The following is a 57,015-nucleotide window of genomic DNA, read 5'->3' on the forward strand; positions in this document are numbered from 1 at the left end:
ATGATAGCCATCCATTCGGATGGCTTTTTTTAATTCGGCACAGGAGTCTCTCCTGTGCTTTTTTGTTTATTCTGCCGTCTGTCGGGAAAAATGTAAAAGGCTGACTGACAGGAGGGTGGATATGGAGGATCGGACTGTATCTAACGGACGGAATATCTTTTCAGGAATCTTATTCGGCTTCGGCTTGGCTGCTTTTGTTGATGAAGCTGTCTTTCATCAGCTGCTGCATTGGCATCATTTTTATGACCTTTCGACTTCTGAATGGGGGCTGATTTCGGATGGCTTCTTTCATGCGTTCAGCTGGTTTGCCACGGTTGGCGGTTTGTTTTTATTGGCAGATTTGCGCAGGCGCAAAAGCATGGTGCCAATTCGCTGGTGGGGTGCGGTACTCCTGGGCGGCGGTTTTTTTCAGCTATATGACGGCATCATCCAGCATAAATTGCTGCGTATTCATCAAATCCGCTATGGGGTAGAAAATCTTTTGTATTATGACTTGGTCTGGAATGGAATAGCTATCATACTGTTGGCTGCTGGCATCATACTTATCTGTCGCTCTGGGAGGGGAAGGCATGCATAATGATGCATTTTTCATCAGCCTTGCATTCCTGGCTATCCTGATTTATCTGGCGGCAATGCGGAGTGCGGTTAAGAGATTCAAGTCTTGGCCGATCCGCCGCCTTCTCTTGTTTGCGGGTGGTGTTGCGACTGGTGTGCAGGCATTCGCCGGTCCAATCGGAATGCACGCGCATCACAGCTTCGTTTTTCATATGGCGGGGCACTTGCTGCTTGGTATGCTTGCGCCGCTGCTCGTCATCTTATCCCGCCCGATTACCCTGCTTTTACGCGCTTTGCCTCAAAAAGGAGCACGATCTGTGATGCGTCTATTTCGAAGTGGATACGCCCGCTTCCTGGTTCATCCTGTCACAGCTGCAGTATTGAATATAGGCGGGCTATGGCTGCTTTACACCACGCCGTTATACCATCATATGCATCAGGTGAGCTGGGTATCGCTATTGGTACACTTCCATGTTTTTGCGGCTGGTTATTTATTTACGCTAGCGATGCTCTATACAGAGCCTGTGTCCTATCGCAAGAGTCATGTATATCGTATGGTTGTGTTTATTTTTGCGCTTGCGGGGCACGGCATCTTGTCCAAATACCTTTACGCAAATCCTCCGTCTGCTGTGGGTGCTGCTGAGGCGCAATCTGGAGCGATGCTGATGTATTATGGCGGAGATTTTGTCGATCTGATGTTAATCATACTTTTGTGCTGGCAATGGTATCGTGCGACAGCCCCTGGTAGGCCCCTATCTGGAAAAGAAGCTGCTGAATGAAGCGGCTTTTTTGTATTGTTTGGCGGAACTTTCAGCAAATTATCCCTATAATCGATTTACAAAGTGTCAAGACACATGTAAACTTATGGTGTTAAATAAAGAGTCTATAGAGGTGTTGGGATGGAAAGGACAGTAACTGATCATCAAAGGGCAGCAAAACGGATTTCCGAGCGAAAGCTGCTTGGTATTGTCGGTACGGGCTGGTTATTTGATGCAATGGATGTTGGTATCTTATCTTTTATCATTACAGCGCTGACGTTGGATTGGGGATTATCAGCGCAGCAGGCAGGCTGGATCGGGAGTATTAACAGCATTGGGATGGCCGTGGGCGCATTTGTATTCGGAATCATGGCGGACAGGGTCGGCCGGCGCACGGTATTCATGATGACGATTTTGGTATTCTCCATTGCCAGCGGCTTATCTGCATTGGCAACTTCCTATCTTATCTTTGTCGTGCTGCGCTTTTTAATCGGTGCAGGTCTTGGAGGTGAGCTGCCGGTGGCATCGACATTGGTTTCAGAATCGGTAGCCCCTCAAAGGCGCGGGCGCATGGTTGTATTGCTGGAGAGTTTTTGGGCGGTCGGCTGGCTGCTTGCAGCAATCATCTCTTATTTCGTCATACCAGCTTATGGCTGGCGGGTGGCGCTTGTGCTGACAGCCATCCCGGCGCTGTTCGCGGTATTCCTTCGCAGGAATTTGCCGGATTCGCCATCTTATACGAAGCTGAAGCAAAAAACATCCGTCATGGATGGTATCCGGCAGCTGCTCGCAAAAGGATTTGCAAAGCGCAGCATCATGCTCTGGATCGTCTGGTTCTGCATCATGCTCAGCTATTATGGCATGTTCCTTTGGCTCCCGAGTGTCATGGTTGCAAAAGGATTCGATATGGTCCGCAGCTTCGAGTATGTTCTGATCATGACACTGGCGCAGCTGCCGGGGTACTTCTCTGCAGCCTGGCTGATTGAGAAGGTGGGACGCAAGCCGATCCTGATCATTTATCTTATCGGTACTGCCATCAGTGCTGTACTGTTCGGGAATGCAGAATCGGCTGCGATGCTGCTCACGGCAGGCATGCTGCTTTCGTTCTTCAATCTGGGGGCCTACGGGATTCTTTATGCGTATACGCCGGAACAGTATCCTACGGCCATCCGTGCGACTGGTTCCGGAATCGCGGCTACTGCCGGCAGAATCGGCGGAATCCTAGGTCCGCTGCTGATTGGGTACCGCGGAACTTTTGGGTTATCTGTGAGCACTGTCTTTCTTTTATTCTGTGTGACGGTCCTCATTGCTGTCGCCGCTGTCTGGGTGCTTGGTGAGGAGACGAAGGGCAAGACACTTGCTTGATGCGCGATTTCCGTGCCGTGTGGTAAAGTAGAGCAAGAGTAAGAAGGAGGTAACGCTTTGTTTTCCATACAAGATTATACCGAGACAGTCAGTGTCTGCCTGGAGAAGCATTCGGAGGACGTGATAAGCGAATTGAAGCATATTTTCCAGCTGCCGTTCCTGCCGGAAGTGAAGAAAATCGCTTTTCGTATGTTCAAGGAGCCGATGGCTTTCGAGCTGACGATCATGTATTATGCGCTCGATGCTGATGGCAATGAACGTTATTATGATGAAATGGGCGATAAATACGCAGGCGGAAGTGAAGAAGTGGCAGAGGAGATTCCATATTTCGAACTGCCTGATGATGCTGCCGATTCATTCGAGGCTTTCCGTGAACTGCAGGAAGATGCAGTGCAGAAGGCGGATGAGCAGGTGATGATTGCCTGGTTCAGTGACTGCTTCAAGCGTGCCGGAGGAGAAGCATTCCCGCTGGAGGTCAGTGTCGGCTTTCATGATGATGTGAAGGCTTATTTCATCAAACAGGGAACCTGGGCGGAAGATCGCCATTGAAGGAAAGTGCGTACACTGTGTACGTGCTTTTTTTGTGCAAAAAAATAACAGCTTCCTCTGCGGGCTGTTAATGATAGCTATCTGTCCCTGATTTGTTTTTCGTACTCATTCAGCAAATGATCGAGCTGTACACTGGCAGTGATGACTGCATCGGAAGTGAGCGGCAAGTTGTTGGACAAACTTAGCATGTGGCTGCGGGTCTGTTCGATTTTTTCCAAAAGATTGTCTATTGTAATCATTTTTACCTCCAAAATCTGATATACTATTTGTCGTTATAATTACCCTGTCTAATCTTATTTAAAACGTCAATTTTGAAAAATACAAAAAAGAAAAAACTGTTGCTGGCATACTTAAGGTTTATAAAAAAAGATATTTTTGTGAAAGTGAAACCTTTTCGGAACGTCGTTCGTTACTAAGAAGCCGCAGTTAGGCGGGAGGATTTTCATGGAGAATATCATAAAATATCATATAAAAAACGTCAAGAAGGGTGATCATGCTGCCTTCGAAGAAATTGTTTCCTTTTACCAGAACAAGGTGTACCATATCGTATACCGAATGGTCGGAGACAGTCATGAAGCGCAGGATATCGCCCAGGAGGCGTTTATCCGCGCTTACACCAACATCCATTCTTTTGACGAAAACCGGAAATTCTCCACATGGCTTTACCGGATTGCAACGAATCTGAGTATCGACCGTCTGCGTAAAAAGAAGCCGGATTTTCATCTTGATGCCGAGGTGAAGGGGACTGATGGATTGGATATGTACTCGCAGCTCGCTGCTGACCAAGCATTGCCTGAGCAAGAGGTCGAGAGCATGGAGCTGCAAAGCTATATCCATAAGGAGATTTTGTCCCTGCCGCCTAAATACCGCAGTGTCATCGTACTGCGGTTCCTGGATGATTTGTCATTGGCGGAGATCGGCGAAATACTTGATCTGCCGCTTGGGACAGTGAAGACGCGAATCCACCGTGGCAGGGAGCTGCTAAGGAAAAAACTGCGCCACGTATAAAGGGGGGTAACACATGAATTGCGAAGAAAGCCTTGCGCTTATGCATCGGTATCTGGACGGAGATGCTTCGGAGGAAGAAGCGCAGCAGCTCAGGGACCATTTGAAGTCCTGTCCTGACTGTAATCAGCATTATCGGGAGCTCAAGCAGACGGAGAGCCTGCTTAGCGGGGCCGCTTATGAATTGAGTGCACCGGCCGGCTTCACTGCCAGTGTCATGGCGAATCTGCCGAAGGAGAAGAAGCGTGTCGGCTACATGAGATGGTTCCGTGCGCACCCTGTCATCACGGCAGCTGCAGTGTTCTTCCTTTTCATGTTCACAAGCATCATTTCTGCTTGGAATAGTGATGGCAGTGTCAGTGTATCGAAGCAAGAGGGTTTGATTGTAGAGAATGATCTCGTCATCGTACCGGAAGACGTCACGGTCAAGGGGGACCTTGTCGTTGAAAATGGCGATTTGGATATCAGGGGGGAAGTGGATGGCAATGTCACGATCATAAATGGTGATCTCGTTGATGATCCCGGTTCTAAAGTGAATATGGCCTCCGCTGATAATATAACAGGTGAATATCAGGAAATCGACCGGATATTCGGCTGGGCATGGTATCATGTCAAAGAATTTTTCTCGTTTTGATAAGGTTATAGAGCTGCTTGTAATAGGGCTCTTTTTTTTGTCCAAGGATCATTGGCGGCACAAGCCTGTATTGCGGTAAGATAACAGGGGACAGTAAGGGTAAGACACGCCCCTTGTTCGGAAGCGACTGCAATAGGGGAACTGTGCTATAATGTACGAAGAAATTCGAGCTATTCATATATAAAAGGACGTGTATCCATGTTTGGGGGATTAAGTGAACTTTCCATTTTATCCATACTGCGGATCATCGTGGACATTGCGGCGGTATGGTTCATCTTTTATAAAGTTTTGATGCTCATAAGGGGAACAAAAGCGATTCAGCTGCTGAAGGGGATTTTCATCGTTGTCATCATTGCTTTTTTGAGCAGTGAGCAGATACTCGATTTCCCGATGCTCGCTTTCTTGAGCTCGCAGGCCATCACCTGGGGGTTCGTGGCCATCGTCGTCCTGTTCCAGCCGGAAATCAGACGTGCCTTGGAGCAGCTCGGCCGAGGCAGCTTCTTCTCCCGGAATAAGGGATCGGAAGAAGAACAGACGAAAAAGAATATCGAAGCAATCGTGAAGTCCTGTAACTATATGGCGAAGCGCCGGATCGGCGCGCTGATCACGCTGGAGCGCGAAACTGGCATGGGAGATTATATCGAGACGGGAATTCCGGTGAATGGTCACCTGACATTCGAACTGCTCACGAATATCTTCGTACCGAATACACCTTTGCATGACGGGGCAGTCATTTTAAAAGACAACCAGATCGCAGCGGCAGCCTGCTACCTGCCTTTATCCGAAAGTCCTTTCATTTCCAAGGAACTGGGCACACGTCACCGGGCTGCCATGGGGATCAGCGAAGTGACGGACGCGCTGACGATTGTCGTTTCCGAGGAGACGGGTGCAATCTCCTGTACAAAGAATGGAGAATTGTTCCGTGATATCACGCCTGATGCGCTGAAAGAGATCCTCGTCAAGGAAGTCAGCGTACCGGCTTCCGGTTCCAAGGTAAGAAGATGGAGGGGTAAGAATGGATAAATGGTTGAAGAGTCCATGGACCTTGCGCGTTTTGTCTCTGGTATTTGCTGTCCTTCTCTATGCCTATGTGAGTGCTGAATCGGATGTGAACAACCGTGCGGGGGAGGTCCCGATCACGAGTTCGGATGAAACGAACACAGTCGATGCACCTGTCAGCATCCGCATCGATGACTCCAAATATGTCGTCAGCGGTGTCCCGGAATATGTATCCATGCAGCTTGTCGGTCCGGCAAGCGATGTAACAGCTGCCGTTCAGCAGAAAAACTACGAAGCCTATGTCGATTTGAGGGATCTTGATACCGGAACGCATACAGTGAAGCTGCATTATGAAAATGTTTCGGACAATCTTCAGGTATATATGCAGCCGGCAAGCGTCGAGGTGACAATCCAAGAAAAAGCTTCACAGCAATTTAATGTCAACGTAGGCTATACCAATGAAGATCAAATGGCAGCAGGTTTCCAAGTAGATAGTTCCACAGTGGAACCTCAAACGGTTTCAATCGTAAGTACACAGGAGGTCATCGACCAGATTGCCAGTGTGCGTGCTTATGTGGATATGACCGACGTCGATAGCGATATTAACAGCAAAGAAGCACCTGTGAAAGTGTATGATGCACAGGGCAATGAGCTTAGTGTGAATGTACAGCCGGAAACAGTCGAGGTCTCGGTGGAGGTAAGCAATCCGAGCAAGACAGTCCCGGTGGAAGTGAAGACGAAAGGGAAGGCTCCGGATGATGTATCCGTTGCATCGCTGTCGCCGGAGACGAAGGAAGTCACGATCTATGCACCTCAGGATACATTGGATGGCATTGATTCCATCAGCACCGAGGAAATCGATTTGTCGAAGATAACGGAGAATCAAAAGATCGATGCTGACTTGCAGCTTCCGGAAGATGTCAGGTCGGCCAGTGAAGAGAAAGTGAAAGTCGATGTCGAGCTGGAAGAAACAAGCGAGACGACGATCGAGAACGTCCCGATTGCGGTCGAGAATCTTCCGGATGGATTGGAAGCCACTTTCAGCGACCCTCAAAATGAACAGCTCGATGTGACAGCGAGCGGAGCGCAATCGGAGATCGAAGGCCTTTCGGCTGACGATATCAAGGCGACGATCGACGGCAGCGGCCTGGAAGAAGGAGAGCAGACGGTTCCTATCGAAGTGACAGGACCTGATAACATAGAGCTGACTCCGAGTCAGGAAGAAGCAGCGATAACTGTCCAAGCGACAGAAGCTGAAACGAATGAAGAGGCAGATACGAATACAGATACACAAACACAGTGACTGTGAGCCATGAAGGAGAGGTAACAATGGGAAAATATTTTGGAACGGATGGCGTCAGGGGGATTGCGAATAAGGAGCTCACCCCGGAGCTTGCGTTCAAGTTAGGCAGATATGGCGGTTATGTACTGACAAAGGATAATGAGGACCGACCGAAAGTGATGATCGGCCGCGATACACGTATTTCCGGCGAAATGCTTGAAGGGGCCCTTGTGGCAGGTCTTCTTTCCATCGGTGCCGAGGTCATGCGCCTCGGTGTCATTTCCACACCGGGAGTCGCTTACCTTACGAAGAACATGGGAGCAGCCGCGGGTATCATGATTTCTGCATCCCATAACCCTGTTCAGGATAACGGGATCAAGTTCTTCGGTCCGGACGGCTTCAAGCTTTCGGATGAACAGGAGAATGAGATCGAGCAGCTGATCGATGCCGAAACAGATGATCTGCCGCGTCCATCCGGCGCCGATCTTGGTCAGATCAATGACTATTTCGAAGGCGGTCAGAAGTATATCCAATACTTGAAAGGGACAATCGATAATGATTTCGAAGGACTTCATATCGCGATCGACTGTGCCCATGGAGCGACTTCTTCCATTGCGACGCACTTGTTTGCCGATCTGGAAGCGGATATCTCTTCGATCGGTTCATCTCCTGACGGATTGAACATCAATAAAAATGTCGGTTCCACACACCCGGAAACATTGCGTGATTTCCTTCTGGAGAAGGAGGCTGATGTCGGACTTGCCTTCGATGGTGATGGCGACAGATTGATTGCTGTCGATGAAAAAGGCCAGATCGTGGATGGTGACAAAATCATGTACATCTGTGCCAAATTCCTGAATGATCATGGTCGTCTGCGTCATAACACAGTCGTTTCCACGGTCATGAGCAATATCGGTTTCTACCGCGCTTTGGATAAGCAGGATATCAAGAGCAATAAGACGGCTGTCGGCGACAGATATGTGATGGAAGAAATGCGCCGCGGCGATTTCAATCTTGGCGGTGAGCAATCCGGCCATATCATCTTCCTTGATTATATGACGACTGGCGACGGGATGCTTGCAGCATTGCAGCTGATCAATGTCATGAAGGAAACGGGCAAAAAGCTTTCCGAGCTTGCAGGTGAAGTGGAGATCTTCCCGCAGATCCTGAAAAACGTGCCGGTGACCGATAAGCAGGAGGCGCTTGTCAACCAGCAAATCCTCGATTCCATTGCAGAAGTGGAGCAGGAGTTAGGAGACCAAGGCCGCGTCCTTGTACGTCCATCCGGCACCGAGTCGCTTGTACGGGTGATGGTGGAAGCGCCGACGAAAGAGGACTGCGAGAAGTATGCAGATAAAGTGGTGGCAGTCATCGAACAAGTATTGGGAACGAAGTAAGACCAGCATATGCGGCGGGAACAGAACATGCTCCCGCCGCATACGTTATTTACGTAATAAGAAAGAATTGACCAACTGGATTTCCTTCATGTAAAATGAAGGAGTTATGTCATTCAAGCAGGAAAGCGAGGGTAGAGATAACAATAACATAAAAGCGCCAGGACTTAGCCCGAGCGGTGGGATAAGTTGACGAGGTGGAGGTTTATCGAAGTATTCGGCGGATGCCTCCCGATTGCACACATCTCAGTCGTCATGTTTATGGCCGAAAGCAAAGAGGCGACTCTTTGGATAAGGACAAAACAAGATGTGAAAAATAGATAAACGAGAAAGGGGCAATCAACGCCCCAAGCTTCATAGCGCAGGCCGTTCGTTTGCCCCTTCCAAGTCTTGAGGAGGACAACAACGACATGTGTGGAATTGTAGGTTATATCGGACAGAATGATACGAAGGAAGTATTGCTTAACGGACTCGAGAAGCTGGAGTATCGCGGATACGATTCAGCTGGTATCGCAATCGAAAACGAGCAAGGCGTGAACCTTTTCAAGGTGAAAGGCCGCATTGCTGCATTGCGTGAAAAAGTGGATCACAGCGTTTCATCCACAATGGGAATCGGTCACACACGCTGGGCGACACATGGTGCACCGAACGAAGATAATGCGCACCCGCACCAGAGTGCTTCTGGCAAATTCACCATCGTGCATAACGGTGTAATCGAGAACTATGTAGAGATCCGCAGAGAGTATCTTTCTGATGTAACATTGAAAAGTGATACAGATACAGAAATCGTTGTACAGCTTGTAGAGAAAATGTATGAAGAGACACAGGATACAGCAGCGGCATTCCGCAAAGCGGTCAGCTTGCTCACTGGTTCCTATGCCCTTGCAATGATTGATGCAGACGATAAAGAAACGATCTATGTAGCGAAAAACAAAAGCCCATTGCTTGTAGGTATCGGCGAAGGCTTCAACGTCGTAGCAAGTGATGCGATGGCAACACTTCGCGAAACAGATACGTACAAAGAGATCCGTGACAAAGAGATCGTCATCGTTCGCCGTGACAGCGTGGAAATCCAGCTGCTTGACGGTACAAAAGTAGAACGCGATTCCTTCAAAACGGAAATCGATGCAGCCGATACAGAAAAAGGCACATACGATCACTTCATGCTGAAAGAAACTGACGAGCAGCCATTCGTCATCCGCAAAATCATCCAGCACTACCAGGATGAAGCGGAACAGATCAAAATGGACCCTGCCATCCGCAATGCGATGATGAACGCAGACCGTATCTACATCGTGGCAGCAGGAACAAGCTACAACGCTGGACTAGTCGGAAAACAATTCATCGAAAACCTGGCTAAAATCCCGGTGGAAGTGCATATCGCAAGTGAATTCTCTTACAACATGCCGCTTCTATCCGAAAAGCCATTATTCATATTCCTTTCCCAATCCGGCGAAACTGCCGACAGCAGAGCCGTATTGGTGAAAATCAAAGAACTCGGACACCCAGCACTTACAATCACGAACGTGCCAGGATCCACCCTTTCTCGTGAAGCAGACTTCACATTGCCGCTATACGCTGGCCCGGAGATTGCAGTAGCCTCTACTAAAGCATATACTGCACAGATGGCAGTTATGCTATTGCTTGCGGTCGATGCAGCAAAAGGCAAAGAAATCGCACTCGATTTCAACCCGCTCCAGGAGCTTGCCATCGTTGCGAACGCAATGGAAGTACTGACAGACCAAAAAGAAACATTCGAAACACTAGCACAAAGCTACCTAAGTGTATCCCGCAACGCATTCTTCATCGGCCGCGGCGTCGATTACTTCGTCTGCGTCGAAGGATCACTGAAACTAAAAGAAATCTCCTACATCCAAGCAGAAGGCTTCGCTGGAGGAGAACTGAAACACGGTACCATCGCCTTGATCGAAGAAGGCACACCAGTCATCGCACTATCGACACAAAGCTCCCTGAACCACTCCATCCGCGGTAACGTCCAGGAAGTGAACGCACGCGGTGCCAACACATTGCTCATCAGCATGAAAGGCCTGGAGCACGACGATGACGCCTTCGTCATCCCGGCAGTGCATGAGCTATTGACTCCGCTTGTAAGTGTCGTGCCATTGCAGCTGCTTGCATACTATGCAGCAGTGCAGCGCGGTGCAGATGTTGATAAGCCGCGTAACTTGGCTAAAAGTGTTACGGTGGAATAAAAGACTGTACCTTTAATGTTGAGTAACCTTAAAGCGTAACTAAATAACTGTGTAGCAAATCATACACTGAAGAAACCCCCATACGATTAAAGTATGGGGGTTTCCTGTAGGAGAAGTAATTTCGTCATACGATGATTTCTCAAGTGTTTTAAGGCAGTTAATGTTTAATATCAGTTTGAGGTACATCTAAAATTCGAACAAGTGCCATATTGCATATGTATCCTTCCATAAGTGCATATATGAATATAAGAAGCGGAAGAAAAGGGGGTTCTGCCCCCTTATTCTTTAACTCTTAATAATCTTAAGCTGTTTAACGTAACAAGTAATGTAGCACCCATATCAGCGAATATAGCTATCCAAAGCGTCAACCATCCAGGAACCACTAATAATAATGCCAAGAGCTTGATGGCTAGTGAGAACGTGATGTTCTGCTTAATAATCTGTAATGCTTTTCGACTTAAATTAATGGTGTATGGCAGCTTATTTAAATCATCGGACATTAAAGCTATATCAGCGGTCTCAAGCGCTGTATCCGTCCCTGCACTGCCCATTGCCACCCCGACTGTAGAAGCAGCTAATGCGGGTGCATCGTTTACGCCATCACCTACCATAGCCACACTGTTGTGAGCGTTACGAAGCCTCTTAATGAAATTCAGCTTACCCTCTGGTAGCAGATTTGCTTCAATGCTGGTTACGCCAACTTGCTTTCCTATCGTGTTGGCGGTCTCCTGATTATCGCCAGTAAGCATCACGGTATTAATACCAAGGTTATTTAAGCTTCTGATAACTTCTTTTGACGACTCTCTTATTTCGTCTGCTACAGCAATTAACATCTGGATTTCATTTGCTGTTCCTAAGATCATCACTGTCTTTCCTTCAGTTTGCAGCTTCTTAATTCTTCATCAGGTGCGATGTCCATTAATGACTCGATGGATTGCCGAGCTTTATCCATAGAGTATCGTTCCAGGGCTTCACTGATAGCAAATAGGATGACGACCGTTGCACCTTCGCCCCATTCTCCAAGTATGGCAGCGCCTATAATTGCGATGGTCATAAGCGTGTTCATATCAAAGTTTAATCGGCTTAAATTCTTAACCCCTTTTATAAAGAGGGAATATCCACCAATTAAAATAGCTGCTGCATAACCAACTGTCGGTATAATATGTTCTTCGCTGTATTGCGTACGCAAGCCCCAACTTAATAGGACGAGCAAAGCTGAAATATAAACGCTGATGTTTTCTTTTTGTTTCCAAAAAGGAGGGCGTTCAATTTTCTTTTCTCTCTCTTCCCGGATCTTCAGGTTCTCAAAAGCTCCGGCCTTCTCTAAATCCTCAACTGTTGTATCACCGTTAACGTAGATTTTTGCCGCACCAAAGTTTATTTTTGCATCTTGAACACCTGGCAGCTCTTTGACGTTGCGTTCAAATTTAGCTGCACAATTGGAGCAAGAGAGTCCTTGTACACGGTATGCTTTCATTGCCTCTTCCTCGGATGATCCAATATTCCCTTTAGACACCGACCTTCACCTCGTTTTGATGAACAAGAGCTATATCCATAATTTGTTTGATATGATCATCGTCTAAGGAATAGAAAGCCAACTTGCCTTCTTTTCTATATTTGACAATCCCTTGCTTATGAAGGGTTCTCAAATGATGGGAAGCATTGGCAACAGTAATACCCAACACATTAGCGATATCACAAACGCAAAGTTCATCATCTTGACCCAATATATAAGTGATTTTAGCTCGGTTTTCGTCAGCAATAGCTTTTAACATTTGAGCCGCATGGAGGATATCGACTGTCTTCAGGTCTTCTTGAATACGGCTGACCTTTTGTTTGTCATAACAATAAACCTCACAGGTATCTTTCTTACTCAGATTAATCACTCCATTCATTCAAATATTCCCTTGAATATATTGTATCCAATTTCCTATTTTATTCAAGTGGGCATTTGAATGTTAAGGGGTATTTTCTGATTATTCGCTCTGATTAGTCTCTAATTGCTATATAATGGATTTATTCTGATATATCGATGAATCTAGTTGGTTAGAAAGTTTATTGGGGGAAGGAAAAGCTAATGATACCTGCAAAGGCATCGACTTTTTATTATCAAAAAAGCGAGACTCTCCAATGAAGGCTGCGCTGATCTTCCCATTTCATCATCAATAGTCAAACGCAGCCAGCTTTTACGCTTCAGTAATTGATTGCTTTGAAGTCTGTTCTTGTACGGGAAACAGCTGGATAAGAATCTATGGCGTAATTTATGGACCAGCCTTCTGTTTCATACGATTTTCCGAGGCGGTACTTCTGATGAAGAGGTTCTTGATCATTTTCTTAGAAAAAATCCCTCCTGATCTATTGAGTTAAAGCTTACTTGAAGTGTTACGGTTACTTTGAAACATTAATCAAGTATCAGGAGGGGTATATCATGTACGTAGTAATTACAGGAGCAAGTTCCGGAATCGGCTATGAATCTGCTTTAGCCTTCGCCAAAAGAGGCAAGAATCTCATTCTTGTCGCCAGGAGAAAACAACGATTAGAGGATTTGAAATCAACCATAGCTGAAATCAATCCTAAAATTGATGTTGTTGTCCTTCCTGCAGATTTATCCGATACCAAGCAGGCTCATGATTTATATGAGCGTACGAAAAAATATGACTTGGAAACGTGGATTAACAATGCGGGATTTGGGGATTTTTCCCCAGTAGCCGAACAAGACTTGTCAAAAGTGGAAAACATGCTGCTATTAAATAACGTAGCAATGACGATTTTATCAACTTTGTTTGTAAGAGATTATTCATCCAAGGAAGGGACACAATTAATCAATGTATCATCCGACGCTGGGTACACAATTGTGGATAACTTTGTCACCTATTGTGCCACAAAGTTCTATGTAAGTGCCTTTACGGAGGGGGTGGCTAGTGAGTTACAGGGCAAAGGGGAAAATATGAAGGCTAAAGTATTGGCTCCCGCTGTGACCGAAACGGAATTTTCCTATCGGGCAATGGGGAGGGGGATAAGTGATTTTCCTCATTCCCGTACACCAGAAGAAGTAGCTCAATTTATGCTTGATTTATACGACAGTGATAAAGTGATAGGGATAGTGGATGAGACGAACCAATTTAAATTAAAGGATTCTTTTTATCCTTATATTAAAAAGGTATGAAGAAGCTCAAGCAGGAATAAGTAATATCATGATAATGATAGAGTTGCCAGTGAGTGGATCGGGTCACTGATCTGCCACTGGCAATATTCCATGCCTTATGGGAAACCATCGTCTTGCCAAAAAGAAATTGGAGGGTAAAAATGAAAAAGATGTCCGAGGCTTATATGTCTATAGATCAGGCGTCTGAATTCTCCGGTCTGCCAAAACCTACGATTCGTTACTATGAGCAAATCGGTTTGCTTCCATACGCTGAACGTAAACCTAATGGCCACAGGATTTACAGTAAAGAACAGCTGGAGGGTATGATATTTTTGACAAGGCTGAAAACGACAGGAATGAAGTTGGAGGAAATAAAACGTTATCTTGATCTTTCTAATGAAGGACCAGGTACAATTCAAAAAAGAGTTTCCATTTTGGAAGAGCAAAGGAAAAGAATCGGGAATGAAATCAAGGAATTAAACGAAATTCAAAAAATCATTGATTATAAAATGGAGCATTATAAGGAGACCCTATTGAATCCTGATCTTAGTAATGTCAATTGTAACCCTGACGAGTAATGTTTAGCCTCTAATTAGTAACCAGGAACGATTAAGGAATGGTGAGTTGGTCGGTCGTTATGGGAAGGCTTATTCTAAAAGGGTATCGCAGCACCAGACGCTCCACCCAAGGCGCCTATAAATGAAAAACTTCAAGCTTTGTAGATATACACTGATGCTAAGAAGGTATCATACAGAAACAAACGTACGGTATTTTTTACAAGGGAGAAGTGCACTTAATGAGGAGTACATATTTTATATGGCTGGCAATTTACTGCGTTGTTTGGACGCTGGCTTTTTCGGAATCTATCTTAGATTTAAGTGCATTACAAATGGCGAGTATGAGTATTTTCTTTATTATATTATTCATACTGCCGCTTTTTACAGGGAAACAATCGAAACAAACAATATTATTCTGCGTCCAAGCTTTATTGACAGTCCTCATCTTCTACCCTTTTAAAATGGAGTTCAGTTCATTTGCACTCCTCACCCAATCTTTGATAATGGCAGAAGCCGTCTTTTATTTATCCCGAACTAAAAGTTTTATAGTAATTACTGTGCAGCTTGTATGTGCGGCGCTGATCTTGATGAAATTCTCACTCTCTCCATCACAATTAGTGTGGTGCGCGCTCTATTACCTTTTACTGGTAGCTGCTTTACTTTATCATCAAATCATACATAAACGAGAAAAAGAAGCTCGACTGAGCAATGAAGCCTTGCTTGAAGAATACCGAAGAATGAAAAGGCAGCTTGTCATAGAGGAGCAGCAGGCAAGGCAGGATGAGCGCATGCTGATCGGCCATGAGATCCATGATTCGGTCGGGCACAAATTGACGGCGCTGCTGTTTCAGTTTGAGGCGTTCCGTTTGACGGCGGCGGAGAAGGATAAGGAAACGATTGGGAAGCTGAAAGAGCTGGCGGAACAAAGCCTGGAGGAAACGCGGCAGGCGGTGCGGTCGTTCAAGCAGAGAGAAGTGGGCGGATTGCAGGGTGTGATCCGGCTGATACGGAAATTAGAGATAGAGAGTTTCATGAAGATCAATTTTTCGGTAAGGCATGGGGCGTTTGCGGCTCCTTTGACGGGGGAGCAGTCATTTGCGATTTATCGTGCTGTGCAGGAGGCATTGACGAATATTATGAAGCATAGTTCTACAAGAGAGGCGCAAGTGATATTCGAATCTCCTGGGGGCAGTATTTTTCGGTTTGAGGTGATCAATGCTTTAACGCATGATGGCTGCTTCCAGGAAGGTTATGGTTTGAAGGGGATGCGGGAACGCTTGGAAAAAGTAGGCGGAACGCTTGAGATCGATCATGATAAGCACCGATTTTTGGTGAGGGGCACGATAAGATTAGCAGACTGGGGCGGTTCGGATGATTAAGATTTTGCTGGCTGAAGATCAAGTGATGGTTCGTCAGGGCTTGAAGATGATGATTGAAACGGATGAAGACATTCGTGTGACAGGGGAAGCGGATAATGGAAGAGAAGCCGTCAGCTTATGTGAAAAGCAGCTTTTCGATGTGGCCATTTTGGATATTCGGATGCCTGTGATGGATGGCATTGAAGCGGCGAAAATCCTCCGCTCCCGCTTCTCATATATTAAGATTCTCATGCTTACCACCTTTGATGACAATGAGTATGTATTGAGCGCCTTAAAGCTGGGGGTGAACGGTTATATGCTGAAAAACGGGGATACAGCATCGCTCATTCGTTCCATTAAAAGCGCCTTGAGCGGCGGTCTATCCTTGGAGGATCAGGTTGCTTCAAAGGTGATGCCGATCTTATTGCAAAACCAGGAAGAAAGACAAATTGACCCGACGCTGACCCCGAGGGAAAGGGCGATATTGAAGTGTATCGGTGAGGGATTGAATAATAAGGAAGTGGCCGAACGACTAGGCTTGTCGGTAGGGACGGTCAAGAATCAAACGAGTCATATTTTAGACAAATTGGAGCTAAGGGATCGGACGCAATTAGCCATATATGCGATTCGTCATCGCCTTGTATAGAAAAAGTGACGAAAGTAATAAGTGCCCAATCGCGGAATGACCATAGTCAGTAGTGGCTTTGGTCTTTTTTATTTATGATGCAAGTAACAACAATAAAGGGGGCAGACAGATGCTTGAAACCATCAACTTAAGCAAGTCCTTCAAGGGGAAGAAGGTCGTTCAGGATCTGAACTTATATTTGGCTGATGGGGAGTCAGTTGGATTGCTTGGTCCGAATGGAGCCGGAAAGTCCACGACGATTTCCATGATCTCCACTTTGGTCAAACCGACAAGCGGCAGGATAACGCTGAACGGTGTGAACGCGATTGATAAACCAGGTGAAATCAGAAGTGTATCAGGGGTGGTACCACAGGAATTGGCGCTGTATCAGGAGCTCTCCGCTTATGAGAACCTGAAGTTTTTTGGCTCGATCTATAAATTGAGAGGCAAGGAATTAGCGAAGGCTATCCAGCAGGCTTTGGAGTTCGTCGGCTTGGAAGATCGCAAAAAAGATTTGGTCAAGACCTACTCCGGCGGGATGAAACGCAGGCTTAATATAGCAGCGGCGTTATTGCACCGGCCGCAGATCCTGATCCTGGATGAACCGACAGTCGGCATCGATCCGCAATCGAGGAATCATATCCTGGAAGCCGTTCGCGCCCTGAACCAGCAAGATGGAACGACCATTCTCTATACGAGTCATTATATGGAGGAAGTGGAGCAGCTCTGCGATCGCTTGTACATCATGGATCATGGCAAAATCATCGCGGCAGGAACAAAAGAGGAATTGCTCAGCATCCTGTCGACCGAGGATAAGATAAAAGTGGAGTTAAATAAGCTGGATGAAGCCTTTGCAGGGCAAGTAAAGACAATTGAAGGTGTTCAAAAGATTGAGGTGTCTGAATTGCAGCTGAAAATCATAGCGGCAAAGGGAAGCGGCTTGATCAGCAAACTCGTCCATCTTGCGGAACAGCATCACATCCAATTGATTAATTTCCATACGGAAACGCCTAGCTTGGAAGATGTATTCCTTCATTTAACCGGACGTACGCTGAGAGATTGAGGGGTGGCATGATGCGGAGTTTTATAAAGAAGGATTTGCTGATATTTTTACGGGACTGGAAAGAGCTGCTTACGGTCCTGCTGCTTCCTATTGTTTTGGTCGTGGTGCTGAACTTTGCTTTTTCTGGGTTATTTGATAGTGATGATGAGGTGTCAATGGATTTACAGCTGGGCGTGGTCAATCAGGATAATGAGACGGAAGCAATGGAGCAGCTGAAGGAAAGATTGGTTGGTGATGCTGCCTTTGAAGAGCAGGAGGCAAATGCGGCCGTGGATGCTGCAGGCGAGATACAGCCTGTTCAACTGCTATCGGATTATCTGCAAAGTGAAGATGTAAAGGAATGGGTGACGGTTCATCATCTGGAGGAAAAGGAAGCAGCCGAGAAGGTCAAAGAGGGCGACTTGGATGCAATGCTGATCATACCCCAGGGGATTACCGCAGATAGCATGTATGCAAGCTTCACAGGAGAATCCCCGACAAAATCACTGATTTATAAAATGGAAGAAGAGACGACAGCCAGCAGTGCGATGCAGCAGCTTATCCAAGGATTCATCGATCAATGGAATAATCAATTGGCGATACAGGACATAACAGGGGGCGCAGGAATAGAGGCTGTGCTTCCTGCAGGCGGCTTCGAGGATATTGGCACAGAGTATGACTTCACGATGACACAGTACTTTACGATAGCGATAGGAGCACTATTTGCCTTATTCGTCGTAGCGACGGTAGCAATGAAAACAGGAGTGGAAATCAGGAATCGCGTATTCAATCGGATTTTACTGACGAATAGCCATCCAATACGGTTTCTGATCGGCAAAATGGTATCCACGATTTGTCTGGTTTTGCTGCAGATTATATTTGTATTGATTGTCTCCCACTTTATCCTTGGTGTATTTCCGGATCGTGCGATGTCCTTTTGGGTCGGCATCATCGTGATGATTGTCTTGCTTGCTTTGGTGCTATCCGGCTTAGCGGCTATTTATACGGCGATTTTATTGCGTGTGGCCAGTGTTGATGCTGCAAATGGCGTCTTTATGTTGATTACGCTGCTCTGCGGTACGCTTGGAGGAGGATTTGTTCCCATCTATTTGCTGCCGGAATGGCTGCAGCATATTGGAGAATGGACCCCGAACGGTTTATTCCTGACCATGCTGACAGAGTGGATCCAATTTGAGGATCTGTCCTCCATCATCCAGCCAAGCGTGTTTATGATCGGCTTTTTCGTCTTATTCACTTTCATTGGCTTGGCTTTGTTTCCGAAAAGGGGGAAAGCGCAATGAAAAACGTATTATGGGTGCAATTTTCAAAGGATAAACGAAATCCGCTGCTCATTCTATTATTGATTGCAGGAAGTATTGTCGCCACCCTTTTATTTGGCGGCGGAATCCAGTCTCGGACCACGGTTGCCATTTTCAGTGAAGAAGCAAATGCTGCAGAGATCGAGAAAAAGTGGGAAGCGTTGTTAAACACGGATGACTCCTACGAATTTGAAGTAGTGGAATCGGAAGAAGCACGTGAAGACATCAAGAAGGGGAATATCGATGTGGCAGTGAAGGTCATGGAGAATGATTACAGACTGTTGATCTCCAATAGAATGCCGAGTGTTTCCTTTGTTGAACAGCATGTTGATAAAGTATTCCGGCAAGAAGCACAGATCAGTGCAATGGAGTCACAAGAAGGAAGGGATATACGGGATGAAATGGAGGAATATTTGGCCGATCCGCCACTTCAGATGGAAGCGCAGGGGTTGGATAACGAACAGATTCCTACGTACAACATCCGTACGCAGCTGCTGTTTGCCTTCACTTTCTTGATCTCCATGTTCATCCTTGGGTTCAAGGTCAACAATGTGACACAGGATAAGGTTACTGGTATTTGGGATCGGATGATCTTATCACCAATGAAGAAAACGAGTATGTACAGCGGGTATTTGTTATACAGCTTTTTGATTACGATGCTTCAAATAATTGTCGTGCTGATCGTATTTAAATATGTCTTGCGTTACGATGTCGGAGATAGCCTATGGCTGCTCTTCCTCATTGCTGCGTGCTTTGCATTCGGTATGATAAGCATTGCCATGCTGATTACCGGTTTTGTCAGGACGCCGGAGCAATTTTATGCCATCTATCCGTCCGTCATCCCGCTGATTCCGCTTGTCAGCGGTGTCTATATGATGCCGGGAACGATCACGAATCCAGTGTTATTGTTCATAGCGGATTTATTCCCATTGGTGCATGCAATGGAAGCCATCATGGCGGTAGTTTTTTATGGTGCTGGTCTGCAGGATGTCGTAATGTCTCTGTTATATATGCTGCTGATTGGTGTAGTGGCGATGGGAGTAGGGATTAATCTTGTGGAGCGCAGGAGCAGTTAGGGAATTGCTTAAGCAACGAAAGAGCCTCGATTACGCATCGAGGCTCTTTCGTTGCTCAACATATCATTTGATTAAGCTATGTAAGATACTAACCAATAAACGAATCTCAACTGCTTTTGTAATCATACCATCGCCAATTCGAAACTATATAAGTGGCAGCGCGAATCGCATCTGCAGCGCTGAGCTTTGTATCTGACGAGCAGTCTGGCAACCCGTTACGCATCCAGGGGTATAAAGGAGTTATTGCACCAACAGTATCTGGCAGGATCGCAGCTTTATTGATGCGCTCACTATAGATGGAGAAGTTTGTCCATTTTACATTTCGATCCTCATTGGTCATTTCATCTGCCATGACACGCAATTCCTCCCAGGAATCCGTTTTGTCCGTTCATAAACATCCCGCTCTCCTTGAATGATATCGTATCACCAGCAGGTGCTGCATTATCCCGGCGGTCATTCAACTTACAATGTGCAGAAATATATTTATACGTATATGTTTATAGTGATAATATAAAATACCGTACGTGTCCTTTTAGAAAGGCGGATAATAAAAAATCTATTTAAGAAACAGGTATATTATACTTATTGACAACTTGTCATATTCCTCCTAATCTTAAACCAGCAATATGTAAGCGTTATCAATTGTGGAGGAGGAAAGCGATGAAAGCTAACAAACGATTACTTGTTACGTCCATGCTGTCTGCAGTCTTACTGATACCTGCTTGGCCAGGTGCAGATACGGCGGCAAAGGAAAAAGGGAGTCAGGGTAAGACACCTGTTTTTGTAAATGTCTCCGTGCACGATCCGTCTTTCATTGAAGCAGATGACCTATACTATGTCTTCGGTTCCCATTTAGCTGCAGCGAAAACAAACGACCTCATGAAATGGGAATTGGTGGACTCCGGTGTCCGTGATGGCAATAAGCTCATACCTAATGTCACGGAAGAACTCAAGGAGACGTTGGAATGGGCCCAGACGGATACACTTTGGGCAGCTGATGTGATTCAGCTGGCTGATGGGAAGTTTTATATGTATTACAATGCGTGCAAGGGGGATTCGCCGCGGTCTGCGATGGGTGTGGCAGTGGCGGACGATATTGAGGGACCTTATAAGGATACCGGGATCATCCTGAAGTCGGGTATGTGGGATGAGCCGAGTGAGGATGGCACGATTTATGATGCGACAAAGCATCCGAATGTGGTGGATCCGGATGTGTTCTATGATGAGGATGGTAAGCTGTGGATGGTATATGGCTCATACTCTGGCGGTATTTTCATTATGGAGATGGATGAAAAGACAGGCAAGCCGCTTCCAGGCCAGGGGTATGGGAAGAAGCTGATGGGCGGCAACCACAGCCGGATTGAAGGACCGGCGATGATGTACAGTCCGGAAACGGATTATTATTATATGTTCCTCTCCTTTGGCGGGCTGGATGCTGTGGGAGGCTACAATATCCGAGTTGTGCGTTCCAAGACACCGGATGGACCGTTTTATGACGCAGAAGGAAATGACATGATCGACGTGAAGGCGGATCCGAATCTGCCGCTGTTTGATGACAAGTCGATCGAGCCTTATGGGGTGAAGCTGCTTGGGAATCATTTGTTTGAAAAGAAAGTCGGTGATCCCGGGGAGGAACCAGGTATTGGCTATGTGTCACCAGGACATAATACCGCTTTTTATGAGGAGGAGACAAAGAACCATTACCTAATCTTCCATTCTCGTTTCCCTGAGCGCGGTGAGGAGCATGAGGTGCGGGTCCATCAGATGCATATGAACGATAAAGGCTGGCCAGTCGTAGCTCCATCTCGTAATACGAATGAAAAAGAAGCGAAGATCAAACGAAAGGACATGGCTGGTGACTATCAATATGTGAACCACGGAAAAGATATTTCTGCTGATGTGAAAACTTCTGAACAAATTACCCTGAAAGAGAGCGGAAAAGTCGAAGGTGCTGTAGAAGGAAAGTGGAAGCACGGAAAAGATAATGAAATCACTCTGACAATTGATGGCGAGGAGTATAATGGATTCTTCTTGAAACAGTGGGATGAAGCAGCACAGGAATATGATACGACGTTCACCGCTTTATCCGACAAAGGTGTCGCGATCTGGGGTAATCGAATGGAGGATATGAAAGATAAAGAAGTTGTTGCAGCAGTGAAAAAGGATCTTACTATCTCGAAAAGTGATGATCTATATCAAAATATAGAGCTGCCAACAGAAGGTACCCATGAATCCACAATTAAATGGACTTCCTCCAATCCAAAAGTGGTTGAGGCTGATGGCACGATACACCGGCCAGAAGCAGGAAACGGAGATGGCAAAGCTACGCTGACAGCAAGTATTCAAGCAGGAAAAAAGAAAGATACGAAAATGTTTCAAGTGACCGTGAAGCAGCAAGCTTCCGAGCCAGAAATTGCGCGCTATAGCTTCGGTAATCCAGGCAGTAAGGAAGCTGCCGATTCTTCCGGCAGCAATCTGCCAGCGCAGCTGAAAGGCGCTGCCATCCAAACAGATGATGGCAAGCTGGCATTGGATGGCAAGGATGCTTATGTGGAACTTTCCCCGCTGATTGCCGATGCGGAGGACTTCACCTTCTCAGCCTGGATCAATTGGCAAGGCGGATCGGCCTGGCAGCGAATCTTCGACATAGGTGAAAGCAACGGCAAAAATATGTTCCTTACCCCAGGACGGCAGCGGCAAGCTACGGTTTACCATTCATGATGGAGCGGATCAGAATATTACTGCTGATGAGGCATTAGCTACAGGGAAATGGGTGCATCTTGCAGTGACGCTTGAAGGAGATACCGGAAAGCTGTACGTGAATGGAGAGCTTGCAGGGACAAACGAGAATATTACTGCTAACCCAGCCGATATTCTTGGAAACACAAACTATCTCGGACGAAGCAGATACGATGCAGACCCATTCTTTGGCGGGCAGATGGACGATGTGTGGGTGTATCGGGAAGCTTTGAGTGAATCAGAGATTAAGGAATTGGCTCATTGAAATAAGACCCGACAATTGTCGGGTCTTATTTTGTAAGTTATACCACTTTGGACAAAGTGAAGACCATCATTTGGGAGGCGGATGATAATTAATATTCTATGGCTGTCTCTTTATGGCCTCCCGTTTGATGGTTTCCATTCGTATTTTGATTTATTTATCAAGAATATTCAGGGAAAATACTGCGCTGCCAAGATCGGTTTGCTTTTCAGCTGTACTATTCTGGTCAGCGAACCCGAACAAGCCACTTACAACAATCACACCAACTAGCACCAATGAGCAGACAATCTTTTTCATAGAGAATCCCTCCCGTTTATATTAGAGCTAACAGATAATACTTTGTTGCAAGTTCATGCTGCTTGTTTTCAGTATAGTACTGAGCGAGTTCTTTTGAAAAGAGTCTTACGTTGTAAAAATCTTTAACTCTTTGAAAATATTCTATTCCTTCCTGCCATACGCTTTCAAAGTTCAATCTATCTTCATATTTCTTATGCAGCATGGCAAATTCCCATTTTTTCGTTACATCATCTTCTTTGATGCTGGTTTCGAATCCTTCTGTATAGACTTTGATAGCTTTGGAAGGTTGATTTGTTTTCCAATAGCAATCTGCTAATAAGTATAAAATCTTCAATCGAATTCGATCTTGTCCGCCATTTAGGGCTGCCTCCAAGTAACGAATAGCCGTAGCTGGTAAATCTCGTCTTGCATAAAGAGCGCCAAGGTTAAGGTTTGCGGAGGATATAAAGTTTTGATTCCCGATATTTTTAAATGATGTCACAGCTCTATGGAGATATTCCTCTGAAAGTTCATAGTTAAGCAGGTCCAGATAGTTTACTCCCTGAAGCATTTCTGCACGGGCAAGTAAGAATTCAAAAGTCTTGAATGATTTGAATGCTTCAATGGCTCGCTCAGCATGGAGAGCGGAAAGAGTGGTGATATCGAGAAAATTATAAGTCATGGCTTTCCTGAGGTGAAATTCCCCAATCTCTACCGGATCTTCTAATTTCTTAACATACTTCTCAGCTTTCTCAAAGCAGTGAAGTGCTTCCTGGTAATGTTTCTCATCGTAAAACAGCATGCCTTCTGCTAAGTGGAAGTAGTATCGGTGGGTATCATTGAAGTGGTCTTGGTGTGCTTTGGCATTATCAATTGATTTGGCGCTGTTTACAAAGTCTCTTTGAATCAAATAATAGCGGCATTCTAGCAGCAGGTAGGTGATGAGAGTATCGATGGCGTAATCGTGGATATAATTCTTTAACTCATTGTGGATACTGGCAGCTGCTTCTTTCTTATCCAGCCGGATACTGATGGACCAATTATCCAGCTGAGCTGCAATATCTATGTGCTCAGAGATATTTTGTCCCATATTGCAAAGCTCCTTTATTTAAGATAATTACAGATTGATTTTACCATTTTTTGTCGTTTTATTGGGTTGGGAATCCTTGTCGCTGTAAAGGAAAGATAATGCGTGGTTGATTATTAGGGTTTCCTCATCTCATGCATATGCTAAGCAATTTCTTTCCAAGAGAATAAGTATTGTGTTACAAGGAGTCATCTTACAGTTTTCACTATAAGACAAATGAATGCACCTTCTTCCAGAAAGGTGCTTTTGCATACAGAATAGGAATCATCTGCTAATTTCACGTTTAGCGGTTTGTTCCAATTCCTGTCTGTAGTCCTGGAGGTTCAAGCTATCATTATAATCCGTGATTTTTGCACGTATAGATAGAGTCTTATAAAACATAGGTCCATGGTTTTTGGCTAGCTTCCTGAACCAGTCTTGTTTTTTAAGAGTTCTTACATTCTTTTTGTATCTTCTTCTTTTCTTCGAGGGAATCATTGCCTCTAGGATAAAAGATACAATATCCACTACAAAACTCCATAAAATTTCCATTGAATCACTTTCCTTTACCTTCATTGGGTCAAAAAATCAGTGTCTCAAGCTTTACTCAGCATCATGTTGATTGAGGGATAATATTCCTTTAATGATTATTATAACCAAATAATGCATAAAGCTGTTAGGAATGATTTGATTGGTATACATAAATGTTCAGAAATGAAATGATTAGGAAAATAAGGATGCTGTTTTGAAGCTGTCTTTTCCTTTATCTTAGGAGTTATATCAATTGTAGGAATCATTCTTGTTGGTAAGGGAGCAATTCAAGGTGTAACAGGTTTGATATTTGCGTATATTGCCCATTCAGAGATTAAAAAGCGCAACTTAAAAGGCAGGAATTTCATGAAAGCGGGTGTGGTATGCAGTGTTATCGGTCTCTTAAGTAATTTTATTTAAGTTTCTCTTACAGAGTTGCTGATAAGTTATAGCACATGGATAAATAAAAGCCGACTTCTCTTTTTATACGCTTGTGGTTATAGTAGTAATGTAGGTTGTGTTGCGATAGTAAAGACAGGTATATCATCTTAAGAATAGATTGCTAAAAAATTAAAAAGGAGAAAATGAAATGGAAGCATTCGCAGATTATCTAGCTCAAATTGACAACCCGCAGCATCAAGAACGAACAGAAGAAGTTCTGAATTGGGTAGCTGAGAAGTATCCCAACTTAGAGCCGAAAATTGCCTGGAATCAGCCGATGTTTACTGATCATGGCACATTTATTATTGGCTTTAGCATCGCCAAACAGCATTTGGCTGTTGCACCGGAAAAAGCGGGAATAGATCATTTTTCTGATGATATTGTTCAGGCGGGCTATGATCATACGAAGCAGCTGGTTCGTATCAAATGGGATGGGCCGGTGGATTATTCATTATTAGAAAGAATGATAGAGTTCAATATTACAGACAAGGCAGACTGTACGACTTTTTGGCGGAAATAATGAAAGTGAATGGAAAACACCTCTAAATGGTGTTTCTTTGCTGGGAATTCTCCCAGTGTGCTGGACAGAGTAAGGAGAAGACATATGGAACAATCTAATCAATTAAAACAGAACGCCTCACGTGTTGGGGTGGTCGTACTAGTCTTAAGTATTCTGCTTATCGGTGCTAATTTGCGTGCGCCGATAACAGGGTTAAGTCCTTTAATAGACAACATTCGTTCAGATACAGGTATTGGCAATGCTTCAACAGGCATGCTGACTACTTTGCCATTGATTGCTTTTGCTGTATTTGCGCTAGTTGCGCCAAGAATTGCCAGGCGTGCAGGTATTGAAAGAACTTTGTTTACTGGTCTGATTATCATAGCTGTTGGACTTATACTTCGGTTTTTTACCCCAGTATGGATGCTTTTCGTTGGTACTGCTTTAGCGGGAATCGGAATCGCGATGGGGAATGTACTTTTGCCGGGCTTGATCAAGCGGGAATTCCCTAAAAATGTAGGTGTGATGACTGGAGCTTATGCGATGACCATGAACGGGATGGCTGCGCTCGCTTCTGGAATCAGTGTTCCTCTTTCGAATGGGCTTGGCAGCGGGTGGCATGGTTCACTCGCTGTCTGGGTGATTTTGACGCTTGTCACAATGATTGCTTGGATACCGCAGCTACGCCAGCGTGTGAAAGTCTCGATTTCCCTTCCTAACAAAGGGAAGAAGCTATGGTCCTCAGGTCTTGCCTGGAAGGTAACAGGATTCATGGGATTACAATCGCTATTGTTTTACATCATGATCACCTGGCTTCCGACTATATTGCAAAACCAGGGCTTTAGTGAATCAATATCTGGATGGCTCTTAGCTCTCATGCAGCTTTGCAGCTTGCCGACTTCATTTCTACTCCCGATCCTAGCAGGGCGTTTTGCAGGACAAAGGGGAATAGTGAGCATCATAGCTTTGTGTTTCGTTATGAGCTTCTCAGGGTTGTTGACAGGTATTACATGGATCAGTGTCATCAGTGTATTGCTGTTCGGATTAGCTGGAGGCGGTGTGTTCAGTCTCGCGACGATGTTTTTTGTCTTGCGAACACAGTCAGCTCAGGAATCCGCAGAATTATCAGGTATGGCGCAGTTTATCGGGTATCTATTGGCGGCAGTAGGGCCGACGTTATTTGGTTTGCTGCATGATGTTACGTCAAGCTGGACAGTGCCATTGGCATTATTGGTTGCGGTGGCTGTAGTACTTTGGATTGTTGGTATGGGAGCGGGGAAGAACGCGTATATCAATTAGAGGTAAGGGGATGGTATACAGTAACAAAACAGACTAACTGCCCTATGATGGGTAATTAGTCTGTTTAATCACTGTAAGATGAACTGTAAAAGGCAGGCGAAGAATAGATTAGGTGCCCGTCCTCTTGTTTCGTTTCATGTAATATACAACTAAAAGGCGAATTCCTATCATTTTAAATTTTCTTTAATTCGTTCGAATCACGGAACGAGTATTCTACCATTGATTTCTCTTAGACGCATGCTTCTATAAGAATCAGATAATGAAAAGGTATAGTACAGGATAAAAAAATATAGGTGCTATTGGTGAGTAACTGTCTAATTTTAGATTAGTTGTCAACTTATATTTTCTCTTATCCCCTAGTAATCGCAACTTGATTCCTTACATTCTTCTTTAAATTCAGGAAAACCTTCATTTGTACTGATTCCTGCTACACTTATATCTTTATTGAATTTTATTGAGAAACCAGCATTACCATTCACTGTTCTATCTATAGTCATGCTACCCATAGGAGCTGTATAAGGTTCGTCCATTTCAATAGAGCTTACATTTTCAAAATTGCTCTCTATATAATTTTTAGCTGTATTCTGGGCTTTGGTTATTGTGTCATCATCGAACTCAGAATTACTCCCGTTCACATTACATCCTCCTAGTAGTATAATGGAAAATATAGAAACTAATAGAAAATGTACATTTTTTCATAATACCTCACTATAATAATAGAATAGATGATGTTAATGAGATTAATATATCGATAAAAGGATTCTGATTCTAGTAATCACAACTCTTTTTGCTACATTCTTCAAATCTTTCAGGAAATCCCTCACCTAAACTGATTGAAGCAACTGTAAAGTCTTGATTAAAACTAATTGTGAACTCTGATTCTCCATTAACTGTGCCGTCTATCTTTAAACTGCCCATTTGTGATTCGCGAGGTTCATTTAATTCTATAGTTTCTATATCTTTGAAATTGTTTTCAACATAACTTCTTGCAGTCTCCTTGGCGTTAGTGACAGTTTCTTCATCGTAATTATCCTTCACTCCACAACCTCCTAATAGTATAATGGAAAAAATAGTAACAGTTATAAACAAAACACTTTTTCTCACATAAACACCTCTTCTGTAAAATTATATCAAGAAAGGATTTTAAAATGTCCCGTAAGTTAACGGATTTTGAAGCAAGCCATATTTCTGATGATTCATATGAATCTAATAGAAAGAACTTCCAAATTGAAACACCCAATGAAATTATCGATTGGAATACAGTTGAAATCATAGAAGACAAAGAAACAGGCTTATACGGCTATGTACTAGAAAACCCCCAAACCAAGGAAATCGTTATCAGCTTCCGTGGTACTGAACCTCCTAAAACTACCACAAAAGAAGTGGAACTTAAAGGTCTGGACGAACCCACTAAAAATGCCATCATGAGTGAAGCGGGAGATAAAGCAACACTGAAAGGAGATACGATAATCTATGAATCTGATAGAAAGGTAGACTATTCAGGGTTTCTTAAGGATGTCTACGAAGATGCCTTTGGCGTAGTCGGTGGTAATTCCAATTATAGCAAAAAGGAATATGGGACCACAGCTTATGTAGCGACACCATCTCAGGATGCGGCGTTGCAGACGGGGAATGCAAAGCTGAATGCCAATGACGTTTACGAATAAGAACCAATTTACTGAAGCGGAGGCAGCTGTGAAAAAGTACATAGAGAAATATGGTGCAGAGAATATAACCTTTACTGGGCATTCTCTTGGCGGGGGACTGGCTCAATATTGTGCCGTGATGTATGATTCCAACGCAGTGACCTTTGCTGCAGCGGATGCTTACGGTCTTTTGGATGAAGATAAGCAGAAGCGCGTCAGCCAGGGGGATTATAAGGACAAGATTATTACATATGCCTACCCGAGTGATGCAGTTGCTATGTTTCATGACAAAACAATCGGCTCCCTTTATTATATGGAAGATCCAGCTGGAAAAGATGGCTTAGGTGACCAAATGGCCGACATGCTGGGATCTCATGGTATAAAGAACTATACGGATGTAAGTCTTTATAATGAAGATGGTTACTACAAATCAGACTTATTATTTGATGAAAAACTTCGCGCGGCTATCTCCACATCACCTCTCTTCTTAAAAAATAGTGGTGTTTCAGATTTCCACATCGTTATTCAGACCGAATTAATGAAATCCTATGCGGCACAAGTAGAAGCTAGCGAAGATCTGATTGCGAAGACTAAAAAAGAGATGATGCAGTTCTTGGATGACTATCTCTCAGCGATGGAATATGCGAAGAGTAAATTCAAAGGGCAAGTTGGATCAGGTAGATACGATAAGCTGAATGGATCCGATGTAGATGATATCTATCGGGATCTGACTGTGACTGGCCCAAAAGGCGTTCCGATGTTATTTGAGATGGATTACTTTGACGAATTGATTGGATTCTTGAAGGATGCACAATCTGACACTGGGGAAATCGCATACAATATGAACAAGATGGCGAAGGACTTTGCGCATATTGACGAAATGCTGGCTGGTTGGCTGAGGTTCTGATTCATTAGTGGAAGGCATGATAGAATGGTAGAAATACTTGATGAATTTGATGAATTCCTAGAGAGACGAAAGCAAAAGAAAGAGTTGGAAAGAAGTATCAAAGACGATTTAGAAGCAGATGAGAAGTTTTATAAGAAATATTTAGAGCGCTGCAACCATATTGAATCCCTCTCAGAGGAACATATAAAGCTCAAGGATGTGCTGGAAGATTGCTTTGATGGAAAAGCAAATAAGGCATTAAGACAGAGGCTAGAGAAGAATATTCTCCTTTTAAAAGGTATTGAGCGTTCGTATGTCATATTAAGAGAAAGTATCAGGGTAAGAGGTGGATGGTGGTAACTCAGAGGAAATATCATAGTAATATTAAGAGGAATCCGCTAGCATTGCCGGCGGATTCTTTTAATTTGCATTAAGTTATGGTCAAGGAATTAGGCTCCCATGTCTCATACAACTTCGGATAATACACCTCCTGCTTCGAATCAAGCGGCTTAATCAGTTCTGGATAATGACTGTGCCATGGAACAAGCACACGAGGTTTGATTCGATCGATGATATAAAGTATGTCTTCATGCTTGGCATGCCCTGATACATTGAGAGATTGATAGGTAACGCCGAAGCGTTCCAACAGTGCATGCATCGTTTGGTGAGCGGGATCGAAGGAACCTAAAGGCATGCCATTGGAATGCAGGTAGATGCTGTCCTTCAAATCAAGATCAAGCAAGTTTTGAATAGAGTGATAGCTATTCTGCAACAAGTAGGAAGCGGGGTTCTGATTGATCTCAGAGGCAGATACGCCTTTATATTTTGTCAGCAGCTGCTCGGTAGTCACAGCACTTTTACAGCTAGCGTCCAAGTAGATCATGAACTGAACATCATGTAAGAAATGATCTGCCAGATAAGCTGTTGGTGCTTCTAAAACTGGTGTTCTTCCTGTTAGTTCAGCCATTTGCAGGAACGTCTGAATACGATCGATATTCCGGTGATAAATATTGAATATCCCTAGACCTTGCTTTTGGGAAAGTGCATCTTTTCCCACCTTAAGAATATCTGCATCTTCCTTGCATGCTGTTTCTGTGTCTTTTTTGTCCGGGTTGAAAGTGGTGCCCTCAATGAGTAATACATCGATATCCCGTGTGGCCATGAAAGTCAGCCAGTCTTCCGTGTATTCTGGATGTGCACCATGCATACGTAAATCGCCGGAGTTCACGATTGTTAGATCAGGTGTTTCAATGAGGAAGGAAGCAGCGCCGATTACATCGTGATCTACTGGAATTGGCGTGACGCGTATCTCACCTACTTCAATGGTTTGGCCGAAAGACATACCGATTGTTTCCTTATGCAGTGATAATCCCTCGCCGACACGCTCCAGCGCATCATAAAGCTGCTTCGAGTCTTCTGTCATATAAATAGGAATCTGTGCTGATAATGTATCCATGGCACCCATATGATCCAGATGAAGGTGGGATATGAATACCGCTGTTTGATAGGATGAGTCTTCCTGCGGTTGTGGTTTTGCTGCAGAAAAACTATCTCCTTCTAAAGATTCTCTGCTGTATATCCCATCTATGGAGGGAATAGCACCTAGTTTCAGCATATCAAGGACATAGGATTGCTTGCGTTCTTTTGTATCTATGATGCTGCTGGCAGGATCATAGACAAGTCCGAAATCGAAGATGATCCGGTCTGTTCCGTATGTCACTTCTGCAATATTGCCGCCAATGGTGTGTAATCCACCCCAAAATTTGATCGTTGTCTTCATGTCCGTCACCTCTTAAAAAGAAAAGGCAGGGGATACCCTGCCTTATCCCGTTATTGTAATTCAGCTTTTGCTCGGTCTTGTGCTTCTGTCAAACCTTCTTCTACTGTCTTCATGCCTTGGAGGATATAATCCATTTCTTCAAGTACGATGTTGCGCACTGCATCTCCGCCAGGGACGCGGGCAATGAAGAATCCGGCATCGAACTGCTCTGTGCCTGCTTTGTAGGCTGGATTTTCTTCAAGGAACTTCTGATATTCTTCTGTATCCAATGCAGATTGGCGAATCGGCAAGTAGCCGGAAAGCATGGACCATTCGGAAGTGACTTCAGGGCTGGTCAGATATTTCATGAATTCCCAAGCGCCTTTTTGCTCCGCTTCTTCGCTTTGGTTGAAGATCACGATGTCATTTCCGGCGAATGTTGTTGCGGCTTCGCCGTCCAAAGTAGGGATCGGGGCAGTGGACCATTCAATGCCGTCTTCCATCGCGCCATCAACATGCGGGATACCCGCGGAAGAACCGATATACATTGCCACATCACCACGGCCGAATGGGTTGGACATGTATTCATCTTCACCAGCTGTACGGGCGATCCCTTCATCGATCATATCCTTGATGAATGTCATTGCTTCCTGCCCTTCTTTGGAAGCAAATTGCGGTTCGCCAGTTTCTTCATCCATGTACGTACCGCCCATTTGTTTCAGGATGCCTTGGAATTCCGCTTCATAGGAGTTCTCGAAGCCCATCCCGACAACACCGTCTTTTGTCAATGCCTTCGCAGCTTCTTGCAGCTCATCCCATGTTTGCGGGACTTCCAGACCGTTTTCTTCAAACATTGTCTTGTTGTAATAAAGGACGCGGGTACTCTTGCTGAAAGGAAGGCTGTAGTACGTATCATCCCATGTGCTGGAATTGCGGAAAACCTCGATATAGTCATTCAATTCGTCTTCAGACAAGCCGATTTCCGGATCCTCGATGAAGTCGTTCAAGGCAGTGATGAATTTATTGTCGATGTATTCAGGGATGACATTTGTGGTAGCCTGTGCCATATCGGGCAGATTCCCAGCTTTGGCTGCGGCCATGATTTTCTGTTCCAGGTCGTCATAGCTTCCTTGGTTGACTGGTTTGATCTTGATATCTTCATGGGTGCTATTGAAATCGTCCGCGAACTTTTTGATTGCTTCTTCATGCGGGCCGCTCATGGCGTGCCAGAATTCGATTTCAACCGGCCCTTTTGCATCATTTCCCTCGTTGGCATTGGCACCGGAACTATTATTGCAAGCAGCTAAAAACAGGACCAAAAATAAGGACAGTACAGATATTACTTTTTTCATATTTGTCTTCCTCCTTTAAGGAATTGGATGTTTTTCACTTACCGACTGTTATCGTGTTCTGCAGCAGATTCCCTGTGCATCACCTCCAATAAGTACTGTCATGTTCAGCCTTTCAAGCCGCTTCTGGCAACACCGGAGATGACATATTTCTGCATGATGAAGAAGAGAAGCAGCATAGGCAGGATGACCATCGTCGAGGCTGCCATCAGCAATTCATATTTAATGCCGGCTTCGGTTGTAAATGCCGACAGTCCGACAGGCAGCGTCCGGAGTTCTTGTGAATTGGTGACGATCAATGGCCACAGGAAAGCATTCCAGCTGCCGATGATTTTCAGTAAGGCAATGGTGATCAGCGCGGGCTTGGCCAAGGGTACCATTACGTACCATAGGAATTTGAAATCACTGCATCCATCCACTTTTGCAGCATAGGATAATTCCTGCGGTACCGAGAAGAAGTACTGGCGCAATAGGAAGATGGAGAAGATGCTCGCAATCCATGGGATGATCAATCCCTCATAGGAGTCGATCCAGCCCAGATTGGAGACCGTGACGAAGTTCGGGATCAACAGCATCTCCCCAGGCACCATCATCGTTCCGAGCAGCACCGCGAACACGATTCCCTTGCCATGGAAGTCGATCCGGGAAAAGGCATAAGCAGCCAGTATGGTTGTCAGTAATTCCCCGATTGTAGTCAATGCCGTCACGACAATGCTATTGAAGAAATAAGTGCCGAATGGAGCTGCTTCACTCGCCTCGCTGTAGTTGCCGAATTGCCATTCGGAAGGGATCCAGACCGGCGGCATCGCCATCACTTCATTGGGAGCCTTCAGCGAGGTGCTGATCATCCAGACGAAGGGCAGCAGCATGAGGATGGCGCCCAATGACAGAAGTATATAGATTGTTCCTTTGGATAAAGCTTCTTTATTCATCCCGGGCCCTCCTTAGTTGTAATGTACGAATTTCTTCCCGACTACCAATTGGATGATGGTGAATAGGAAGATGATGAGGAAGAGAACGAAGGCAGCAGCAGATGCCAAGCCGAATTCCCATTCCTCATAGAATTTCTGATACACGTAATAGACAACGGTCAGGGCGCTGTTGGCTGGTCCGGGCCTTCCGTTGAACAAGGCGAATATCTCATCAAAGACTTTGAAGGCATTGATGATGGAGATGATCGATACAAAGAACATCGTCGGGGACAGCAGCGGCAAGGTAATGTTCTTGAACCGGTTCCATGCCGAGGCTCCGTCCACTTTTGCAGCTAAATAATATTGGCTGCCGATATTCTGCAGTCCGGCCAAAAAGATGATGATATTGAATCCAAGGCCCTTCCAGATGCTTAAAATGATCAACGAAGGCATTGCGTAAGTCGGATTCGTCAGCCAATTGATCGGATCGATGCCGAATAAGCCGAGCACATAGTTCAGCAGCCCATAATCAGAATGGAAGATCCAGCTCCAGACAATCGCCACGGCCACAACGGAAGTGACGAATGGCAGGAAGTAGATGGTGCGGAAGAATCCGCTCATCTTGATCTTGCTATTCAGTAATACAGCAATCGCCAGGGAAATGATGATCGACAGGGGCACGACGCCGATGACGAATATTCCTGTGTTCTTCAGGGCGGTGATGAAGTTAGGGTCCTGGAATAATTTCGTGAAATTATCGAAGCCATAAGCATGGACTGTGTCATTAAAGAAGTCATAATCCGTATAAAAGCTCATCAGGAAGGACTTGATGATCGGATAGATGCTGAATACGACCAGGATGACCAATGCAGGCAACAGATAAAGATAGACCTTAAGCGTGCTCTTCCATGTTGGCTTTTGCATGCTGCATCCCGCCTCTCTTTTGGTGTGGAAGCCGCTTTCCGTGCTCCTGGTGGAAGTAATGGATGTTATCCGGATGGACTCCTAAGCCATGGATGTCGCCGATTCGAAGCTGCTGATTGGGATCGACCAGCGCTCTCACTGTGATGCTGCCTACCTGCATGCGAATTAATGTATCGCGGCCGATCGTTTCGATATGTATGATCTTCCCTCGGAAAATCGGGTTTTCGTGAGAGATATATAAATCCTCTGCGCGAATGCCTAATCGAACTGTGTGGAGATCTTTAGGCGGCAATGCTGGCAATGCTATCGTTTGTTCCGTATCGGCCAGCCGGTAGGAATTTGCATCTTTTGATTTGGTGATGGTCATAAGATTGATGGGAGGGTTGCCAAGAAAAGAGGCAACGAACTCATTTTCCGGCTTTTTGTACATTGTCTGCGGAGCGGATTCCTGCTGGATGACGCCGTCCTTCATCAGCATGACACGATCGGAGATGCTCAATGCTTCTTCTTGGTCATGCGTAACGAAGATGGCAGTGATGCCTATCTCCTGCTGAATACGGCGGATCTCTTCCCGCATCTCCAGTCGCAGCCGTGCATCAAGATTGGAGAGCGGCTCATCGAGCAATAAGACATTCGGTTTTTTGACTAGCGCCCTGGCAATGGCAACCCGCTGCTGCTGGCCGCCAGACAATTGTCCGGGCTTCCTATCGAGAAGGTGGCCGATCTGGACCAGGTCAGCCATTTCTTTTGCGCGTGCTTCGGCTTCTTTTTTGGGCACTTTCTGCATCTTCAATGGGAACATGATGTTTTTCAGGACAGACAGATGCGGATATAAGGCATAGCTCTGGAACACCATGCCGATCCCGCGCCTTTCTGCATCCAGCTTCGTCACATCCCTATCCCCGAAATGAATGGTGCCTGAAGAGGGCTTGTACAAGCCGGATAGGAGCATCAAGGTCGTACTCTTCCCGCAGCCGCTCGGCCCCAGTAAAGATACAAGCTCCCCATCCTTGATGGTTGTCGTCATTTCCCGGACGGCAGTAGTTTTATCAAAAACCATTGAAAGCTGATCAATACGGATATCCATGTTTTAATCCTCCAAGGTTGTCTATTTGAAAATGTCGGTACATGCTAAATTCAAGTAAATACTATCAGACTAGTATCAATTTACTATTAAGGTAATGTAAAAATAAACTTTACAGCGGAAAGCTGGCAAAATCGTGTGTTATTCTGTAATCTTGGGTAATTTTCGGCTTTCGGGAAGTTGGAGGGGAAAGCTTCCGCAAGTCTCCGTGATCTTCTGCAAACGTTTACGAAATGGTTGGAACGGGTAATGAACCGAAATATGCAAAAAGCAAATGTCGAGTAGCGTGACGGCAGTGACGATCATGAATCTAGCTAGTTGAAATTTGGTGTGTCAGGAGATGCAGGTAAATCAACAAGAAAGATGATCTGGACGGCATTGCTATGAATGAGTCAAAACCAAAAACTGTCAGCAGCAACCGCTGATAGTTTTTTGCTTAATAGAGTCTATGGGGATGGATGCAGGATCCGGGCTTGATCATGCAGTGTCTGCCAAGGGGCGATTTTGACGGATTCCCTGTAATTGGTACATGGGAAAGTATCGTATGCAGCAGGGGTTGGCTGTATAATCATGATGCATATGTAGCGAATCGAGCTATCACTAAGAAACCGGGCAACTATGCGTATAGACCTTAGATAACGAGGTGCAGTGATATGGACCAAAAGATTACGAATGAATATATAGGAAAAGAAGATTTGCTTCAAGCGCTTGATAGGCAGGAGTTTCGGCTGGTTTACCAGCCGAAGCTTAATTTGCAGACGGGCAGATTGATTGGTGCAGAGGCGCTGATCCGCTGGGAGCATCCTGGGCATGGAATGATTTCGCCGCTGGATTTCATCCCTGCAGCTGAAGAGACAGGCATGATTCTGCCAATCGGTGAATGGGTGCTCCGGACTGCTTGTGAACAGAACAAGGAGTGGCAGGAGTTGGGGCTTGCGCCAATTGTCATAGCGGTCAATCTTTCTGCTTCCCAGCTGTATCAGCATGATCTGGCGGAGAAGGTGCAATCGATCCTGGACACATCTGGGCTCGACCCGGAGTTCCTGGAGCTGGAAATCACGGAATCGATGACGATGGATGTCGAATTTGTGCTGCCTGTTTTGCATAAGTTGAAGCGGATAGGAGTCCGGATCAGTATGGATGACTTTGGCACCGGATATAGTTCCCTTTATCATTTAAAGGAATTTCCGATAGATAGTATCAAAATAGACCGGTCATTTGTCCAAAATTGCACGATTGACTCCAAGGATGCCACCATTGTCAAAGCGATAATTGGAATGGCGCACCAATTGAAGCTCAGAGTCAATGCCGAGGGTGTGGAATTCAAGGATCACCTTGTTTTTCTCCAGCAGAATCTATGTGATGAAGCACAAGGATATTTCTTCAGTAAACCTGTTGCGCCGGATGAAATCGTATCAAGCATTCCGCATTTGGAAGAAATCATCCCGAATGAAGGCCTATCATTGGAGTCTTCCAGACAGTCATGGCTGCAACGGGGCTTGGAACAATCACATCAGGACCTGCAGGAGATTGTCCGGAAGCAGCAGGGTATGATTTTCAAATATAGAAAGGAAAATGGGGAATTCATCCATGTCTTCAGTGATGGCGAGCTGATTTATCGGCTGCAGCTTACTCCGGAGCAAATCATCGGTAAGGAAATGCAGGATTTTCTTCCGGAGGCAGACAGAAAAAAGAAGTACTATGAGCGTGCGTGGAATGGAGAAGAAAATGTCATTTATGAATCGAGTGTAAATGGATTGAGATATGTCACCTCGCTTCGTCCTGTCGTCAGGAGCGGAAAAGTCGTCGAGGTAATCGGCTGTTCGGTTGATTTCAGAAAGCTTGGAATATAGGACGGAATTTGTTTAACACAACCTCCAGTATGGGCATCGCCTTTTATCCGGCAAATGGGAAGAAAGGGTATGAGCTGATGCGGAGTGCAGATACCGCCTTGTATCAAGCGAAGAAGGATGGCAAGAATATGTATCGGGCATTTTATGGATGAATCTCATTACGGGACTTCCTGTGTACAGACAATGTATACGGGGAGTTTTTAATATTGATGGGACAGTGGATAAGAAAAAAGACAGGCTTGCACCTGTCTTTTTTCAATGATATTTCAGTCTTTCATGCGATAACTTACAAATGACAGCGCGGAGGCGATGAGGGCACAACCCCCGCCTACGATGGCAAGGTTAGGCAGATTTCCATGGGCCACGACCAATCCGCCCAAAGCTGAACCGAGTGTGATACCGATGTTTACTGACACAGGTGTAAGGGAGGAAGCGAAGTCCCTGGCTGCTGTCGAGTAGGCTGCTGCCTGGTCCATCAAATAGATTTGGATGGTGGCATTCATGACATATATCATGACGGCCATCAGCATGATGCTGATCAATCCAGCTATGGTAATATCCATTGTCACATAAAGGGAGCCGATGATGATCGCTTGGATGATGAATGCGTAACGCAAATCCCCGATTCCGTTCCGGCCGGCGATTTTACCAGCCAGGAAGTTGCTTCCGATGGAGAAGACCCCATAAGCGAGCAGTACGATTCCAACGGATCTGGAAGCAATTCCCAATTCATCCTCGATGATCGGGGTGATATACGTGTAGATTGTATATGTCCCTGCAATGCTGAATGTCGGAATGAAGAAGCCGACGAGTATCTTGGGATTTTTGAAAAGAACGAGCTGCTTGAGCATGGAACTTTTCTCCCCGGCTGTCGTCTTTGGCAAAATAAACAGACTGATGAGGAACGCAATCGCCCCGAGCAGTGCTGTTGTCCAAAATGTCAGGTGCCAGGAGCCTAACTGACCGATGAAGGTACCCAGCGGCACGCCAAGGACATTGGCTATCGTAAAACCGGCAAAAATGAGTGCAATGACAGAAGAACGCTTTGCTGCCGGCATGGTATCACTTGCTATCGTCATTGCCAAGGCAGTCAGGACGCCACTTGCGGCTGCTGTGACGATGCGTGCTGCCAGCAGGATGCCGAAGGATGATGTCAACGCGCTGATGATATTACCAAGGATAAAAACAATAATCAGTGTCAGCATGAGCGGGTATTTCGGAAACCTGCTTACCCAGCCAGTCAATAGCGGAGTGCCGATTGCATAGGCAATGGCAAATCCGGAAACGAGTGTCCCTGCGGAAGCGACGGTTACATGCAGATCGGCAGCGACTTCTGTCAGCAAGCCGACAATGACGAATTCACTTGTCCCCATGACGAATGTCAGTAATGTCAGGGTGAATGCTAAAAATGTTTGTCTTTTTGTTAAAGCCATCGTGTCACTCCAATCGTTATATTTGTATATCGGAATAAATCGATATTCAATGCATAAAGAAAAGAAATCCCTGAAGGATCTCTTGCAATTCGATTACAACTCTTTATCTAAGTATGCTGCCAGCTTCTGGATCGTCTCTTCGTTCCTGCGGTAATAGGTCCATTGGTTATAACGGATCGATTCCAGCAGCCCAGCGCGCTGCATCATGGCTAAATATTGGGATACCGTGGATTGGGAAGCTTGGACCTTTTCCTGAATGTCCCCGACGCAGACGCCGCCCTTGTAATGGACCTCCTTCGGCAGATGAGCCTGCTGCTTGGGAAAATGCTTCTCCGGTTCTTTCAGCCAATGCAGGATTTGCAGTCGTTTCTCATTCGACAAAGCTTTGAATAATTCGATTGTATTCATGAATCCATTGTATATCGAGTTTTTCCGATAAAGCAACCATAAAAACTTGGAATGTATGAATACCGTTATTGCGTCTTTGTTAAATTTCCTGATGTTTAGACATGTTTACCTGGTTTATGGGGATGTTCATGGAGGCTTGGTCCATCTTGCAGTCACCGCTCTATCTTGCTATAATGCTTTAAGAAAATGGAATATGTTCGTTTCACACTGTATAACCTCAATAATTTGGTTTGAGGGTCTCTACCAGGAGCCATAACTCCCTGATTACAGATATCTATCTGTAATCGGGGAGTTTTTATGTGCCATTTTCGAATTCAGGATATAGAAAGGAAATGGAAATTGAATTTCAGAGTCTTTATATTAGCTATTTCTGTAATATCGGTAGGGTTAGTAGAGTTGATTGTCGGGGGGATATTGCCGACGATTGCAGCTGATTTGCATGTTTCGATCGGCCAGGCTGGTCAGCTGATCACTGTGTTTGCTTTGGTTTACGCATTATCCGGTCCGATTTTATATACATTGACGTCAAATATCGAGCGGAAGAAGCTCTTGCTGCTGACACTGGGTGTGTTCGTTTTGGGGAATGTCATTACCTATGTGAGCCCATCATTTCTTTTTGTCATGATCGCTCGTGTCATGACAGCAATGAGCACAGCATTGATCATTGTTCTTTCTTTGACTATCGCGGCAAAAATCGTCCAGCCGCAGCATCGCGCAAAAGCCATCGGTCTTATTTATATGGGTATCAGTTCCTCGCTTGTGCTTGGGGTTCCGATCGGTATCATCATCAGTGATGCTTTCGGCTGGAGGATGCTGTTTCTATTCATTGGCTTGATGGCCTTGCTTTCCATGATTTTGATTGCGTTCACGCTCGATAGGATCGAAGTCGAGCAGGTACAGTCCTTGAAATCCCAGCTGAAAGCACTGCGGAACAAAAAAATGCTGACAGCGCATTTGACGATGCTGTTCCTGCTTGCAGGTCACTATACAATATATGCGTATTTCACGCCTTTCCTGGAATCCGAATTGAATCTGAACACACAATGGATCAGTATTTGCTACTTTATCTTCGGTATAGCAGCAGTTGCCGGCGGAGCCTTCGGCGGAAGCCTGGCGGATAAATTCGGCTCCAAGGTGAGTATCATCCTTGTAGTCGCATCATTCGCCATCATCCTGTTCGTGCTGCCCTTCTCCACTGCTTCCTTCCCGTTATTCCTGGTGGTGATGGTAATCTGGGCCGCTTTAAGCTGGAGTCTGGCACCGCCATTGCAGAATTATATCGTGGAAACCGATGCAAAGACTGCCGGCATTCATCAAAGCTTCAACAACTCGGCACTGCAGATCGGGATTTCACTGGGGTCCTTAGTCGGCGGAGTCGTGAATGGAGCAACTTCTTCCATGCAGACGACAGCGCATGTCGGAAGTATCCTGGTCATCATCTCGCTTGCTTTTGCGGTATGGTCTTTGCGGAGTGCAGTTCAGAAGACAGTACAAAATCAATAGTGGTAAGCGGACAAGTCAATTGTCCGCTTTTTTTTGTTTAAATATTGTCATGATGACCGCTTGTTATGGATAAAGGATTTTGTATAAGCTTGTCGTATTCCTCATTTAAACAATTTCTTACAAGGAAAGGTTGGATCGGATGCAGAAGTTCGGCTTGTTTGGCAGGTTCTTGGTAGATAAAGAAGATAGAGAAGAATTGAGTGAGATTCTTCTGGAGGCAGCAAAGGCCATGGGGGATGTAGAGGGATGCGAAGTATATCAGGTCAGTTTGTCCAATGAGGAGCCGCAAGCAGTATATGTATATGAGGTATGGAAAGATGAAGCAGCTCATCAGGCATCACTTGCCCTGGAAGTGACACAAACTTTAATCCATCGGGCAAAGCCCCTTATAACTGGAATGGAACGACTGAATACCCTGCAAACATTAGGGGGATTAGGTATGGATACTGATTGAAAGGCGGACAAATCACTTGTCTGCCGTTATCTTTAAAGGATGCGTATTTACACATTTAACTCATCCTATATCTGCAGGACAGCCATGCACATACAATCGGCGTCATTCATTATTTCTATATCCATCATATATTTCCAATTATGGTACCATGAAGTGAGAGATAAAATGGTTTGGATTGCAGGACTCAGGTTCGCTTTGAGTATTTTGAAGATTCGAAAGTCGGGGAGGGTTTGTGTTGGAAGATTTGAAGAATAGATTGAAAAAGGCAGCAGAGGAAATGGATTTCTCGGGAGTTGCTTATATAAAACAGGATCAGGAAAGCTGTTTCTTCCAAAATGGGTATGCCAATAAGCAAGAAAAGCTGGCTTTTGATAAGCAGACAAGGTTCGGAATAGCTTCCGGTGCAAAGGTCTTTACTGCTGTGGCAATTGCCAAGCTGGTAGAACAAAAGAAACTGGATTTCCATACGAAATTGGCAGATTGCCTATCGATTCCATTTCCTCATTTCCACCAGGATGTTACGATTCATCATTTGCTGACACACACGTCGGGAATTCCTGATTATTTCGATGAAGAGGTAATGGATGATTTCGAAGAGTTGTGGCGAACCTTGCCGATGTATCGGATGCGATCCGGTGTGGATTTTCTGCCTTTATTCCAGGATAGAAAGATGGCGTTTTCGCCGGGGGAGCGGTTCCATTATAACAATGCAGCATTCATCGTTTTGGGATTGGTAGTGGAAGAGCTGGCTGGTCAGCCTTTTACGGCATTCGTTCAGGACTATATTTTCGATCCAGCTGGAATGACGGAAGCTGGTTACTTTCCATTTGATAAATTGCCGGGTAATACGGCAGTCGGTTACATAAAAGAGGACGAAGGATATCGTTCCAATATTTATGCACTGCCGGTCAGAGGGGGAGCTGATGGCGGTGTGTATGTGAGTGCGTCTGATATGATGCGTTTCTGGGATGCGCTGTTCCAGCATGAGCTGCTGAACGCAGGACTTACGGACAAGCTGCTGACATCGCACGTTCAAGTGGATGAAGAAACATATTATGGCTATGGTATTTGGATGAAAAAAGAAGCGGGTGAAATCAAGAAGTTCTATGTTATCGGTTTTGACCCTGGCGTGAGTTTCCATGCTGCTTATTATCCGAAAAGTGGACGGAAGATAGTGGTCCCGTCCAACCATGGTGCTGGTCCGTTTTACATTGTTCGGGAAATCGAGGGGGGTGGCCGCGGTGGAGGATTTAACGATTGAGCTAGGCGAACGAGTATTGAATTGCCGGACGGCTGGCATTGTAATAAAAGATGATCACGTACTGCTTCACAAAAATAAAAAAGAGCCATTTTGGGCGCTTATCGGAGGCAGGATACAGCTGGGGGAGGATTCTGCACAAGCCGTGGAACGGGAATTCAAGGAAGAACTTGGCATTCCTGCAAAGGCACAGAGGCTGCTGTGGATAGTGGAGAACTTCTTTACCTATCGGGATCGCCCATATCATGAATATTGCTTTATTTATTTGGTCAAGGATGTGGAAGATAGGCTTTTAGGGACCGGGGGAATCGTATCTCCTGAAGGATGCGATTTTTCTTATGAATGGATCTCTCTTGCTGGAATCAAGGAGCTCCCGTTAAGGCCCGATTTTTTACCAGAGAAGCTGGCAGACCTGCCTGCTGTACCAGTGCATCTCATTCATAGAGAAAGGACGGAATGAGATGCAGGTATAGGAAGGTAGAAGTTGAACAGCAATTCCGTGGATATAAAGAAACAGAATGGATCTGCCTTGTGGCTGCTGGGCTTGCATAGTGAAACATTACGGTTCGAAAAGACGGCTGCTGGAATAGAAGCGAAATTGCCGTCCAGATCCACTCGCACATTACCCCAACTTGATCCAGGGCTTACATTTGAAAGGCATCCATGAACAACACTGTCAATTCTGTGAAACATACTACCGTTTGCGTCATTGAACAAATGGATTATATTTGTTCAAAAAGTTTTCTGAGCATTCAAATTGCTTGACTGCTTTTTCGTAAAAGGTGTAACCTCTTACGTATAAGGTAGGTAAATAAACCTACTCAATTTGTAGGAGGTGGGGTTTGCTTGTGGGTGGACAGAAAGTAGCGGTGATTACAGGAGGCGGCAGCGGACTTGGGCAAGCTGTCGCATTGCGATTAGCAGAAGAAGGCATCGCAATCAGCGTTGTTGACGTATCTGAAGCAGCTGGTATGGAAACGGTCCGTTTAGTGGGGGAGAAGGGATCAAAAGCGATTTTTATAAAAGCGGATGTCAGCAAAGCAGAGGAAGTAAAACATTATGTAGATAAAACGGTAGAGGAATTTGGAACTATCGATATGTTCTATAATAATGCTGGAATCTCCGGACCGGGCGTCAAATTTGTGGACAATACCATTGAACAGATTGATATGGTATTGGGTATCAACCTGAATGGAGCCCTTTATGGTTTGAAATACGTTTTGGAAGTGATGCTTGCCAATGGCAGCGGGCGCATTGTCAATACATCGTCCACGGCGGGTGTTGTCGGTCAAGCGACAGTCGGCACCTATTCCGCGACGAAGCATGCAATGGTCGGCATCACGAAAACATTGGCTGCTGAGTATGCGGCGCAAGGCATCGTAGTGAATGCAATTGCCCCAGGCACAACGGAAACACCAATGGTTCGTGCATATAAGGAAAAGAATCCGGAAGCATTCGTAAATGCGACAGAGCCTATCCCGCAGAAGCGTCTTGGCCAGCCGGAAGAAGTGGCGGAGCTTGTCACCTTCCTGCTGACTGGAAAGGCATCTTATATCAATGGCGCGGTGGTGCCGATCGATGGTGGGTTCACGGCAATCTAAAAAACTAAAAGGGAGAGATTCTCATGGAACGGTTTGAAGATAAAGTAGTATTGATTACAGGCGGCGGTTCTGGACTGGGCCGTGCAGCAGCACTTCAAGTAGCAAAAGAAGGCGCAAAACTTTCCCTTGTTGATATAAGTGAAAAAGGCTTGGAAGAAACAAAGCAGGAAGTCCTTGCAGCAGCACCGGAAGCAGAAGTTCTTACAATTGTGGCAAACTGTGCAAACGAGCCGGAAGTTGAGGCGTATGTAAAACAAACAGTTGATCAGTTTGGCAAGATTGACAGTTTCTTCAACAATGCTGGTGTAGAGGGAACACAGAATCTAACGGAAGAGTATCCTGTGGATGAATTCGACCGCGTTGTGAACATCAACTTGAATGGTGTTTTCTACGGTATGCGTCATGTATTGAAAGTAATGAAGGAGCAAGGTCATGGTTCTGTAGTGAATACAGCTAGCGTAGGTGGAATCCGCGGAATCGGCAACCAGTCTGGCTATGCAGCAAGTAAGCATGGTGTGGTAGGTTTGACGAAGAACTCCGGAATCGAATACGGGCAATTCGGCGTCAGCATCAAAGCCATCGCACCAGGTGCCATTATGACTCCAATGGTAGAAGGTTCCTTGCGTCAAATCGGCGGGGATAACTGGGAAGAGGCAGGCAAAGAATTTGTCAGCGTCAACCCGATGAAGCGCTTCGGTAAGCCGGAAGAAGTCGGTTATCTTGTTGCATTCCTTCTCTCCGATCAAGCGAACTTCATCAATGCTACTGTTGTGCCGATTGACGGCGGACAATCTTATAAATACTGATTTATATTTTCTTTGGAGGCCATCTGACCGATTCGGATGGTCTTTTTTATATTGAGAAAATCTTGCAAATTATACTGATTATGCTACGATATGGGTAAGTTCATAGTTTATTTTCACACTAGGGGATCCCTTCATAAGGGCTGAGATTAAGAGTGGTGACTCTTTAAACCCTCATAACCTGAACAGGTTCGGACCTGCGTAGGAAAGTGTAGACACTCGAGTTTACATGCTCTTTTGTATGTATTTTTCGTAGACAGTACACACCACTTTCCTTTTGGGGAGTGGTGTTTTTTATGTATTCCGGACTGTTCGTCAAGGAAGGTGATAGCAATCAAATTGATGGCAGTAACAGATGACAGGCATGATATTCCCGACTTGCTGCGTATTTTGCTGGATATTCATCCTTATGTCGATCATGTACAGATCCGGGAAAAGAACAAGCCGGCTGGAGCGGTGTATCAGCTATGCCGGGAGTTAGTGAAGGAAGGACTGCCAGAGGAAAAGCTTTGGATCAATGACCGGGTTGATGCAGCATTGCTGCTTGGCTTGAAGCAGGTGCATGTACCAGGGCACGGACTGCCATTGAAAGAGTTGAAAAGGCAGTATCCGGAGCTGCGGATCGGGGCTCCCGTCCATTCATTTGAGGAAGCCATGGAGGCAGAAGCAGCTGGTGCGGCATACGTGTTATATGGTCATTGTTTTCCAACGGCAAGCAAGCAGGGGAAAGCCCCTCAGCCGCTATCCAATCCAGTGCGAATCCGGCAGAGCATCCAAGTGCCGATGTATGGGATAGGAGGAATCACGGCAGAGAGGTTAGCTGTGCTGAAAGCGCTTGAATTGGATGGCGCTGCTGTAATGAGCGGTATTTTTTCAGCAAAACAACCGCTTGAGGCTGTAAAGGAATTAAGGGAGGAGTGTTCACGTCTTGAAGCAATCCAGTGAGGTAGCTGTGGTTGGAGGGGGTATCATCGGCAGTGCAATCGCTTATTATTTGGCAAAGGCAGGGCACCGGGTCGATTTATTCGAAGCCGGACAGATTGGGTCAGGCTCGACACGAGCCGCAGCGGGCATGCTAGGCGCCCATTCGGAGTATAAAGAGTTCGGTGCTTTGCTTTATTCCTTTGCCCGGACTAGCCAACAGCTGTACGAAGAAGCGGAAGCCGATATACGTGCGCTTACAGGGATAGATATCGAACGGCGTACAGGCGGATTACTGCAGCTTGTTTTTACGGCAGAAGAAAGAGCAAGGCTATCCGATATTTGTTCCTTGGAAGGTGTGACGTGGCTGGACCGAGCTGCTGCGGAAAAAGAAGTGCCGGGGCTGACCAAGTCCCTGGAAGGAGCGATCCATATAGCGGACGATGTACATGTCACACCAGCCATTGCCTGCAGAGGATTCTGTTCGGCAGCCAAAATATCAGGAGCCCGTATACATGCGTTCACTCGAGTGGAAGGCATTGCAAAGGAAGATGGGCAATATCGGATACAGACCTCCAAGGGAGAATGGCAGGCGGAGTATGTGGTCATTGCCGGCGGGGTATGGAGTAATGCCCTTTTGCAGCGGATTGGCTTGGGGACACCAATGTATCCGGTGAAAGGGGAATGCATCGCTGTCACCAATACAGAGATACCGCTCTCCTGCAGTTTATTCCATGACCAGCATTATATTGTTCCTCGGAACAATGATGAGCTGATCATCGGTGCAACAAAGGTCAGGGGAGATTGGAGTACAGAGCCGACATCCGGGGGTATACACAGGGTCATGGAGAAGGCGAGACAGATGCTGCCGGGGATAGATAAGATGCCTTTTCTCAGAAGCTGGGCCGGTCTCAGACCTCAGACGATCGATGGCAAGCCGCTGATCGGGGAGCATCCAGAGATGAAGGGATTATTCATTGCTGCTGGTCATCAGCGCAATGGGATTCTGCTTGCGCCGGTTACAGGTAAGATGATCTGTGACTTGATTGACGGTAAGGCAGTTCCGGAAGTATGGATGGAAGCGTTTCGAGTCGACCGACTGCATACCGATGAGGAGGTATTGATGTGAGCATTCAACTGAATGGCAGGCAGCATGCATTATCCGCTGACATCCGGAATATCGCCCAGCTGCTGTCATCCCTTTCTTTGGAGAATAGGATTGTGATTGTCGAACTGAACAACGAAATCATCGATAAATCTGCCTATGCAGATCAGCCTATAAGAGATGGCGATAAAGTCGAATTGATTCATTTTGTCGGAGGAGGATGAACGATGTTACAAATCGCAGATAAGACATTTGCTTCCCGTTTGCTGCTGGGGACAGGTAAATACCCGTCATTCGAGGTTCAAAAAGAGGCTGTCGATGTTTCAAAGGCGGAGATACTGACATTTGCGGTACGCCGGATGGATATTTTCGAGCCGTCCCAGCCGAATTTCCTTGAGCAGCTTGATTTGAAACGGTATACCTTGCTGCCGAATACGGCAGGTGCCAAAACGGCAGAGGAGGCTGTCCGTATCGCCAGGCTGGCGAAGGCCTCCGGCTTATGCGATATGGTGAAGGTGGAGGTGATCGGCTGTGATAGGACGTTGCTTCCTGATCCAGTCGAAACGCTGCGGGCAGCTGAAATGTTGTTGGAGGAGGGTTTCATTGTCCTTCCTTACACGTCGGATGATGTTGTGCTGGCCAAGCGGCTCATCGATTTGGGGGTGCATGCCATCATGCCGGGTGCATCGCCGATTGGTTCGGGAAAAGGTATCATCAATCCCTTCAATCTTCGTATGATCGTGGAACAGAGCAGCGTACCAGTGATTGTCGATGCGGGCATTGGTTCTCCGAAGGATGCTGCTTATGCCATGGAGCTCGGGGCTGATGGTGTCTTGCTGAATACAGCAGTTTCCGGTGCCCGGGACCCTGTGAAGATGGCGCGTGCAATGAAGCTGGCAATCGAAGCGGGCAGAATGGGGTTCGAAGCAGGCAGAATCCCGGAGAAGGACTATGCTGCAGCCAGCAGCCCGAGTGAAGGATTGTTTACCTGATGCGGGATCGTTATCGGAAGCAGGAATTGTTTATCGGCAAGGAAGGGCAGGCACGGGTCGAGAACGGTAGAATCGTGTTGATCGGCATGGGCGCATTGGGCTCTGCTTCAGCAGAAATGCTAGTGCGGGCAGGCATCGGGGAGCTGGTGCTCATTGATCGGGATTATGTCGAGCTTCATAATCTTCAGCGCCAGCAGCTGTATACGGAAGAAGATGCTGCTGCCTATTTGCCAAAAGCAGCAGCAGCAGCGAAACGACTAAAGGCTATCAATCAGCATGTAACGGTAAAACCAGTAATCGAAAATGTCGATCATCATAATATCGAGCAGCTGATGGAAGGTGCGGATGTGATTCTGGATGCTGCAGACAATTTTGAGACCCGGCTGATTGTAAATGATGCAGCGCTGAAGCATGATATCCCTTTCTTATACGGAGCTTGTGTCGGAAGCTATGGTGTGACATATCCGGTGCTGGGAGACAAAGCTTCCCCATGTTTGCATTGTCTCCTCGAGCAGCTTCCTGAGCAAAGTGAAACATGTGATACGGCAGGAATCATCAGTCCCATTGTCCAATGGGTGGCGTCCATGCAGGTGACACAGGCATTGCGGCTTCTATCCGGTCAAAAAGTAACGCCGGAATTATCTGCGTTTGATATTTGGACGGGTGATTACTCGAGAGTGGACGTACGGGGGCTGAGGGATTCAAGCTGTCCCAGCTGCAGCACAAATGCCACACTGCCCTTTCTGGACGGTGCCAGACAGACGAGGATGGATGTATTATGCGGCAGGGAAGCTGTCCATATCCGGCCTGGTGCCAAGAAATCACTGGATCTGCCGGCTTTGTCAGAGGAATGGGCTTCTGCGGTCGATCATGTCACTGCCAATGAACATTTGCTCGCCTTGCACTACAAAGGCCATCGGATTGTGTTATTTGCCGATGGGCGGGCAATCGTTCATGGCGTAAATGATATCGCCCGGGCGCGTTCCCTTTATGACAGTCTGGTCGGCTGATATTGTGTGAATTTTCAGTTGACGATGTATCTTATTCATGCTAAACTCCTTCATAACAAACGAATACAAAACTCTTATCAAGAGTGGCGGAGGGACTGGCCCGATGATGCCCGGCAACCTGCAAGTTAATCTTAGACTTGTATAGGTGCTAATTCCTGCAGATGAGAGAAGACACAGTGCGGTTCATTCGTCTCCCTGTCCTCTCAGGGAGGCTTTTTTTATGCGTAAAATCACTCGAAGGAGGCAGCAAGGATGACAGCAGTTAAAATTGGATTGATAGGTTATGGTACCGTAGGCAGCGCAGTGGGGAGGACAATCCGCTCCCATCAGGAGAATCTGCAGACGATATTCGGGAAAGAAGTACAGGTGGCGGGTGTATTGGTGCGCGATAAACAGAAGTATGCAGGGCAAGTCACGGATGCACTTCTCACCGACGAAGCAGCGGAGCTTTTTGCAATCGAAAAGCTCGATGTAATCATCGAAGCGAGTGTGGGCATCGAGCCTGCCTTCAGCTATCTGAGTGAGGCAATCCATCGCGGCTGTCATATCATCACGGCGAATAAAGAGCTGATTGCATCCCGCGGGGCAGAACTAAAGCGATTGGCAAAGCAAAAAGGTGTCAGGCTGGAATATGAAGCAGCAGTGGCAGGCGGTGTCCCGGTAATCGGCACACTGAAGCAGCTCCTGCATATCAATCGTGTTGTCAAAGTGGAGGCGATATTGAATGGCACCTCCAATTTCATCCTGACTGAAATGGCCGATAAAGGATTGATATTTGAAGATGCACTGCGGCTTGCGCAGGAAGCCGGATTTGCAGAGGCGGATCCAGCCAACGATGTGGATGGCTGGGATGCTTTTTATAAACTGATGGTCCTGAGTGATTTATTATTCGAGGCCCAGCCGGATTGGGAAAAAGTGACGCGCAGGGGAATCCGGTCCGTTTCCGCGCAGGATATCCAGGAGGCAGCAGGAAGAGGCTGGAAAATAAAGCATGTTGCAACGCTTGAAAATGCAGGAGGGGAAGTCACAGCCTCTGTCGAACCGGTGATATTATCTGCAGATCATCCGCTGTACAGTGTCGATGGAGTGGATAATGCCGTGTGTATCGAAGGTGACCTGGTTGGCAAGCTGAAGCTCCAGGGTCCGGGTGCTGGTGCCTTGCCGACAGCAAGCGCCATTGTCGAGGATTTGGCTAATCTCGTCCATAAGCGAAAAGAGGTCGTTGTAAAACGGGAAATCCGATTTACCGAGAAAAAAGAGAAAGTACCTTTCGTCCATTTACCGACTGGTGAGACTGTTTCTATACACGCAGAAAGCGTAGAATCCAATGGACACTTTTATCGGGTTGCTTCCAGGGCACCAGCTAAGGCGGAGGCTTGATCTTCTGCGCTTGCCCTTTATTACGCAAGGAAATCGATGAAGCGATTGTTTATCATAGTGTGGACACTCAAATTTAAAGCTCATATGAAAAACGAATCATATCCCTGCACTGGATGCCATTTTCATGAATCGGTTCGTCGTAATGCCGGAGGAAATGATCCCGGTCGATTCCAGTCATGCGAAAGCCGCATTTCTGGTAGAAGGCGATTTGATCGATGCTGGAGTTGCCTGTTCCCACTTCCAAGAAGGCAAAGCCTTTTGCGCGGGCCTGTTCCATCGCATGACGGATGAGTTTTTTTCCGATACCTTTTCCTTGATGGGCTTCTCTGATTGAGATATTGATTATTTCTGCAGTGTCTTCCCTGTTCTTCACCAGGACATAGATGCCGAGAATGTGATTTTCTTTTTCAGCGACATAGCTGCTGCCTTCGCGAAGGTAAGCGGCAATTTGATTTTTAGAGGGATCGGCTTCGAGGAGAAGATCCATTGGCGGCGTTTCTGTTGGCTGGAGCTTTCTTATCTTCATTGTCTTACTCCTTTCCTTAGTAAAATAAAAGGCTGCCGGTATCCGGCAGCCTTTGTCATTTAACGATCATCACGGAGCATTTGGCTCGTTTTACGACACGGCTGCTGACGCTGCCGAGTACGATTTCCTGGAGAGGATTCAGTCCGCGGCTGCCGATGATGATGAGGTCGGCTTTCGTGTCACGTGCGTGCTCAAGGATCATTGAGGCTGGCTCGCCATGCTTCATGATCAATTTGTAATGGATGGATGCAGCTTCGAATGCATCGCGGAATCGCTGGAGTTTCTCCTCGCGCTTGCTCTGGAGCTGGATTGGATCGCTGCTGTGCAGGACATCCGCTTTTGTCTTTTCATAATCCAGGACTTGAATTCCCTCGACATGTGTTTCAGGCTGCAGCTTTGCCAGCTGGATTGCGTGCTCTGCTGCGAGAAAAGAATGATCGGAACCGTCGATTGCCACTACGATTTTCTTATACATGGATGCACCGCCTTTTAATGGTTTGATACTTTCACATATGCCGAATCGCTGGTTGTCAATCTGTGCATCAGTGCCTGACTGTCATTATTCAAGCCTTCCAAGGTGACAGTCGTCCCTTTCTCCCTGAATTTTAGCACGACTTTGTCAATCGCTGCCACTGCGGAGTCATCCCAGACATGCGTATTTGTAAAATCAAGGGTCACTTGTTTTACTGGATCCTCATAAGAGAAGCCATTCATGAAATCGGTCACGGAGGCAAAGAAAAGCTGGCCTGTGATAGCATATCGGATATGGTCTTTGCCAGTACTTTCTTCGATTTTCACTTTTGAAATCTTGGCAACGAAGAAAATGGCACTCAGCAGGATACCGATGAATACACCGATGGATAAATTATGCGTGGCTACCACCGCGATGACGGTCACGACCATGACAGCCGAATCCGACAAAGGCACGCGTGTGAGGCTGCGCAGTGAGTGCCAATCAAATGTACCGATGGAAACCATGATCATGACACCGACAAGTGCAGGCATTGGAATCATTACGACCCAGTCTCCCAAAACAAGGATGAGGAACATCAGGAATATACCTGCGACAAGGGTGGAAAGACGTCCGCGCCCGCCGGATTTGACGTTGATGACGGACTGTCCGATCATCGCACAGCCTGCCATGCCGCCGAAAAAGCCTGTCACGATATTGGCAATGCCCTGTCCGCGAGCTTCCTTGTTTTTATTGCTATCGGTATCTGTCATGTCATCGACAATCGATGCTGTCAGCAAGGATTCCAGCAGCCCGACGATCGACAGCGCCAATGCCGTCGGGAAGATGATTTGCAAGGTCTCCAAGCTGAAGGGGATATCAGGAATCAAGAAAGAAGGCAATGCTTGTTTGATTTCACCCAAGTCACCTACAGTCCGGACATCGAGATGCAATACGATGGACAGAATGGTCATTGCCAGAATGGCTACCAGGGGTGCCGGCACGGCCTTCGTGACGTAAGGGAACAGATAGATGATGGCAAGTGTGACACCTACTATGATGTAAGTGGTCGTATTGATCCCGATGAAATGCGGAACTTGTGCCATGAATATCAGGATGGCAAGTGCGTTCACAAACCCGATCATGACCGAACGCGGAATGAATTTCATGAAACGGGCAATACCTAAGACGCCAAATAGGAGCTGCAGGACACCGGTCAGGATGGTGGTGGCAAATAAATACTGCAAGCCGTGCTCCTTTACCAATGTCACCATCAATAATGCCATCGCGCCTGTGGCAGCAGAGATCATCGCAGGTCTTCCGCCGACGATGGCAATGATCACAGCCATGGAAAAGGATGCATATAAACCGACCATCGGATCTACACCTGCGATGATGGAAAAAGCGATTGCTTCGGGAATCAAGGCCAAGGCCACGACGATACCGGATAGGAGATCACCGCGGATATTGCCAAACCATTGTTTATTCAGTTTTGTTGCTGACAATCTACATACACCTCATTTTATATATAATGTGTTGACTTCCAAGTCTCATAGAAGTCGCGTCCGAATTTTGTTAAGCTTACTGTAACATGATGGAAGTATTTTGTGAACCAAAACAAACGTTTTTGGTACCATATTTGGGGTGAGCCGGAATGAAAATCGCATATATAAGGGAATTTGTACAAGAAAAATGGGCGCTGCAGCCAAAAGAAATAAAAAGCTGTGAAACAGTGATAGAAGAAAGGGAGGATGTACAAGGACAGCCTTTACTCGAGGAACTGTTGGAGAAGCTGCAGCCAGGAGATGAGGTGGTTGTACGCAAATTGTACAGTCTGGCTAACTCGACAAAGCATCTGATCGAAATTTGCCGGAATCTGAAGGAAAAGCAAGCCGTCCTGGTATCGATAGAAGACGGGATCGATACCAGGGAAGATTCGTTTTTTCAGCATCTGGAACAGATTGCCGATTTTCGGAAAGAAGTGGTCGGGGAGAGGACCAAAGCAGGCCTGTCTGAAGCCAAATCGAGGAATCGGATAGGGGGAAGACCGCGGAAGCCGGACAGGAATGTGCAGAGGGCGATTGATATGTATCGCAGCAAAAAATATACGATAGCGGAAATTACCATTGAAACGGGCATAAGCAAGACAACGTTATATCGTTATCTGCAGGAGTAGATTATGTCGAAGAAGGAAGTCAAACAAGCGTTTGAATAATAGGCAATAAACAAAAAAAGACAGTACTCCTCGTTAAACAGGATACTGTCTTTTTTGCTCCTTGGGTAAAAACTCAAATCACATCCGGACAGAACGCATCCAAATGCCAAAGCTTAAAAAATCATGCCAGTCAGGAAGAGTATGCTGCGGATGCCGGGCAGCTGTGTGACAGAATCGAATAAATTAATTCGCAAGCCGAATGTTTCCTTGAATTCGTCCAATATGGAGTTTGGGGCTTTGGCAAAGGTGATTTCCATTGCAGATCAGGACATCACACAAGGCTGCAACACCATATGTCGGCGGGAAAAACTTCGTGATTTCCTGGACGAATCCAGGCAGCTGTCTGACCGGGATGTAGATGCCGAGCAGAAAAGCCGGATAAGGTCCCGATCAATGTGCCCATGGATGAAAAAATTTCGTGATTGGGTCGGGACAGTTCAGCTGAGGAAAAACAATGGCAGTTGGCGTATCCTGCCAATAAGAGCATGTAAGCTGCCATCCATCGTTCTTGAACAAACGTTTGATAAATGATGTCTGACGGGAAAAAGTAAGTGATGAGGAGGAGAAAACGATGAAGATGATTACACTCCAAGATGGAACCGAACTTCCGGCAATCGGACAAGGAACATGGAATGTAGGGGATGATGAGTCGAAACGGCATGATGAAATCCAAGCGTTGCGGACAGGGATCGATCAGGGGCTGCTGGTGATCGACACAGCCGAAATGTACGGATACGGCCGGTCAGAGCATCTTGTACGGGAAGCTATTGCTAATAGAAGGGAAAAAGTCTTCCTTGTTTCAAAAGTTCTACCTTCCAATGCCGCATTCGATGATGTATTGGAAGCTTGCAATCATTCCCTGGAGCGTTTAGGCACTGATTATCTGGATTTGTATTTGCTGCACTGGCGAGGAGCAGTCCCGCTTGAGGAAACGGTAGCTGCTTTTGAACAGCTGAAGGAAGAAGGGAAGATCAAGCGCTGGGGTGTATCGAATTTCGATACAGATGATATGGAAGAGCTGTGGAAGATCGAGGATGGAAAGAATTGCGCAGTTAACCAAGTACTATATAATCTCACAGCCCGAGGAATCGAATATGATTTGCTGCCTTGGCATAAGGAAAAAGGGATACCGATCATGGCGTATTGTCCATTGGCACAAGGGGACCGGAAGAAAATCCTGCAAAATGCCGCTGTCCGGGAACTGGCAAAAATATATGATGTATCTGTTTCCCAAATTGCTTTGGCTTGGACGATCCGGTCTGGCCAGGTTCTCAGCATACCGAAATCCGGACAAGCTGCGCATGTGATGGAAAACGCTGATGCGGGCAATCTTGTATTGAATGAAGATGATCTTGCAAAAATAGACAAGGAATTCCCGCCGCCAGCGTCGAAAGTACCGTTGGAGGTCGTGTGAATGCATAGGCATTTTACATGACAGCCTATGCAGGCAACGCTATACTAATTACGATAAAAAACCGCTAAAGGAGTGCTTTGGATGAACTATGTAACACTAAACAATGGCTTGAAAATGCCACAGCTTGGCTTTGGAGTATGGCAGGTAGGAAACGAAGAAGCAACTGCTGCAGTAGCAAAAGCACTTGAAGTTGGTTATACCAGCATCGACACAGCCATGATTTACAAAAATGAAGAAGGTGTCGGCAAAGCGATCAAGGAAGCGAATGTGAACAGGGAAGATTTGTTCATCACTACAAAAGTGTGGAACTCCGATCAAGGATATGACAACACAATCGCTGCCTTTGAAGCAAGCCTGGAGCGCCTTGGCCTGGATTATGTGGATCTTTATCTTATCCACTGGCCGACACCGCAATATGACGAGTATGTAGATACTTACAAAGCATTGGAGAAGCTTTACAAAGACGGCCGCGTGAAAGCGATCGGCGTATGTAACTTTGAGATTGAGCATCTCGAGCGTCTGATGAAAGAAACAGAAATCACACCGGTATTGAACCAGGTTGAATGCCACCCGTACTTGGCACAAAACGAGCTGAAAGAATTCTGCAAGAAGCACGATATCTTCGTTGAAGCATGGAGCCCGCTTGACCAAGGCGGCGATGTGCTGAAGGATGAAGTCGTAACTGCTATCGCTGAAAAGCTTGGCAAAACAGCAGCCCAAGTCGTGCTTCGCTGGCATCTTCAGAATGACACAATCGTCATTCCGAAATCCGTGACACCATCCCGCATCGAAGAGAATTTCCAAGTATTCGATTTCGAGCTTTCTGCTGAGGATATGGATGCCATCAACAAATTGGATGCCGGACGCCGCAAAGGTGCACATCCAAATGATATGAACGTACGATAAGGAAAACGGAAAGAGGCTGGGACAAAAGAGTTCCAGTAACAGGAAAACCCGAACGAGGACGTGAATCTTGAAATGAAGATACGCGTAAGTTCGGGTTTTTTGCGTTGATTTAAATTAGGGTGGACAGAACAGGGAGACTCCTCGGAAGCATTTCAGTCATGTGAGTTCTTTGACTGTTTCCCCTTCGATCATTTCCGGCTGATAATAAATTTCATTCGGTAAATCTTTCTTTCCTTGAAGCTTCATGATGATCCAATCAGCGGCATCACGCCCCATCAGTTCTTGCGGATGGGTCAATGTAGTCAATTGGATATTGGCATTTTTGGCAATATAGGAATTGTCCTGACCGATGATGGACAATTTGTCTGGTACTGCTATATCTAGTTGTCTGCATACATTCACTACTTCTAATCCGACTTCATCGTTGTAGCATATGATGGAAGTCAGCGTCTCCTTATATTCTGTGAGGAATTTTTTCATATTCATACGCAAATCTTGTTTGGTTTCTGTATCGAAAGAGAGTACATGCTCGGGCTGAAAAGGTAATTTAGCTTCACCGAGCGCTTTTATATACCCTTTCATTCGATACTTTCCTTGTAAATCATCCATTTTTGCAACAAGACCAATTTGTGTATGTCCTTTATTTATCAATAGATTTGTAGCAAGATAACTGGATTGTACATCGTCCAGGCATAGATAAGGTACATCCAATTCCTCGTAATGAGCATTGATCATGATAAATGGTATATCTTTTTCCTTGAATGATAGGTAATAAGCAATATTGGGATTGTATAAATTACTCCTGGTAGGCTCGACTATCAAACCATCCACTCCATAAGATAACATCATTTCCAAAGCTTTTTTTTCCTGTTCTACATCATTATTGGTACTAGCTAATAGCAAGGAATAGTCCTCTTCATTGAGACGCCCTTCAATCCCGCGGATGATCGAAGGGAAGATATAATCGGATATATAGGTTGTAATGACGCCGATTGTTTTATTGGTGGGTTTACCGGAGGATTTGTACTCACCGCTGACATAAGTCCCGGATCCTTTCTCGCTTCTCAGGAATCCTTCGGTGGCTAATTCCAAGATTGCCTTGCGTACAGTGTGGCGGCTGACGTTATAAGTTTCTTGCAAAGCCGATTCAGTGGGAATCCGTTCTCCTACGCTATAATCTCCTGATAAAATCTTACTCTTTAATTCTTCTATAATGACCTGATATTTTGTTTTC

General features: G+C 45.8%; 61 protein-coding genes, 3 pseudogenes and 3 riboswitches (1 of these 67 only partly in view). Of the genes and pseudogenes, 44 read left to right on the plus strand and 20 right to left on the minus strand.

From position 1 onward, the window contains the following. Positions 1-121: 121 nt before the first annotated feature. The 4 genes from CHH53_RS11340 to CHH53_RS11355 all read left to right on the plus strand — a co-directional run bounded on the left by CHH53_RS11340 (position 122) and on the right by CHH53_RS11355 (position 3,227). A complete protein-coding gene (locus CHH53_RS11340; protein WP_095216251.1) occupies positions 122-577 on the plus strand; it encodes a DUF2243 domain-containing protein in 456 nt (151 codons plus the stop codon). After that, a complete protein-coding gene (locus tag CHH53_RS11345; protein ID WP_095216252.1) occupies positions 570-1,334 on the plus strand; it encodes a cytochrome c oxidase assembly protein in 765 nt (254 codons plus the stop codon). The genes CHH53_RS11340 and CHH53_RS11345 overlap by 8 nt, the downstream gene beginning before the upstream one ends. 120 nt (positions 1,335-1,454) lie before the next feature. Then, on the plus strand, positions 1,455-2,678 hold the full coding sequence (locus CHH53_RS11350) for an MFS transporter (protein WP_095216253.1): 1,224 nt from the start codon (positions 1,455-1,457) through the stop codon (positions 2,676-2,678). Between the two features lie 57 nt (positions 2,679-2,735). Next, on the plus strand, positions 2,736-3,227 hold the full coding sequence (locus CHH53_RS11355; protein ID WP_095216254.1) for a hypothetical protein: 492 nt from the start codon (positions 2,736-2,738) through the stop codon (positions 3,225-3,227). Between the two features lie 77 nt (positions 3,228-3,304). Here the strand turns inward: CHH53_RS11355 and CHH53_RS11360 are convergent, their stop codons facing one another. Beyond that, on the minus strand, positions 3,305-3,466 hold the full coding sequence (locus tag CHH53_RS11360; protein ID WP_095216255.1) for an aspartyl-phosphate phosphatase Spo0E family protein: 162 nt from the start codon (positions 3,464-3,466) through the stop codon (positions 3,305-3,307). 205 nt (positions 3,467-3,671) lie between these two features. On the opposite strand from CHH53_RS11360, the gene sigW reads away from it, so the two are divergent. The 6 genes from sigW (at position 3,672) to glmS (ending at position 10,754) form a co-directional block, all read left to right on the plus strand. Then, positions 3,672-4,235, plus strand: a complete 564-nt coding sequence (gene sigW, locus CHH53_RS11365) for an RNA polymerase sigma factor SigW (protein ID WP_095216256.1) — start codon at positions 3,672-3,674, stop codon at positions 4,233-4,235. Positions 4,236-4,248: 13 nt separating this feature from the next. After that, positions 4,249-4,866, plus strand: coding sequence for an anti-sigma factor family protein (locus CHH53_RS11370; protein ID WP_095216257.1), 618 nt, complete (start codon positions 4,249-4,251; stop codon positions 4,864-4,866). A 198-nt stretch (positions 4,867-5,064) separates the two neighbouring features. Further along, positions 5,065-5,889, plus strand: a complete 825-nt coding sequence (gene cdaA, locus CHH53_RS11375) for a diadenylate cyclase CdaA (RefSeq protein WP_095216258.1) — start codon at positions 5,065-5,067, stop codon at positions 5,887-5,889. Next, entirely contained in the window at positions 5,882-7,168 is a 1,287-nt protein-coding gene (locus tag CHH53_RS11380) for a CdaR family protein (protein WP_095216259.1), read from the plus strand. The genes cdaA and CHH53_RS11380 overlap by 8 nt, the downstream gene beginning before the upstream one ends. Positions 7,169-7,194: 26 nt before the next feature. Beyond that, positions 7,195-8,544, plus strand: coding sequence for a phosphoglucosamine mutase (gene glmM / locus CHH53_RS11385; RefSeq protein ID WP_095216260.1), 1,350 nt, complete (start codon positions 7,195-7,197; stop codon positions 8,542-8,544). A 407-nt stretch (positions 8,545-8,951) separates the two neighbouring features. Beyond that, positions 8,952-10,754, plus strand: coding sequence for a glutamine--fructose-6-phosphate transaminase (isomerizing) (gene glmS, locus CHH53_RS11390; protein WP_095216261.1), 1,803 nt, complete (start codon positions 8,952-8,954; stop codon positions 10,752-10,754). Between the two features lie 278 nt (positions 10,755-11,032). On the opposite strand, the pseudogene CHH53_RS11395 reads toward glmS, so the two are convergent. Both CHH53_RS11395 and CHH53_RS11400 read right to left on the minus strand, forming a co-directional pair. Beyond that, positions 11,033-12,231, minus strand: a pseudogene (locus CHH53_RS11395) (HAD-IC family P-type ATPase). 31 nt (positions 12,232-12,262) lie between these two features. Then, positions 12,263-12,631, minus strand: a complete 369-nt coding sequence (locus CHH53_RS11400; protein ID WP_095216328.1) for an ArsR/SmtB family transcription factor — start codon at positions 12,629-12,631, stop codon at positions 12,263-12,265. A 548-nt stretch (positions 12,632-13,179) separates the two neighbouring features. On the opposite strand from CHH53_RS11400, the gene CHH53_RS11405 reads away from it, so the two are divergent. From CHH53_RS11405 to CHH53_RS11435, 7 genes are all read left to right on the plus strand, one after another. Continuing rightward, positions 13,180-13,920, plus strand: a complete 741-nt coding sequence (locus tag CHH53_RS11405; RefSeq protein ID WP_095216329.1) for an SDR family NAD(P)-dependent oxidoreductase — start codon at positions 13,180-13,182, stop codon at positions 13,918-13,920. A gap of 140 nt (positions 13,921-14,060) precedes the next feature. Next, entirely contained in the window at positions 14,061-14,477 is a 417-nt protein-coding gene (locus tag CHH53_RS11410) for a MerR family transcriptional regulator (RefSeq protein ID WP_095216262.1), read from the plus strand. A 566-nt stretch (positions 14,478-15,043) separates the two neighbouring features. Next, the gene (locus CHH53_RS11415; protein ID WP_233135064.1) at positions 15,044-15,835 is read left to right on the plus strand and encodes a sensor histidine kinase; all 792 of its coding nucleotides are present in this window, start codon (positions 15,044-15,046) and stop codon (positions 15,833-15,835) included. Further along, positions 15,828-16,460: a response regulator gene (locus tag CHH53_RS11420; protein WP_095216264.1), complete on the plus strand. Its 633-nt coding sequence runs from the start codon at positions 15,828-15,830 to the stop codon at positions 16,458-16,460. Before CHH53_RS11415 ends, CHH53_RS11420 begins: the two co-directional genes overlap by 8 nt. A 109-nt stretch (positions 16,461-16,569) precedes the next feature. Continuing rightward, positions 16,570-17,502, plus strand: coding sequence for an ABC transporter ATP-binding protein (locus CHH53_RS11425; RefSeq protein ID WP_095216265.1), 933 nt, complete (start codon positions 16,570-16,572; stop codon positions 17,500-17,502). Positions 17,503-17,513: 11 nt separating this feature from the next. Continuing rightward, positions 17,514-18,782 carry an ABC transporter permease gene (locus CHH53_RS11430; protein WP_095216266.1) on the plus strand — a complete coding sequence of 423 codons (1,269 nt, stop codon included), beginning with the start codon at positions 17,514-17,516 and terminating at the stop codon, positions 18,780-18,782. Next, positions 18,779-19,876, plus strand: coding sequence for an ABC transporter permease (locus tag CHH53_RS11435; RefSeq protein WP_095216267.1), 1,098 nt, complete (start codon positions 18,779-18,781; stop codon positions 19,874-19,876). Before CHH53_RS11430 ends, CHH53_RS11435 begins: the two co-directional genes overlap by 4 nt. Before the next feature lie 106 nt (positions 19,877-19,982). On the opposite strand, the gene CHH53_RS11440 is transcribed toward CHH53_RS11435, so the two are convergent. Then, entirely contained in the window at positions 19,983-20,228 is a 246-nt protein-coding gene (locus CHH53_RS11440; RefSeq protein WP_095216268.1) for a hypothetical protein, read from the minus strand. Between the two features lie 341 nt (positions 20,229-20,569). Between CHH53_RS11440 and abnB the strand changes: the two are divergent. From abnB to CHH53_RS17930, 3 genes and pseudogenes are all read left to right on the plus strand, one after another. Beyond that, positions 20,570-21,994, plus strand: a pseudogene (abnB, locus tag CHH53_RS17920) (arabinan endo-1,5-alpha-L-arabinosidase AbnB); the annotation flags it as partial. Between the two features lie 9 nt (positions 21,995-22,003). Next, positions 22,004-22,597: an immunoglobulin-like domain-containing protein gene (locus CHH53_RS17925; protein WP_369819885.1), complete on the plus strand. Its 594-nt coding sequence runs from the start codon at positions 22,004-22,006 to the stop codon at positions 22,595-22,597. Beyond that, entirely contained in the window at positions 22,527-22,880 is a 354-nt protein-coding gene (locus tag CHH53_RS17930; RefSeq protein ID WP_095216269.1) for a LamG domain-containing protein, read from the plus strand. Before CHH53_RS17925 ends, CHH53_RS17930 begins: the two co-directional genes overlap by 71 nt. Positions 22,881-23,030: 150 nt before the next feature. Here the strand turns inward: CHH53_RS17930 and CHH53_RS17380 are convergent, their stop codons facing one another. The 3 genes from CHH53_RS17380 to CHH53_RS11460 all read right to left on the minus strand — a co-directional run bounded on the left by CHH53_RS17380 (position 23,031) and on the right by CHH53_RS11460 (position 24,771). After that, entirely contained in the window at positions 23,031-23,174 is a 144-nt protein-coding gene (locus CHH53_RS17380) for a hypothetical protein (protein ID WP_158221547.1), read from the minus strand. Between the two features lie 16 nt (positions 23,175-23,190). After that, a complete protein-coding gene (locus tag CHH53_RS11455) occupies positions 23,191-24,243 on the minus strand; it encodes a tetratricopeptide repeat protein (RefSeq protein ID WP_095216270.1) in 1,053 nt (350 codons plus the stop codon). Between the two features lie 261 nt (positions 24,244-24,504). Next, entirely contained in the window at positions 24,505-24,771 is a 267-nt protein-coding gene (locus tag CHH53_RS11460) for a hypothetical protein (protein ID WP_095216271.1), read from the minus strand. Positions 24,772-24,981: 210 nt separating this feature from the next. On the opposite strand from CHH53_RS11460, the pseudogene CHH53_RS17970 reads away from it, so the two are divergent. The 3 genes and pseudogenes from CHH53_RS17970 to CHH53_RS11470 form a co-directional block, all read left to right on the plus strand. Beyond that, a pseudogene (locus tag CHH53_RS17970) lies at positions 24,982-25,170 on the plus strand (hypothetical protein); the annotation flags it as partial. A 169-nt stretch (positions 25,171-25,339) separates the two neighbouring features. Next, positions 25,340-25,711, plus strand: a complete 372-nt coding sequence (locus CHH53_RS11465) for an iron chaperone (protein WP_095216272.1) — start codon at positions 25,340-25,342, stop codon at positions 25,709-25,711. 57 nt (positions 25,712-25,768) lie between these two features. Further along, the gene (locus tag CHH53_RS11470) at positions 25,769-26,989 is read left to right on the plus strand and encodes a CynX/NimT family MFS transporter (protein ID WP_369819883.1); all 1,221 of its coding nucleotides are present in this window, start codon (positions 25,769-25,771) and stop codon (positions 26,987-26,989) included. 356 nt (positions 26,990-27,345) lie between these two features. Here CHH53_RS11470 and CHH53_RS11475 read toward each other — a convergent pair whose 3' ends face one another. Both CHH53_RS11475 and CHH53_RS11480 read right to left on the minus strand, forming a co-directional pair. Next, positions 27,346-27,624 (minus strand): hypothetical protein, encoded by a 279-nt coding sequence (locus CHH53_RS11475; RefSeq protein WP_095216274.1) that lies wholly within the window; start codon positions 27,622-27,624, stop codon positions 27,346-27,348. 133 nt (positions 27,625-27,757) lie between these two features. Next, complete coding sequence (locus tag CHH53_RS11480; RefSeq protein WP_095216275.1) at positions 27,758-28,027, minus strand: hypothetical protein; 270 nt, start codon at positions 28,025-28,027, stop codon at positions 27,758-27,760. Between the two features lie 110 nt (positions 28,028-28,137). On the opposite strand from CHH53_RS11480, the gene CHH53_RS11485 reads away from it, so the two are divergent. The 3 genes from CHH53_RS11485 to CHH53_RS11495 are packed head-to-tail and all read left to right on the plus strand — an operon-like array spanning position 28,138 to position 29,881. Next, positions 28,138-28,656 carry an alpha/beta hydrolase family protein gene (locus CHH53_RS11485; RefSeq protein WP_095216276.1) on the plus strand — a complete coding sequence of 173 codons (519 nt, stop codon included), beginning with the start codon at positions 28,138-28,140 and terminating at the stop codon, positions 28,654-28,656. After that, positions 28,640-29,542 carry a Tle-like phospholipase domain-containing protein gene (locus tag CHH53_RS11490; protein ID WP_255374712.1) on the plus strand — a complete coding sequence of 301 codons (903 nt, stop codon included), beginning with the start codon at positions 28,640-28,642 and terminating at the stop codon, positions 29,540-29,542. Before CHH53_RS11485 ends, CHH53_RS11490 begins: the two co-directional genes overlap by 17 nt. A 24-nt stretch (positions 29,543-29,566) precedes the next feature. Continuing rightward, on the plus strand, positions 29,567-29,881 hold the full coding sequence (locus CHH53_RS11495) for a hypothetical protein (RefSeq protein WP_095216278.1): 315 nt from the start codon (positions 29,567-29,569) through the stop codon (positions 29,879-29,881). Between the two features lie 70 nt (positions 29,882-29,951). Here the strand turns inward: CHH53_RS11495 and CHH53_RS11500 are convergent, their stop codons facing one another. From CHH53_RS11500 to CHH53_RS11520, 5 genes are all read right to left on the minus strand, one after another. Beyond that, positions 29,952-31,301, minus strand: coding sequence for an MBL fold metallo-hydrolase (locus CHH53_RS11500; RefSeq protein ID WP_095216279.1), 1,350 nt, complete (start codon positions 31,299-31,301; stop codon positions 29,952-29,954). 50 nt (positions 31,302-31,351) lie between these two features. Continuing rightward, positions 31,352-32,632 carry an ABC transporter substrate-binding protein gene (locus tag CHH53_RS11505; RefSeq protein ID WP_095216280.1) on the minus strand — a complete coding sequence of 427 codons (1,281 nt, stop codon included), beginning with the start codon at positions 32,630-32,632 and terminating at the stop codon, positions 31,352-31,354. 104 nt (positions 32,633-32,736) lie between these two features. After that, positions 32,737-33,561, minus strand: coding sequence for a carbohydrate ABC transporter permease (locus CHH53_RS11510; protein WP_095216281.1), 825 nt, complete (start codon positions 33,559-33,561; stop codon positions 32,737-32,739). 12 nt (positions 33,562-33,573) lie between these two features. Continuing rightward, on the minus strand, positions 33,574-34,464 hold the full coding sequence (locus CHH53_RS11515; RefSeq protein ID WP_095216282.1) for a carbohydrate ABC transporter permease: 891 nt from the start codon (positions 34,462-34,464) through the stop codon (positions 33,574-33,576). Continuing rightward, positions 34,433-35,551 carry an ABC transporter ATP-binding protein gene (locus tag CHH53_RS11520; protein WP_095216283.1) on the minus strand — a complete coding sequence of 373 codons (1,119 nt, stop codon included), beginning with the start codon at positions 35,549-35,551 and terminating at the stop codon, positions 34,433-34,435. The genes CHH53_RS11515 and CHH53_RS11520 overlap by 32 nt, the downstream gene beginning before the upstream one ends. Before the next feature lie 650 nt (positions 35,552-36,201). On the opposite strand from CHH53_RS11520, the gene CHH53_RS11525 reads away from it, so the two are divergent. Both CHH53_RS11525 and CHH53_RS11530 read left to right on the plus strand, forming a co-directional pair. Further along, positions 36,202-37,401: a putative bifunctional diguanylate cyclase/phosphodiesterase gene (locus CHH53_RS11525; RefSeq protein WP_095216284.1), complete on the plus strand. Its 1,200-nt coding sequence runs from the start codon at positions 36,202-36,204 to the stop codon at positions 37,399-37,401. Positions 37,402-37,409: 8 nt separating this feature from the next. Further along, a complete protein-coding gene (locus CHH53_RS11530) occupies positions 37,410-37,553 on the plus strand; it encodes a diguanylate cyclase domain-containing protein (protein ID WP_143594494.1) in 144 nt (47 codons plus the stop codon). 114 nt (positions 37,554-37,667) lie between these two features. On the opposite strand, the gene CHH53_RS11535 is transcribed toward CHH53_RS11530, so the two are convergent. Then, positions 37,668-38,834, minus strand: a complete 1,167-nt coding sequence (locus CHH53_RS11535; RefSeq protein WP_095216286.1) for an MFS transporter — start codon at positions 38,832-38,834, stop codon at positions 37,668-37,670. Positions 38,835-38,927: 93 nt separating this feature from the next. Next, a complete protein-coding gene (locus CHH53_RS11540; protein ID WP_038565330.1) occupies positions 38,928-39,242 on the minus strand; it encodes an ArsR/SmtB family transcription factor in 315 nt (104 codons plus the stop codon). Positions 39,243-39,429: 187 nt separating this feature from the next. Beyond that, positions 39,430-39,529: riboswitch (purine riboswitch) on the plus strand. Positions 39,530-39,581: 52 nt separating this feature from the next. Between CHH53_RS11540 and CHH53_RS11545 the strand changes: the two genes are divergently transcribed. The 12 genes from CHH53_RS11545 (at position 39,582) to CHH53_RS11605 (ending at position 50,269) form a co-directional block, all read left to right on the plus strand. After that, positions 39,582-40,745, plus strand: a complete 1,164-nt coding sequence (locus tag CHH53_RS11545) for an MFS transporter (RefSeq protein WP_095216287.1) — start codon at positions 39,582-39,584, stop codon at positions 40,743-40,745. Between the two features lie 139 nt (positions 40,746-40,884). Further along, complete coding sequence (locus CHH53_RS11550; RefSeq protein ID WP_095216288.1) at positions 40,885-41,199, plus strand: putative quinol monooxygenase; 315 nt, start codon at positions 40,885-40,887, stop codon at positions 41,197-41,199. Between the two features lie 277 nt (positions 41,200-41,476). Beyond that, positions 41,477-42,460, plus strand: a complete 984-nt coding sequence (locus CHH53_RS11555; RefSeq protein WP_095216331.1) for a serine hydrolase domain-containing protein — start codon at positions 41,477-41,479, stop codon at positions 42,458-42,460. Further along, positions 42,441-42,917, plus strand: a complete 477-nt coding sequence (locus CHH53_RS11560) for an NUDIX hydrolase (protein ID WP_158221549.1) — start codon at positions 42,441-42,443, stop codon at positions 42,915-42,917. Before CHH53_RS11555 ends, CHH53_RS11560 begins: the two co-directional genes overlap by 20 nt. Before the next feature lie 382 nt (positions 42,918-43,299). Beyond that, the gene (locus tag CHH53_RS11570; RefSeq protein WP_369819884.1) at positions 43,300-44,058 is read left to right on the plus strand and encodes an SDR family NAD(P)-dependent oxidoreductase; all 759 of its coding nucleotides are present in this window, start codon (positions 43,300-43,302) and stop codon (positions 44,056-44,058) included. A gap of 23 nt (positions 44,059-44,081) precedes the next feature. Continuing rightward, positions 44,082-44,864, plus strand: a complete 783-nt coding sequence (locus CHH53_RS11575) for an SDR family oxidoreductase (protein ID WP_095216291.1) — start codon at positions 44,082-44,084, stop codon at positions 44,862-44,864. A 110-nt stretch (positions 44,865-44,974) separates the two neighbouring features. Then, positions 44,975-45,086, plus strand: a riboswitch (TPP riboswitch). Between the two features lie 99 nt (positions 45,087-45,185). Next, complete coding sequence (locus CHH53_RS11580; RefSeq protein ID WP_233135056.1) at positions 45,186-45,806, plus strand: thiamine phosphate synthase; 621 nt, start codon at positions 45,186-45,188, stop codon at positions 45,804-45,806. Then, positions 45,790-46,911 carry a glycine oxidase ThiO gene (gene thiO / locus CHH53_RS11585; protein ID WP_095216292.1) on the plus strand — a complete coding sequence of 374 codons (1,122 nt, stop codon included), beginning with the start codon at positions 45,790-45,792 and terminating at the stop codon, positions 46,909-46,911. Before CHH53_RS11580 ends, thiO begins: the two co-directional genes overlap by 17 nt. Beyond that, entirely contained in the window at positions 46,908-47,111 is a 204-nt protein-coding gene (gene thiS, locus CHH53_RS11590; protein ID WP_095216293.1) for a sulfur carrier protein ThiS, read from the plus strand. Before thiO ends, thiS begins: the two co-directional genes overlap by 4 nt. Positions 47,112-47,114: 3 nt before the next feature. Next, positions 47,115-47,879 carry a thiazole synthase gene (locus CHH53_RS11595; RefSeq protein WP_095216294.1) on the plus strand — a complete coding sequence of 255 codons (765 nt, stop codon included), beginning with the start codon at positions 47,115-47,117 and terminating at the stop codon, positions 47,877-47,879. Continuing rightward, positions 47,879-48,889: a ThiF family adenylyltransferase gene (locus tag CHH53_RS11600; RefSeq protein WP_095216295.1), complete on the plus strand. Its 1,011-nt coding sequence runs from the start codon at positions 47,879-47,881 to the stop codon at positions 48,887-48,889. The genes CHH53_RS11595 and CHH53_RS11600 overlap by 1 nt, the downstream gene beginning before the upstream one ends. Before the next feature lie 71 nt (positions 48,890-48,960). After that, positions 48,961-49,057, plus strand: a riboswitch (SAM riboswitch). Between the two features lie 84 nt (positions 49,058-49,141). Beyond that, positions 49,142-50,269: a homoserine dehydrogenase gene (locus tag CHH53_RS11605; protein WP_095216296.1), complete on the plus strand. Its 1,128-nt coding sequence runs from the start codon at positions 49,142-49,144 to the stop codon at positions 50,267-50,269. Between the two features lie 73 nt (positions 50,270-50,342). Here CHH53_RS11605 and CHH53_RS11610 read toward each other — a convergent pair whose 3' ends face one another. Genes CHH53_RS11610 through CHH53_RS11620 form a run of 3 tightly spaced genes read right to left on the minus strand, consistent with a single transcriptional unit; the run spans position 50,343 to position 52,751 of the window. Continuing rightward, a complete protein-coding gene (locus CHH53_RS11610; protein WP_095216297.1) occupies positions 50,343-50,795 on the minus strand; it encodes a GNAT family N-acetyltransferase in 453 nt (150 codons plus the stop codon). 55 nt (positions 50,796-50,850) lie between these two features. Beyond that, positions 50,851-51,270 (minus strand): universal stress protein, encoded by a 420-nt coding sequence (locus CHH53_RS11615; protein WP_095216298.1) that lies wholly within the window; start codon positions 51,268-51,270, stop codon positions 50,851-50,853. Positions 51,271-51,284: 14 nt separating this feature from the next. Beyond that, entirely contained in the window at positions 51,285-52,751 is a 1,467-nt protein-coding gene (locus CHH53_RS11620; RefSeq protein WP_095216299.1) for a SulP family inorganic anion transporter, read from the minus strand. A 149-nt stretch (positions 52,752-52,900) separates the two neighbouring features. Between CHH53_RS11620 and CHH53_RS11625 the strand changes: the two genes are divergently transcribed. The 4 genes from CHH53_RS11625 (at position 52,901) to CHH53_RS11640 (ending at position 55,781) form a co-directional block, all read left to right on the plus strand. Then, entirely contained in the window at positions 52,901-53,422 is a 522-nt protein-coding gene (locus CHH53_RS11625) for a recombinase family protein (protein ID WP_095216300.1), read from the plus strand. 180 nt (positions 53,423-53,602) lie between these two features. Beyond that, positions 53,603-53,992, plus strand: coding sequence for a hypothetical protein (locus tag CHH53_RS11630; RefSeq protein ID WP_095216301.1), 390 nt, complete (start codon positions 53,603-53,605; stop codon positions 53,990-53,992). 40 nt (positions 53,993-54,032) lie between these two features. Further along, on the plus strand, positions 54,033-54,875 hold the full coding sequence (locus CHH53_RS11635) for an aldo/keto reductase (RefSeq protein WP_095216302.1): 843 nt from the start codon (positions 54,033-54,035) through the stop codon (positions 54,873-54,875). An 81-nt stretch (positions 54,876-54,956) separates the two neighbouring features. Further along, positions 54,957-55,781, plus strand: a complete 825-nt coding sequence (locus tag CHH53_RS11640; protein ID WP_095216303.1) for an aldo/keto reductase — start codon at positions 54,957-54,959, stop codon at positions 55,779-55,781. 156 nt (positions 55,782-55,937) lie between these two features. On the opposite strand, the gene CHH53_RS11645 is transcribed toward CHH53_RS11640, so the two are convergent. After that, positions 55,938-57,015: the 3' portion of a GntR family transcriptional regulator gene (locus CHH53_RS11645; RefSeq protein ID WP_095216304.1), read on the minus strand. Its footprint extends 2 nt past the window's final position; the window shows 1,078 of its 1,080 coding nt (coding positions 3-1,080); its start codon straddles the right edge of the window (only 1 of its three bases is visible, at position 57,015); its stop codon occupies positions 55,938-55,940.

It is taken from the genome of Terribacillus sp. 7520-G (genome assembly GCF_002271665.1).
Classification (GTDB): domain Bacteria; phylum Bacillota; class Bacilli; order Bacillales; family Amphibacillaceae; genus Terribacillus.

Bases quoted from the DNA above. Each gene is read 5' to 3' on its own strand.
- CHH53_RS11350 (WP_095216253.1), top strand. From the start codon at position 1,455: ATGGAAAGGACAGTAACTGATCATCAAAGGGCAGCAAAACGGATTTCC.
- CHH53_RS11495 (WP_095216278.1), top strand. From the start codon at position 29,567: ATGGTAGAAATACTTGATGAATTTGATGAATTCCTAGAGAGACGAAAG.
- CHH53_RS11635 (WP_095216302.1), top strand. From the start codon at position 54,033: ATGAAGATGATTACACTCCAAGATGGAACCGAACTTCCGGCAATCGGA.
- glmS (WP_095216261.1), top strand. From the start codon at position 8,952: ATGTGTGGAATTGTAGGTTATATCGGACAGAATGATACGAAGGAAGTA.
- CHH53_RS11430 (WP_095216266.1), top strand. From the start codon at position 17,514: ATGCGGAGTTTTATAAAGAAGGATTTGCTGATATTTTTACGGGACTGG.
- CHH53_RS11360 (WP_095216255.1), bottom strand. From the start codon at position 3,466: ATGATTACAATAGACAATCTTTTGGAAAAAATCGAACAGACCCGCAGC.
- CHH53_RS11440 (WP_095216268.1), bottom strand. From the start codon at position 20,228: ATGGCAGATGAAATGACCAATGAGGATCGAAATGTAAAATGGACAAAC.
- CHH53_RS11435 (WP_095216267.1), top strand. From the start codon at position 18,779: ATGAAAAACGTATTATGGGTGCAATTTTCAAAGGATAAACGAAATCCG.
- CHH53_RS11625 (WP_095216300.1), top strand. From the start codon at position 52,901: ATGAAAATCGCATATATAAGGGAATTTGTACAAGAAAAATGGGCGCTG.
- CHH53_RS11500 (WP_095216279.1), bottom strand. From the start codon at position 31,301: ATGAAGACAACGATCAAATTTTGGGGTGGATTACACACCATTGGCGGC.
- CHH53_RS11340 (WP_095216251.1), top strand. From the start codon at position 122: ATGGAGGATCGGACTGTATCTAACGGACGGAATATCTTTTCAGGAATC.
- glmM (WP_095216260.1), top strand. From the start codon at position 7,195: ATGGGAAAATATTTTGGAACGGATGGCGTCAGGGGGATTGCGAATAAG.
- CHH53_RS11415 (WP_233135064.1), top strand. From the start codon at position 15,044: ATGAAATTCTCACTCTCTCCATCACAATTAGTGTGGTGCGCGCTCTAT.
- CHH53_RS11460 (WP_095216271.1), bottom strand. From the start codon at position 24,771: ATGGAAATTTTATGGAGTTTTGTAGTGGATATTGTATCTTTTATCCTA.
- CHH53_RS11615 (WP_095216298.1), bottom strand. From the start codon at position 51,270: ATGTATAAGAAAATCGTAGTGGCAATCGACGGTTCCGATCATTCTTTT.
- CHH53_RS11410 (WP_095216262.1), top strand. From the start codon at position 14,061: ATGAAAAAGATGTCCGAGGCTTATATGTCTATAGATCAGGCGTCTGAA.
- CHH53_RS11345 (WP_095216252.1), top strand. From the start codon at position 570: ATGCATAATGATGCATTTTTCATCAGCCTTGCATTCCTGGCTATCCTG.
- CHH53_RS11535 (WP_095216286.1), bottom strand. From the start codon at position 38,834: ATGGCTTTAACAAAAAGACAAACATTTTTAGCATTCACCCTGACATTA.
- CHH53_RS11605 (WP_095216296.1), top strand. From the start codon at position 49,142: ATGACAGCAGTTAAAATTGGATTGATAGGTTATGGTACCGTAGGCAGC.
- CHH53_RS11600 (WP_095216295.1), top strand. From the start codon at position 47,879: ATGCGGGATCGTTATCGGAAGCAGGAATTGTTTATCGGCAAGGAAGGG.
- cdaA (WP_095216258.1), top strand. From the start codon at position 5,065: ATGTTTGGGGGATTAAGTGAACTTTCCATTTTATCCATACTGCGGATC.
- CHH53_RS11425 (WP_095216265.1), top strand. From the start codon at position 16,570: ATGCTTGAAACCATCAACTTAAGCAAGTCCTTCAAGGGGAAGAAGGTC.
- CHH53_RS11485 (WP_095216276.1), top strand. From the start codon at position 28,138: ATGTCCCGTAAGTTAACGGATTTTGAAGCAAGCCATATTTCTGATGAT.
- CHH53_RS17380 (WP_158221547.1), bottom strand. From the start codon at position 23,174: ATGAAAAAGATTGTCTGCTCATTGGTGCTAGTTGGTGTGATTGTTGTA.
- CHH53_RS17925 (WP_369819885.1), top strand. From the start codon at position 22,004: ATGAAAGATAAAGAAGTTGTTGCAGCAGTGAAAAAGGATCTTACTATC.
- CHH53_RS11510 (WP_095216281.1), bottom strand. From the start codon at position 33,561: ATGAATAAAGAAGCTTTATCCAAAGGAACAATCTATATACTTCTGTCA.
- CHH53_RS11610 (WP_095216297.1), bottom strand. From the start codon at position 50,795: ATGAAGATAAGAAAGCTCCAGCCAACAGAAACGCCGCCAATGGATCTT.
- CHH53_RS11455 (WP_095216270.1), bottom strand. From the start codon at position 24,243: ATGGGACAAAATATCTCTGAGCACATAGATATTGCAGCTCAGCTGGAT.
- CHH53_RS11490 (WP_255374712.1), top strand. From the start codon at position 28,640: ATGACGTTTACGAATAAGAACCAATTTACTGAAGCGGAGGCAGCTGTG.
- CHH53_RS11555 (WP_095216331.1), top strand. From the start codon at position 41,477: ATGGATTTCTCGGGAGTTGCTTATATAAAACAGGATCAGGAAAGCTGT.
- CHH53_RS11370 (WP_095216257.1), top strand. From the start codon at position 4,249: ATGAATTGCGAAGAAAGCCTTGCGCTTATGCATCGGTATCTGGACGGA.
- CHH53_RS11640 (WP_095216303.1), top strand. From the start codon at position 54,957: ATGAACTATGTAACACTAAACAATGGCTTGAAAATGCCACAGCTTGGC.
- CHH53_RS11630 (WP_095216301.1), top strand. From the start codon at position 53,603: ATGCTGCGGATGCCGGGCAGCTGTGTGACAGAATCGAATAAATTAATT.
- CHH53_RS11380 (WP_095216259.1), top strand. From the start codon at position 5,882: ATGGATAAATGGTTGAAGAGTCCATGGACCTTGCGCGTTTTGTCTCTG.
- CHH53_RS11595 (WP_095216294.1), top strand. From the start codon at position 47,115: ATGTTACAAATCGCAGATAAGACATTTGCTTCCCGTTTGCTGCTGGGG.
- CHH53_RS11520 (WP_095216283.1), bottom strand. From the start codon at position 35,551: ATGGATATCCGTATTGATCAGCTTTCAATGGTTTTTGATAAAACTACT.
- CHH53_RS11550 (WP_095216288.1), top strand. From the start codon at position 40,885: ATGCAGAAGTTCGGCTTGTTTGGCAGGTTCTTGGTAGATAAAGAAGAT.
- CHH53_RS11575 (WP_095216291.1), top strand. From the start codon at position 44,082: ATGGAACGGTTTGAAGATAAAGTAGTATTGATTACAGGCGGCGGTTCT.
- CHH53_RS11540 (WP_038565330.1), bottom strand. From the start codon at position 39,242: ATGAATACAATCGAATTATTCAAAGCTTTGTCGAATGAGAAACGACTG.
- CHH53_RS11505 (WP_095216280.1), bottom strand. From the start codon at position 32,632: ATGAAAAAAGTAATATCTGTACTGTCCTTATTTTTGGTCCTGTTTTTA.
- CHH53_RS11420 (WP_095216264.1), top strand. From the start codon at position 15,828: ATGATTAAGATTTTGCTGGCTGAAGATCAAGTGATGGTTCGTCAGGGC.
- CHH53_RS11465 (WP_095216272.1), top strand. From the start codon at position 25,340: ATGGAAGCATTCGCAGATTATCTAGCTCAAATTGACAACCCGCAGCAT.
- CHH53_RS11515 (WP_095216282.1), bottom strand. From the start codon at position 34,464: ATGCAAAAGCCAACATGGAAGAGCACGCTTAAGGTCTATCTTTATCTG.
- sigW (WP_095216256.1), top strand. From the start codon at position 3,672: ATGGAGAATATCATAAAATATCATATAAAAAACGTCAAGAAGGGTGAT.
- CHH53_RS11525 (WP_095216284.1), top strand. From the start codon at position 36,202: ATGGACCAAAAGATTACGAATGAATATATAGGAAAAGAAGATTTGCTT.